This window comes from Endozoicomonas sp. ALC013 (assembly GCF_049310205.1).
Classification (GTDB): Bacteria; Pseudomonadota; Gammaproteobacteria; order Pseudomonadales; family Endozoicomonadaceae; genus Endozoicomonas.
Map to the genome: position 1 here is coordinate 1 of NZ_JBLYNS010000008.1, position 57,671 is coordinate 57,671.

Consider the following 57,671-nt stretch of genomic DNA (forward strand, 5'->3'; position numbering starts at 1 on the left):
GAAGTGGGTGTCCACTGCTTCAATATTGAATCAGAACAGGAGCTGGAGCGTATTCAGGAAGAAGCGCTGGCGATGAATCAAGTGGCCCGCATCTCCCTGCGGGTCAATCCGGATGTGGATGCCCGGACTCACCCCTATATCTCCACTGGCCTGAAAGATAATAAGTTCGGCATTGATATTAACCGGGCTCCTGCGGTTTATGCCCGGGCTGCTGAATTGAGCAATATTGAGGTGGTGGGTGTTGATTGCCATATCGGTTCCCAGCTGACCACCACCGAGCCTTTCCTGGATGCGCTGGATCGTCTGTTGCTGTTAATGGATCAGTTGCAGGCTCAGGGGATTCATTTGCAGCATCTGGATATTGGCGGTGGCCTGGGGGTTCAGTATCAGGATGAGACGATTCCCTCACCTGCCGATTATCTGGTGTCGGTCAAACAGCGCCTTGTTGAGCGGGGCTATGGTGATGTGATGCTGGTGGTGGAGCCGGGCCGGTCTATTGCTGCCCAGGCGGGTATCCTGCTGACCCGCGTTGAGTTGATCAAGGCGACTGAGCAGAAGCATTTTGCCATTGTCGATGGAGCCATGAATGACCTGTTGAGACCGTCCATCTACAGTGCCTGGCATACTATTGCCAATACGGCGCAGCACGCGGATGTGGATAGTCAGGTGTATGATATTGTCGGGCCTGTTTGTGAAAGTGGCGACTTTCTGGGCAAAGCACGGAATCTGGCCATCCGGGAAGGTGATCTGCTGGCGGTGTATTCGGCGGGTGCCTACGGTTTTGTCATGAGCTCCAACTACAATACCCGCAATCGTGCCGCAGAAATCATGGTTGATGGTACTCAATCTTATGTGATCCGTCGCCGGGAAACCGTTGCCGAGCAGTTTGCCTCAGAAAGCCTGCTGCCGTCGTAAAGTATCAGGAAAGAATGAACTATATGTTGCTACATTTCACCAAGATGCATGGGCTGGGTAACGACTTTATGGTGGTCGATATGGTGTCCCAGAATCTGCGCCTGCCGCCGGAAAAAATCCGCCGCCTGGCGGACCGGCGGTTTGGGATCGGCTTTGACCAGTTGCTGCTGGTTGAACCCCCGACCAATCCTGATATGGATTTTCGCTACCGCATCTTTAATGCCGATGGCAGTGAAGTGGAGCAGTGTGGCAATGGGGCCCGTTGTTTCGCCCGTTTCGTCCGGGACAAAAAGCTGATCGGCAGAGACCGGATCCGGGTACAAACCGCCGGGGGCAACATTGAGCTGACGATTCAGAGCAATGGCGAGGTTTGCGTGGATATGGGGATGCCGAGGCTGGACCCTGAACAGGTGCCGTTTAATGCGCAGCAGCGTTCAGTGACCTATCCCCTGATGGTTGATGGCCAGGTTATCGAGGTTTCGGCCGTGTCCATGGGCAATCCCCACTGCGTTTATCGGGTGGCTGATGTGCACAGGGCACCCGTGGACACCTGGGGGCCGATGATTGAAGCCCATCCGGACTTTCCCCGGAAATGCAATGCCGGATTTATGCAGGTCCTCAGTACCGATGAAATTAACCTGCGGGTATTTGAGCGCGGCGTTGGTGAAACCCTCGCCTGTGGCACCGGTGCCTGTGCCGCTGTGGTGGCAGGACGCCTGCAAGGTTTGCTGGGCGATACCGTTAAAGTGAACTTGCCCGGGGGTAGCCTGTCTATTTATTGGCCGGGAGAGGGCAGTCCGGTTATGATGACAGGCGCAGCAACCCGGGTTTATGAAGGATACACCCGGCTATAAATCCGCTAAGGGCCAGAGACCATGACCGAACAGATCGTCGAAACAGACAGGGAGCAGCAGGAAACGCCGAATCAGCCGAAAGCTCTGAAACCCAGGCAGGTTGCCAACTTTCTGAAAGAGCATCCTGATTTTTTTGTGGGCCGTGACGATCTGCTGCTGGATCTGACCCTGCCTCATCAGCGTGGGGATGCGATCTCGCTGGTTGAGCGTCAGGTGGCGTTGCTGCGGGAACGGGCCCTGGATTACCGGCATCAGCTGGTCCGTCTGGCGGACAATGCCAAAGCCAATGAAAAGCTGTTTGAGCGTATGCGGCTGCTGGTATTGGCCCTGCTGGAGAGCAGGGATCTGGAACAGCTGGTGGAGGTGATCGGTGACAGCCTTAACCATGAGTTTGGTATTGAATTCCATTCGCTGATTCTGTTCAGTGACCAACCAATGAACCTGCCCGTCAGGATTGAACATACCGACGTGGTGGTGGAAGCCCTGGGTTCCATTATGACCAGTGGCAAAGCCATTTGTGGCCAGGTGACTCAGGCAGAGCTGGACTTCCTGTTTCAGGAGCAGGCCGAGCATGTTGGCTCGGTGGCCATTGCCCCTCTGAACTATGCCCTCAGTGAACCACAGCAGCTTGGGGTTCTGGCGCTGGGCAGTCAGGACAAACATCATTTCAAGGCCAGCATGGGCACCCTGTTTATCAGTTACCTGGGCGATATCCTGAGTCGAATTCTGGCTCGACAGCTGCATTCATGAACCACTCATCTTCCAATTCTCCGGTTAATAGCGGCCTGCAACAATCAATAGCGGCTTTTCTGGATTACCTCCGCTATGAAAAGCAGCACTCTCCCCATACGCTGTCGGCCTATCAGCGTGATCTTGCCCGTGTGATGCAGCAGGCTACCGCCAGTGATATTCAGGGGTGGGCAACGATTACCGAGAAGCAGTTAAAGCAGTGGCTGGGACTCTGGCACGAAGAGGGGTTATCCAGTCGCAGCCTGCAGCGGCTGATCTCATCACTTCGTCGTTTTTATCACTACCTGTTAACCCGGGGTGAGGTAACCAATAACCCGGCGCAACGGCTCCGGGCACCGAAAACCGGTCGGCCTCTGCCGGTGACGCTGGATGCCGACCAGGTCAATCATCTGTTGGATGACCCGCATGGTCAGGCGGAGGGTGATCCGCTGAAGTGCCGCGATCTGGCCATTCTGGAGCTCTTCTACTCGTCAGGTTTGCGTCTGGCCGAGCTGGCGGCACTGAATCTGGACAGCTTTTCCAATGGGTTTTCCCAGGTAAAAGTGCTTGGGAAACGCAGCAAAGAGCGGATGATCCCGGTGGGCAGCAAAGCCCGGCAGGCAATTCAACACTGGCTTACTTTTCGAGAACAGTTGGTTCGGGGAGAGAGTGGTAGCGCCCTGTTTCTGTCAAAGCTGGGCAGGCGCATCAGTACCCGACAGATTCAGAATCGTATCAGGGAATTTGCCCGGGAAGCGGGCATGCCGGTGGGGGTTCATCCCCACATGCTGAGGCATTCGTTTGCCAGCCACCTGCTGGAATCCAGCGGTGACCTGCGCTCAATTCAGGAACTGCTGGGGCACAGCGATATCTCCACCACACAAATCTATACCCATCTGGATTTTCAGCATCTGGCCACGGTGTATGATAAGGCTCACCCAAGGGCGAAGAAGAAAGACGACTGAATGCAAGAATTCCGGATGGTGAATTTGATTCAGGCTGATCCGGAACAGGCAGTTTTTAATGTTTCCAGCCGGACTATGGCATGGGAATTACCCGCTTTTTTGGCGTAATCCAGCGCAGTATTGCCAGAATTTCCGGATGAATTAAGATCAAAATCCAGCTCGCCTGCATGATCATACAAGTAATCGAATACGCTGTTGGCTTTATAATATGCGCATTGACGAAAAGCGAGGCCAAATTCTGACTTGCCGATACTGACGGTTATCTTTTGTTTAAGTCGTGAAGCAATCTCTGAGGCGTCGATTAAACGGATTAACTTAATATTATGTACTACCGTTTTAATATCCTGCATAGCTTTTACCGCTTTCTTATCACCCTTGATTTTCCGCTCAAAAAATTCAAGCTCATCATCTGAAATCGGGAGGTAATCATTACTCCCTGTAAAAGAAACAGAGTACTCTCCGCGTAACCCAAAGTTGAGAAAAATTCCTACAGGGGTTGTATTTAACCCATTACCCGGAATGATCTGATCATTAAAAGGATCGACAAAAATCAAATTTGGTAGTTTTTCCTGTAACAAGAAAAAAAAATCCGCAACATCCATGGCAATTCCAGGTCGCTTTTTATTTTCAACACCGTATTTAGCGGTAACGATATTCATTTGATCAAACAACCGCTCCATAGACTGGTTATCGGCAATTAGCAGCATACAATGTCCATCATGTGGAGTATCACTTTTGCGTCTGTTAGAAAAATGGAGCGCCCAGATAATATCAGCGGGAACACCTGCTTTTAACAAGTTTTTCCGGCACTGATAAACTTGGGAGCCACAATCACCAAAACCGTTTTTTGAAGAGAACTTGAAATATATATCGCTAGTTCTGATGTTGGATAGATCATGGTTTTGTCGAAATATTCCCTGTAAACACTGGTAGCCCAAATTCATTTTTTTCACTTGCCCGGTAACAAAAGGACCGCGATGCAATGTCATCCTTACCAGATCGATTGGCTTCAGGCTGGGATAATGTATGCTAAAGTCCGTGACGAGATGACTGTTTCCTACCACTTCACTGCGAGTTGCCGCAACGACATGGTTGAGAAACCGGGCATTTTCTGCGATATCCTCAACCCTGGTCGAAAAGCCACGCCAGCACGGAGCGTCAATACTTTTGGGACGATTTGACTGGGCTGCTTCCGATGTGGGCAATGGTAAACCATGAGCTGTTATCGAATCACTGCTTTGGGAGGCTGACGCTTGCATTGCTGTTGTTCCTTGCAAAAAAGTAACTGACTTCAAGCATTGGACAATTCAGATTGAAGGCCGTTCATCCGGAGGGTGACCGAGATTTACGGTTACCGCACAGGGCTGTCTATGCTCGGACAGCCTCAATGGAGTTTCCCGGACTTGATCGGCGGGTCCGGGTTAAGCCCGACCGTCTCATCAGGCCGGGCTGGCACCCATCAGAAAACAACCTGCCAGTGTCACCAGCAGACATAACAGTCAGCGCTTCAAGCTTTGTCTTTTAACAGATCCTGAACCTGAGTTTTCAGATTGGTGTCCAGGAGGTCGATCATCCGGCTGAGTATTAGAGCGATTTTATTCTTATCAAAACCGTCAAGCTCTACTTGTGGTAGATGATTATTTTGCTTGAGTGACTTCATATACCACATATAAGATTTTTCATTATCTGCCACAAAGCCCTCGCCACCATGCTTATACAGGGAGCCAAGGCATCTCATGGCCGTGGCATCCCCCAGCTCAGCGGCCTGCAGGTACAAGCCCTCCGCTGCGTACAAATCTACCGGAAAGTCCTTGCCGCCTTCCTGAAACATGCAGCCCAGATTGATCATGGCTGAAACAGACCCCAGCTTAACCGCCTGCTGGTACCAGTGCTTTGCTTTGTGCAGATCTGCCGGAAAGTCCTGGCCACCATACTGATACAGATAGCCCAGGTTGTTCATAGCTGCAGCATTCCCCAGCTCAGTCGCCTGCAGGTAGCAACTCTCTGCTTTGTGCAGATCTGCCGGAAAGTCCTTGCCACCCTGCTTATACAGGTAGCCCAGGTTGTTCATAGCTCGAGCACTTCCCAGTTTAGCCGCCTTCAGGTACCAACTCTCTGCTTTGCTCAGGTCTACCGGAAAGTCCTCGCCACCATACTGATGCAGGTAGCCCAGGTTGTTCATGGCTGAAGTATCCCCCAGCTCAGCCGCCTTCAGGTAGAAGCTCTCCGCTTTGCATAGATCTACAGGAATGCCCCCGTCACCATGTTGGTACAATTGCTCCAGGTTATTCAGGCCGATCGGGTCGGAGGATCCCTTGTCGGCCAGCAGCAGAGCAGCATCAAGGTGCTTGTTGTTAACGGCCCAGACCAGGGGAGTCTTCCCCGCAATCTGGCCTGCATCCGCGGACGCCCCCCGGTTCAGCAGGGCCCGGATGATCCTGATATTGCCCTCCTTTGCAGCGTTGACCATCCGGGTCTGCCAGTTCGGTGGCAGGGTCAGGATTTCCACCGTTACATTCTCAATTACTTGCCGCCCGTAAGGGCACTCCAGATTAGCTCCTGTCCACAGGGTAAGACAGTTAAGGTGGTACTTATGCCCGCAGGGACTGGCAATGCCAACGTGCTTGCCAGCAAACTCCGGATTCTTAGGTTGGTAGAGGTCATCATGGCACACTGGGCAGGTTGAGGGCTCAGTGGGTATCGCTACCGGTGTACCGGATGGAACACTGTTCATGTCAGGTACTTCCCTACGTTTTTTGGGGGGGCTACTCAGACCGTGTAGAACCCGAAAATACTCCGTAGAAAAGATAATTATCCCATTAAAAACTGACCAATCAGGAAGTAACCCACCAGTGTCACCAGCAGAATACCCATAATATTCAGGGCAAAGCCAGCCTTCATCATATCGGTTATTGCCAGTTTTCCTGAGCCAAAGACCACAGCGTTTGGCGGAGTCGCTACGGGCATCATAAAGGCAAAGCTGCAGGCAAGGGCCGCCGGTGCGGCCAGCATCACCGGGTCAATGCCCAGGGTCACACCCAGGGCACTCATCAATGGCAGGAAGCCGGCAGCCGTTGCGGTGTTGCTGGTCAGTGCGGTCAGGAAGGTGAACAGTCACCAAGAAAGCAACGACCAGCAGCACCGGCAGACCATTGGCAATCGTCATGGCTTCGGCCACCCAGCCGGCCAGACCGGTATTTTTGATCTGCGCTGCCAGAGTCAGAGCACCACCAAACAGCAGCAGAACACCCCATTCCCGGGCCTTTTCCCAGGACATGACATAAACACGCTTATCGTGCTTCACCGGAATGATGAACAGGCTGATGGTCGCGGCAATGGCAATAATGGTGTCAGAAAGACCGGGAATAAACGCCTTCAGATAGGGTCTCGTAATCCAGGAAATAGCGGTGATGGCAAAGATAATGGCAACCGTTATTTCGCCGCGACTCATTGGGCCCAGTACTTCCAGCTGCTCACGGAATACCGTTCTGGCCTCAGGGTTCTCTTCGGTGGACAGTTGGAAGCCAAAGCGGGTCAGCCTGACCCAGCATAAAACCGCCAAAGAACAGATAGATGGTTGGGTGTGCGTAGGGTGCCGTCACTTCCTTGATGCTGGCGATGCCCGGCAGTGGCACCAGTATCATTGGCAGCAATGAGGTCACAGGAATGGGAACTACCTCCGATACCCACCAGATCGCCATCATGGTTGCCACACCCACCATATACCAGGCCGATGGTTGCGCGGTTTTGGGATTTATCAACCTGGCACCCACTTTATCCAGGAACAAGCGGGAAGAACTTTTTGGGCTAAGCCTCAAGCGTTGTCGAGTGATTTGGATAATTTCCCTGCTATCGGGTTGATCAACCCGGTTTAACAAAAATAAACAAAGAATATCTGCAAATTGTCCGGCAGCCGTTATGCTTCGTAGTCGAAAATCCACTTGAATGCTGATAGGCGAGGTATAGCAGATCGTTATGGATTCGGTTATCAATCACACTGGATTACCCAATCTCTGTGGACAAGCGCCCGTTGATAAATCAACTCAAACGGATCCTGATGCAGAAACGTCCGGATCTCTGGGGCCTTATGAGGTTAGCCGTGTAGATGCAGATGAAGTGATAACATTTACCGGTTGTCTACCTGATAGGGAAATTACCATAGAAAAGGGCAGGGTTGTCGTGAAGATTCATCCTGCTTTGAATGTTGCTGCCCAGGACGAAGAAGGCAACAGCAAATCTTTCAGCATCAGATTCCACAGCTTACCCGTGAATCAGGCAGCCTCTAATGTGACAGAAGACGAGGTCAGAGAACACCTTGACTGGGATGGCTATGCTGCTTGCGCAAATTTGTACAACACCAGGCCAATATCAGTAAATACAGCCCGTGAATCTCAAATCTCCCGGGATTCGGGTGTTGATACCCATTCAGCCGCTCATATTCAGAGTGCCACGTGGCAATCAGCCCTGTCAGCAATGAGTGAGGGTTCGATGTCTTCGGATGACAGTGTCGCTGAAGGATTGGCTGCAGGCTCAGGCTCAGGCTCAGCCTCCACACTGTCTTCTCTCGATAGAGATTCCCGCCACTCTTTCGACTCCTTCAGTGGTTCTTTGAATGCCGCCCCTGTCGAATCCATCAGCAGACCTTTGAATGCTGAACCTGTCGGCTCCGCCAGCGGTTCTTCGAAACCTGACTCTCTCAGTCCCTTTGTAAATGGCCAGAGGATCTGCGAAGCAGCGGAAGTAATCCGGGAATCGCCCCAAAGCGATGAACCCGTATCCAGGTTGTTCTTCAGTAAACTCATCACTTATGATCCGGACAAGCCGCCTGCCTGGTACAAAAAAAAATATGGATATAAAACATATTATGGTGAGCAATTAAGACATAGTGAACATGTTAAAAATTTTATTCTGTCAAGCTTTGGTGATTGGTTGGGCAGGCTTGATACTGGTGGTAGTGGTAAAGGCATAAATATTTTTAACAGTTCGAAAAGTCGGTTCAGTTCAAAATTTCTGTTTTGGCTTGAACATAATACCAAAGCCTTCGAGAGTATTTGTGAAGCAGCGCAGCCGATTAACAATGTCCGGAGGCATCTTAACCGGTTCTTTCGCGGAGAAATTAAAACCGAAAATCGTGCTCATCTTTATCAAAATCTGGCATTTAAACAATGTGACAAGGCAACCATTAAATGCTTAACCCGAAACGGGGATGATCGATTCATAGAGGACTGTACTCCTGCAATTTACTTCTATTTCCGTTACTTTATATCGAAAATAGAGGAAGTATCAGCATCAGAAAAATATCAGGCAGGGAGGGACAAAATTGCCCGTAAAATAGCGAACTATACGGCTTTGGAAGAACCCAGAGGAGATTTTGGTTTGTTAAAAGCCTGCGCAAATTATAACGCGGCGGTTCAGTTGTTTGAGAGGGAATATAAATCAACTCGTCTGGCTGAATTTGATCCGAAAAGGAGGGAGCATGGTAATTTAATCGCCAATATTAACTATTCCCGTGTTGCTGCCGAGGATTTGCAGGTGATAAGGCAGTTACTTTTCCTGATTGAAGTTCTGGAGGAAGAAGGTCGTGGCATTATCAGTAAATACCAAAAGTCTATTAATGGCCTGCCAGCAACGGTACAAGGCAATAGCTTTGAGGAGAGGGTGTTACAAATGTTCGATAATGGTAACGGTTATGTCAGTCGGCCATTACAAGGCATAAAGACAACATTGGATAACTTATTGGCAAATCATCCGGATAACCAGAGGGTTTCACCGGATTGATTCCCGGAAGAAAATCCGCAGATATTCATTATCTGGCCACCCGACGGGCTTTGGCTGCGGCACTCATACCAGCCGCCTCTCCACCGATAATGACGATTCTGAGTGACTCAGAATTCGTGGACTGATTCACAGACATCAGGAAACTGCATCCATATCCAGTTCAAGGGAAGCATTGCTGTTGAAGGTTTCCATATCCACCTCACCCATGGCTCGACCACTGACAAAGCCGGTGGTAATGGCACCACTGACATTGACGACAGTCCGGCCCATATCAATCACTGGCTCAATGGAAATTAACAGGCCCGCCAGTTCAACAGGAAGACCGAGGGCCGAGAGCACAATCAGTGCCGCAAAGGTTGCGCCACCACCCACACCGGCCACGCCAAACGAGCCGATAGCGATGGTCACTATCAGAGTGCCAATAAAGCTGAGGCTGGTTGGGTCAATACCCACGGTGGGGGCAATCATCACGGCCAGCATGGCCGGATAAATGCCCGCACAACCGTTCTGCCCAATGGTGGTACCGAAAGATGCGGCAAAGTTGGCCACGCCTTCAGAAACCCCGAGGCCCTTTGTCAAAGTCTGAATGGTCAGCGGCATGGTGCCCGCACTGCTCCGTGAGGTAAAGGCAAAGATCAGTACCGGCAACGTTTTCCTGATGAACCGGATGGGGTTGGCACCCACCATGGTGACCATGATCAGGTGAATTACAAAGACGGCAATCAGAGCTGCATAAGAGGCAATGACAAACTGAAGCAGTTGCAGTATGTCGGTGACGTTACTGCCTGCCACCACTTTGGTCATCAAGGCCAGAATACCGAAGGGGGTCAGATGCAATACCATCGTCACGATACGCATAACAATGGCGTGGACAGCGTCAACGGTTCGCTTAAAGTGGCTGGCCTCTTCAGGTTGCTCAGGATGGAGACCCAGCGCCGCGGCACCGATAAAAGCGGAGAAAATTACCACGCCGATAATGGAAGTGCTGCGGGCTCCGGTCATATCCATAAACGGGTTGGCAGGGATCAGGCTGATCAGCATAGAGGGAATTGACAGGTTTTCTACCCTGGTCACCGTGTTTAGCAGCTGCTCCCCACGAGCCACTTCACGAACACCGGAGGTAATGGACTCGGCACTCAAACCAAAGCCCAGGGCGGACATAATACCAATGGCACCAGCAATAGACACGGTGACCATCAGCAATGTCAGAATCCAGCCACTGATCCTGCCAAGGGTGCCAGCACCTTTCAGCTTCAGGATAGCCGAGATCATGGACACCATGACCAGGGGCACAATAATCATCTTCAACAGACTGACATAGCCGTTGCCAACAATATTGAACCAGTTGATGGACTCGGTCAGGGTCTCAGAGGGGTAACCATAAAAAAGCTGTAAACAGGCTCCGTAACCCACGCCCATACCCAGGGCGATAAATACCCGCCAGGTGAACGGCAGGCAGTGTTTCTGGAAACGGTAAAGCAGATAGAGCAACGCTACCATGATGAAAATATTGGTCAGTACTGCTAGAGACATGGTTCCTGGTACCTTCCTGTTTCAGGTGTTATCAATGAAGCCCGGTCATTTACCAACCCTGACAGCGAACTTGTCAAGCAGCAGAGTCGCTAGCCCGGATATTTCATAAACGTGCTCCCGATCTCGCTTGCCCTTTGCCGCTCTAAGGGAGTTTTGCTCAGTCGACCGTACTCCCCGGTACGGCGCTCCCTCACAAAATCCCTTAGAGCGACAAAGTCCTCGGCTTCGGCATCCTGCGTCGCCCTATCTCCCACATCCATGTGGTCGTGCGCGAGATTCGGGGCAGTTTATGAAATATCCGGGCTAGAATATGCACTGTTGATAAGGATTTATATGGGAGCAAGGAATTTAAGACAACAACCTTGGCAATTGAAACTTAAATATCATGGATACTCATTATCACTCGTCTGCCGGGCACCGGGTCCCTGGTGCAAAACGGATGTCAGAACCTCCATTAGCTGACTCTTCCCGGAAAAGGTCTCAACCAGAAGTCGGTCTTGCAGAGAGCCGGATGAGCGCTTCTGCACCGGAAAGGACGATTGGTTCCTATGAAGTACATCAGGTTTTTCCATCGAGCAGAGTGTCAGCGGTTGCATTGCCAAGTCATATGAATTCGCTGGTTGGCCAGATTGCTCAACTGCAAAGAATTACGGGAAGCGATTTTCATCAAATAGAGCGTTATCAAAGACATCATGTTCGTATTCCTGTACTGAAAAATATCTTTTCAGAGGCCCGACGTGGCAAGCTTCCTTCACTTTCTCAGCTTATTGACAACAGGAAGCAGCATATCGACGGTTTAGGTGCAAAGTTCGGTGGAGTAGTTGGAGAGCCGGTTTATGTTTATCTCCATCTTTTATTATTTTTGCACAATCGGGGAATAACAGGGATTAAGCATCTGGCACCTTACCATGAGGTCAAGCAATCCCTCATTGAATACTGGAACTTTCTCGTCTGCCCTGAACATCTTGGGGAAAAAGTTCAAGACCTTGGCAAACAGATTTTAGGCAGTTCCTTGCCATCTGAAAATTTGCAGGGTCTCGTTGAGATTGATCCCGTGCAGGAAGAAAACTTACTTATCGCTTTTTCTATCTGTATTGAAACGGTTGAAGAGAGATATTGGCTGGAACATAAGTCAATCAGTCCATCCAGGCTTGCATCCTGCAAAAGAACCAGTTCATCACTGACCAACAGCAATATGCTCAATCTGCTCCATGATTTTCTTTCTCTCAGCTATGGTCGCAGGGCAGATCGCGTGGTGAGGTCATTGCCAGCCAGCGTCGTGCAGTTTTTAGATGTCGAGTTTGGCAATAAAGCATTTATGGCGCTTTTACAGGTTGGCTGATGAACCTGGTAACCATTTTGCGGTCAAAAGGCGGTGTTTAACGTCTATCGGGCAGGGTTTTATTCTGAAAGCAACAGCATCAACCTATGCTCAGCGTGTGTCTGCTGGTGACCGGGAAGCCGGTTCAGGCAGGGTTCCCAGTCGCTGCGGAAGTACATTTAATGGTAAACGAGTCGCAAACCGTCAGCCTCATAAAGGCAGCGCCGCCACTCCGGATTATGGCAAAGAAATGGAAGATGCCTTTTGGCAAAATAAACAGTTACCAAGACGTATAATTATCCCTGCTGATGTACTTACCGCCTATGGAAAGGATGCATCGTCGATCAGAAGTGGCTTTTTCCTGCAAAAACTCTGCTTGCAGAGCGTGCTGGCTGGCAATAAAAAAGTGACTCCGGATCAGGTCATTCAAGAATTCAACCGAAAACCGGATCAAAACAATAAGTACCAATTAGCGATAGCGCGCTTTAAGGAGAAGTGTTGCCTGAAGGGCCTGGCATTGCGTGGGCAGCAGGTGACACCGGATGCGGTGGTTAAGGACTTTCAGGCAATCAAGGCAGTACTTGAGCTGGCGCGCTTCAAGGCAGATTGCTGCCTGAAGGGCGTGGTGTTGCATGGCCAGCCGGTTACAGCAGGTGAGGTGGTTAAAGATTTTCAGGCAGCCAAAGCAACGCTGGAGCTGGCGCGCTTTAAAGAGGAATGCTGCCTGAAGGGTCTGGCGTTGCATGGCCGACGGGTCACAGCGGATGAGGTCGTTAAGGCTTTGCAGGCAGCCAAAGCACCACTGGAGCTGGCGCGCTTTCAGGGTGATTGTTGCCTGAGAGGTCTGTTGTTGAATGGCCAGCCGGTGACACCGGATGCAGTGGTTAAGGATTATCAGGCCATCAACGCAACACTGGAGCTGGCGCGCTTCAAAACGGAGTGTTGCCTGAAGGGACTGGCGTTGAATGGCCAGCCGGTCCTGCCGGATGCGGTAGTTAAGGATTATCAGGCAGCCAAAGCAACAGTTGGGCTGGCACGCTTCAAAGCGGAGTGTTGCCTGAAGGGGATGGCGTTGAATGGCCAGCCGGTCACACCGGATGAGGTGATTAAGGATTTTCAGGTACTCAAAGCATCACTGGAACTGGCTCGTTTCAAAGAGGAATGTTGCCTGAGGGGCCTTTCATTGAATGGTCGGCCGGTTCCACCGGGTGAGGTGGTCAAGGATTTCCAGGCCATCAACGCAACACTGGAGCTGGCACTCTTTCTGGAACAATGTTGCCTGGGGGGGCTGGCGTTGAATGGCCAGCCGGTCACACCGGATGCAGTCGTTAAGAGTTATCAGGTGGCCAGGGCAGCACTGGAACTGGCACGCTTTAAATCGGAATGTTGCCTGAGGGGCCTGGTGTTGAATGGCCAGCAGGTGCCACCGGATGAGGTGGTTAAGGATTATCGGGCCGTCAACGCAACACTGGAGCTGGCGCGCTTACTGGAACAGTGTTGCCTGAGGGGACTGCCGTTGAATGGCCAGCCGGTTACAGTGGATGTAGTGGTTGAGAGTTTCCCGGATAGTCCGCGAGGCCAACTGGGGATGGCGCACTTCAAAGCGGAATGTTGCCTGAGGGGACTGCCGTTGAATGGCCAGCAGATCCCACCGGATGAAGTGGTGAAGGATTTCCCGGCCAGTGTGGAAGGCCGACTGGCCATAGGGCGCTTCAAAGAGGGATGTTGCCTGAAGGGCCTTTCATTGAATGGTCGGCCGGTTCCACCGGATGCGGTGGTTAAGGATTTTCAGATAACCGGGGCAATACTGGAGATAGCACGCTTCAAAGAGGCATGTTGTCTGAAGGGGCTGGCATTGAATGGCCAGCTGGTCCCACCCGATGCGGTGGTTAAGGATTATCAGGCAGCCCGGGCAATACTGGAGATCGCACGGTTTAAGATGGAATGTTGCCTGAGAGGGCTGAGACTGAATGGCAAACTGATCCCACCGGATGAGGTAGTTGAGGATTTTCAGGTAGCCAGGGCAACACTTGAACTGACGCGTTTTAAAGAACAATGTTGCCTCAGGGGCCTGTTGGTGAATGGCCAGCCGGTCACTCCGGATGCGGTGGTTAAGAATTATCAGGCAGTCAAGGCAACCCTGGAGCTGGCACGCTTTAAGGAACAATGTTGTCTGAGAGGCCTGGCGCTGAATGGCCAGCCAGTCACACCGGAGTCGGTGGTTAATGGGTATGAGCGCGGTGGCTGGTTGCTTGAAAGAGCTTTTTTTTATGCCCAGCTGGCACTGAATGCCAGAGAATTGAATGGCAGCTATCTGGATAATCAGAAAGTATTAGCAGCGTTTAATGACGTACCCGGGGATCAATCTTTAAAGCAGACTGAATACCTGATACAAAGGTTGCAACAGTCTCGGCAGTTCGATGAAACTGACCAGGCTCAGGATGAACTTCAAGAGGCCTGGCAGATCTTAAACGGCCTCCTGGTCAAAGGTGATGAGCAGCATCGACTGCAATGTCTATTGAAATTCATGGCTATGCGTAATGAGTTGACGATCGATCATCAGAGAGTATCAGCAGAACATGTGTTGCAATCCATCAAAACACTGAGGTGCTCATTTAAGAGTTCTCGCCTGCATTTTTTCTTTCTGGCACACTGCTACATCACCGGACAATCCATTAACGGGCGGAAAATCCATAAGAGTTATGTACTAAATCACCTTCAGAGTTTTCCGGAAGGAAGCAGGTTTCGCCATGCTTTAGGCTACTGGTTTGGACAATGCAGCTCCGAAGCCAATTTAATGGATAATTTACTGTTCAAACGGGAAGGTGCCGTCGCTCCGGGAGCCGTCGCTCCGGGAGCCGTTGCTCCGGGAGCCGTTACCTCCAGTTTGGCCATAACTCTGCTGCCATGGCTAACAACCGGCAGAACGGATTTCCCGGACAAGCAGGTTCCGTATTTAAGTGCGCTAACGCTAAAAACACTGGAGATTATTCAGGAAGTCAATGACGCTTATACCAATCCTCCCATCCTGATTACCGGCTCATACGCGCGTTTTTTACAGAACCTCTGCTCATTCTTTAATGATATTGACATTATCTGTACGACAGAAAAATCCGCCAGAACACTCTTTGACAAGCTAAAGGCAATGAACACCGACAGGTATGCAGAAATCCCCCAAAGCCTCACCATCAGGCCTATCCCGGGATGCCAGGCGATTAAACTACCAAACGCCTATAATATCCATCTTAAAGGCGGTGACCTGGGCACCGGAGCAAAGGTGATTCAGGTCAATATTGACGACAGGGTAACCCATGAAAATTCAGGGCAGTTGGCCTTTCACGTCCCCGGGGTTAAGGTGCCGGTAAGGTGTTTGTCCTTTGCTGAAGAAACCCGATTACTGAACAATACGCTGGAACACCTCGCTGATCATCTTGACCTCCTAACCGGGCAGTTGCAAACAGGGCCGGTATTTTACATACCGAGAACCCTCCTTTTTAATGCTCCTCAAACCCCCGATGAGCGTATTTATGGCTTGCTTATGCGCTCTCTGCTTACCCTGAATAAAGCCCGGCAGTTTATTGCCCTGCACTCTGAAAGAAAAACCGCACAACCTGATTACCCGATAAACCCGTTGCAGGAGCAGCAACGCCTTCATGCCCTGGTTGAGAAAATTCAGATGAAATTGCATAGCCATGCATACCGTCATGATTTTGAACTCAGAGTGAACAACTGGCTATCGACAACTCTCCATGTGAATGATTATGAGATCAAGAGAAAGGAATTCATCAAAACACTGCTGGCGATGATGCATCCTGAATAAGGTCACGGCCGGTCACCGGGATGGAATTACATAAATGGAGTGAACCTAACAATCATTTTGAGGTCAAAGGCAGTATTTAAAGTCTAATTGTTCAGGGTTTTATTCTGAAAACAACGGTATCAACCTATGCCCAGTGTGTGTCTTCTGGTAACCGGGAAGCCGGTTCAGGCATGCCTCTTGATCGCAGAAAAAGTACATTTAACGGTAAAAGGGTCGCAAACCGTCAGTCTTATAGAGGCAGAGCCTCCACCCCGGATTATGGCAGGCAACTGGAAGAAGCCTTTTGGCAAAATAAACAGTTACAAAGACGTGTAATTACCGTGGCTGAAGTGCTTACCGCCTTTGGCAATGATACAACGTCGATCAGAAGTGGCTTTTTCCTGCAAAGACTCTGCTTGCAGAACGTGCTGGCTGGCAATAAAAAAGTGACGCCGGATCGGGTCATTCAAGAATTCAACCGAAAACCGGGTCGGAACAACAAGTGCAAATTAGCAATAGCACGCTTTAAGGAAGAGTGTTGCCTGAAGGGCCTGTTGTTACTTGGCCAGAAGGTGACACCGGAGGCGGTGGTTAAAGATTTTCAGGCAATCCAGGCAATACTTGAGCTGGCGCGCTTCAAAGCGGAATGTTGCCTGCAGGGCCTGGCATTGCATGGCCAGAAAGTGACACCGGATGCGGTGATTAAGGATTTTCAGGGAGCCAACGCAACACTGGAGCTGGCACGTTTTAAAGAACTGTGTTGGCGGAAGGGTCTGATGTTGAATGGCAAACCGGTATTACTGGATGAGTTATTCAAGGATTTTCAGGCAGCCAGAGCAATGCGGGAGATAGGGCGCCTGAAGGAGCGATGTTACCTGAAGGGCCTGTCGTTGAATCGCCAGCCGGTCACAGCAGAAGCTGTGATTCAGGATTATCACGCAGCCGGGGCGACACTGGAGCTGGCCCGCTTTAAGGAACAATGTTGCCAGAAGGGCCTGATGTTAAACGGGCGGCCGGTCACAGCGGATGCGGTGGTTAAGGATTACCAGACAGCCAGGGCAACACTGGAGCTGGCGCGTTTTAAAGAGAAATGCTGCCTGAAAGGCCTGATATTGAATGGTCAGCCAGTCACACCGGATCTGGTGGTTATGGGTTTTCCGGATAGCCCGGAAGGCAAATTGGGGATAGCTCGCTTCAAAGAGGAATGCTGCCTGAGGAAGCTGCCATTGCATGGCCAGCCGGTCACAGCAGATGCGGTGATTAATGACTTTCAGGCCATCAAGGCAATACTGGAGATAGCGCGCTTCAAGGCAGAATGTTGCCTGAGAGGCCTGATGCTGAATGGCCAGCCGGTCACAACGGACGTGGTGATTAAGGATTTTCAGGCCGCCGGGGCAATACTGGAGCTGGCGCGCTTTAAGTCGCAATGCTGTCTGAGCCGCCTGCCGGTGAATGGCCAGCAGGTCACAGCGGATGCGGTAGTTAAGGATTTTCAGATGGCCGGGGCAAAAGTGGAGCTGGCGTACTTTATAGAGCAATGTTTTCTGAAGAACCTGCCATTAAATGGCCAAACAATCACACCCGATGCGGTAGTCAAGAGTTTTCAGGTGGCCAGGGCAGCACTGGAGCTGGCACGCTTCAAATCGATATGTTGCCTGAAAGGCTGGCCGTTGAATGACCAGCAGGTCACACCGGATGCGGTGATTAAGGATTTCCCGAATAATCCGGAAGGCAACATGGGGGCAGCGTACTTCAGGTCGCAATGCTGCCTGAAGGCGCTACCGGTGAATGGCCAACAGGTCTCAACGGATGCGGTGGTTAAGGATTTCCCGGGTAGTCCGGAAGGCAAACTGGCGATAGCGCGCTTCAAGCAGGAATGTTTTCTGAGGAGAATGCCGTTGTATGGCCAGCCGGTTACAGCAGATGCGGTGGTTAAGTGTTTCCCGGATAGCCGGGAAGGCAAACTGTCGTTAGCACGCTTTAAGGAGTCGTGTTGCCTGAGCAGCCTGCCGTTGAACGGGCAGCCGGTCACTGCGGATGCAGTGGTTAAGGATTTTCGGGCAGTCAGGGCAACGCTGGAGATAGCCCGCTTTAAGGAACGATGTTGCCTGATGGGCCTGGCATTGAATGGCCAGAAGGTCACACCGGAGGAAGTCGTCAAGGATTTCCCGGATAGTCCGGAAGGTAGACTGGGGATAGCACGCTTTAAGGAACAATGTTGCCTGAAGGGCGTGATGTTGAACGGCCAACGGGTTACACCGGACGCAGTGATTAAAGATTTTCAGGCCGCTAAAGCAATACTGGAGATAGCGCACTTTAAAGAACATTGTTGTCTGAAGGGGCTGTTGTTGAATGGCCGACAGGTGACAGCCGATGCAGTGATTAAGGGTTATGAGGCCTCTGAAGCATTGCTGGCTCTGGCACGTTTCAAGGCGGAATGCTGTCTGAGGGGAATGTCGGTTAATGGCCAGCAGGTCACTGTGGATGAAGTGATCAAGTATTTTCCGGATAGTCGGGAGGGCAAACTGGGTATAGCGTACTTTAAGGAACGATGTTGCCTGAGTGGCCTGCTGTTGAATGGCCAGCAGATCACACCGGATAGTGTCGTTCAGGCTTTCCTGGATAGTCCTGAGAGTAAAATAGCCGTAGCACACTTCAAGCTTCAATGTTGTCTGATGGGGCTGAGGTTGAAAGGTCAGCGGGTCACACCGGAAGAGGTGATCAAGGGTTTCCCAAATAGTCCGGAAGGCAAGCTGGGGATAGCGCGCTTTAGGGAGCAGTGTTTCCTGAGGGGAATCTTATTGAATGGCCAGCTGGTCACTGCGGATTCGGTAGTCAAGGATTTTCCGGATACTTCGGAAGGCCAACTGGGGCTGGCGCGCTTTAAGGAAAAATGTTGCCTGAGTGGCCTGCTGTTGAATGGCCAGCCGGTCACGCCGGATGCAGTGGCCAGGGCCTTCCCGAAGAGTCAGGAAGGAAAACTGGGGTTAGTACGCTTTAAGGAACTATGTTGCCTGAGAGGCCTGCTGTTGAATGGCAGGAAGATCAGACAGGATGCGGTGATCAAGGCCTATGAACGGGGCAACTGGTTGCTCGAAAGAGCGATTTTTTATGCTCAGCTGGCATTGAATGCCAGTGAAGTGAATGGCAACACCCTGGATAACCAGATTGTATTGGCAGCGTATGATAAAGCCCCCGGGAATCATTCTTCAAGGCAAGCTGAATACCTGATGCAAAGGTTGAAACAACCTCAGTGGTACGATGAAGCCAACGAAGATCAGGAGACCATTCAAAGGGCCTGGCAAATCTTAAACAGCGTACCGGCTAAAGATCTCCAGAAACGGCTGAAATGTGTATTGAAATTCATGGCGATGCAGTATGAATTGACCATTGATCATCGGAGAGTGTCAGCAGAACAGGTATTGCAATCCATCAAAACACTGAGGTGCTCATTTCAGAACTCACGCCTGCATTTTTTCTTCCTGGCACACTGCTGTATCACCGGACGGCCTGTTAATGGACGACAAGTCCATAAGAATCAGGTTTTGGAGTCCCTTCAGAGTTTTCCCCGGGGAAGCAATCTGCGCCATGCCCTGGGCTGCTGGTTTGAACAATACAGCTCCGCAGCCAACCTGATGGATGAGTTACTGATCAGACAGGAACATGCCATTGCCCCGGGGCGGTCCAATTATAACCGACGTGGATATGCAGCCCCTGCCTCACCAGCGCCATCCGCCGTCAATCCCGGCAGGGCAGCCCCATACCCTGTTCAGCTTAAGGAATACCTTAAAGAAACAGAAAATACGTCTGCCGCAGTTACCGTCAATGCGGCTCAAACTCTAAAGCACGGTTCAACAGAGCGGCCAGCAACAGGTAGACCGGAGTGTTCTGACAATCAGGTTCCGATGTTAAATGGGCTCACGCTGAAAGCTCTGGAGATTATCCAGGAAATCAACCATTCTTATACCAATCCACCCATCCTGATTACCGGTTCATACGCACGTTTTTTACAGAAACACTGCTTATCATTTAATGATATTGACATTATCTGCACGACAGAAGTGTCTGCCGAAACGCTCGTTGAAAAACTGCGGGCACTGAATACCGACAAGGATTCAGACATTCCTCAGGGTATCGTCATCTGGCGAGTCCCGGGGTGTCAGGCGATTAAACTGCCAAACGCCTACAATATTGATCTGAAAGACGGTGATCTGGGCATGAAAGCAATGGGACTCCAGGTCAATATTGATGACAGAGTAACCGATGCGAAGGCAGCGGCCATTCAGGTTTCCGGCGTTGATCGGCCGGTATGGTGTTTGCCGTTTACTGAAGAGACCAGGTTACTGAACAATACGCTGGAATACCTCGCTGAGAACCTTGATCCACTGACCGAACAATTGCAGAATGGCGCGGTATTTCCCATACCACGCACCATTCTGTTTAATCATCCTGAAAGCCCCAATGAGCGTATTTATGGCTTGTTTATGCGCTCCCTGCTGACCCTGAATAAAGCCAGACAGTTTATCGCCCTGCACTCTGCTGCCCCCCCCAAAGAACCTGACGACCTGACGAACCTGCTTCAGGAACAACAACGCCTTCATGCACTGACGGAGAATCTGCAAATGAAATTGCGTAACCATGTTCGCCGTCGTGATTTTGAGCACAGGGTTAACGGCTTGCTATTGACCAATCCGCCTGTGAATAATTACCAGATCAAGGGGAGGGATTTTATCAAAGCACTGATCGCGATGATTGGGCCTGCCAATTCCACCTCCTGAAAATGGGTTGAACCAAATAATATGCATACATTGGCAATTAACCAAATGGGCTCATACTGTAGGCAGTTATCTATTGCTGACCATCAGATCTCAATGGATCGCTTGCTAATCGTGATATACTCCCACGCTTAATTCCTAAAGAAGTTGATAATTAATGTCTGATATTTACCAAACCATGGAAGAGCGGGTCAGCTACGGTATTGGTCGCCAGATGGGTGATCAGCTGGCCTCCAACCCCATCGCGGGCTTATCGATTGATGCGGTTCTGGCTGGCCTTGCAGATGCCCTGAACGGTGTCGAAAGCGCTGTTGCCCACGAAGATCTGCACGCAGCCTTTACTGAAATGCAAACACGCCTGCAGGCAGAAGAAGCAGAAAAGGCTCGGGTGCTTGCTGCCGAAGGTGAACAGTTCCTGGCGGAAAATGCCAAACGTGAAGGTGTTCAGGTCACGGAATCCGGCCTGCAGTTTGAAATAATGGCCGAAGGCGATGGCGAAAAACCAACCCGTACCAGCACGGTAAGAACCCATTACCATGGCACACTGATTGACGGAACCGTATTCGACAGCTCCGTGCAACGGGGAGAGCCTGCAGAATTTCCGGTATCCGGTGTGATTGCCGGATGGACGGAAGCGCTGCAAATGATGAGCGTGGGTTCCAAGTGGAAGCTGTTTGTTCCTTATCACCTGGCTTATGGTGAGCGTGGAGCCGGTGGTGCCATCGGTCCATATACGACGCTGGTTTTTGAAGTGGAACTGTTGGATATTGTTTCCTGATCGATCAGTGCCTTTCAGATCCCTGTCTTTACTGACAGGGATCTGAACAACTCCTCAGTTCTTTGATAACCACTGCAAATGAAATAAATGTTTCTTTTCGAATTTAAAATCAAACTAAAAATAAATATTCATCTATTATGGTACTTTGTAAAAATCGTGAGACCGAAATAACTTGATAAAAGATTTAAAGGTACGCTACCGATGAATAATTTTAATTCCTATTTTGGTCAGTCAGGCAAATATTCAATGCCCGACCAATTTTCGCAGACATCGATGCCAGACAGGCCTCAACAACCACCATTTTCACCTACTACCCAGCCAAGCCATTCTTCAACGCCCACCAAGACTGCAAACGGTCTGCCGTGTGCATCGGCCCAACCTACTTCGTTCATGCCTCAGGCCACTTCACAGCCAAAGGATGACAGCCCTTCATGTCCGTCCCAGCCGACAATATCAGTTTGTTATAGAGAAGTGACTCAATATAAACAGACAACTTTTCAAACTACTCCGGATAAATTAAGTAAATTCTGTCCGGATGCTTTACTGGAGCAGGGTTTTACCGAGATTCCCTATGTTGATGATCTTTTACTGGCCACATCTCTCCCTGATCAACAAACTGTGCAAGTACTGCGTACCGTCGTATCATCTAATGTAGAACTCAATCGAAACCTGCATACACAGCCAGTGCCGACTCAGAGGCATTCTTCGGCGGTAGAACCTGATTCTGGCCGCCCCTCTCACCCGACGCAATATCATCAAAGCCATCACTATCCTGACAGAAACCGACGTGAAGGCATTTAACCTGTGGTATCCGACAACATCTGAAGATAAGCCTGTCACTTATCTTCAGACTCTGATCGAAAAAACAGAGCAGCTTACTTAACCAGCAGGGATTTTCCTGACATCTCGGCAGGCTGTTCCAAACCCATCAGCGCCAGCAGGCTGGGTGCCAGGTCAGACAAAATACCATCCTTCAGCTGAATGCTTTGCGGTCCAGCATACACCAGTGGTACCAGCTCACAGGTGTGGGCAGTGTGAGCCTGACCGGTGGTCGGGTCTTCCATCTGTTCGGCATTACCATGGTCCGCGGTAATCAGGCACTGACCACCGACTTCTTCCAGGGCTTCCAGCACACGGCCAATGCTCGCGTCTACCGCTTCCACCGCTTTGACCGCTGCGTTGAAATCACCGGTATGGCCAACCATGTCGCAGTTTGCGTAGTTACAGATGATCAGGTCGTGCTCGCCACTGCGGATTTCCTGAATCAGACGATCGGTGACTTCCGGAGCACTCATCTCTGGCTGCAGGTCGTAGGTAGCGACTTTTGGTGAGGCCACCAGCACTCGTTTCTCGCCATCAAACGGCTCTTCACGACCACCGCTGAAGAAAAAGGTCACGTGTGCGTACTTCTCGGTTTCCGCAATACGGAGCTGGGTTTTGCCCAGTTTCTCCATGTATTCACCCAGCGTGTTCACCAGTTCGCTGGGCGGGAAGGCACAGGGGGCATCAATGTCTGCAGAGTACTGCGTCAGCATCACAAAACCGGCCAGATCGGCCACACGGCTGCGCTGGAAGCCATCGAAGTCCTGATCAACAAAGGCACGGGTGATTTCGCGGGCTCGGTCAGCACGGAAGTTCATAAATACCAGTGCGTCGCCATCGTTCAGCCGGGCTGCTTCAGCACCAATCACGGTGGCTTTAACAAACTCGTCGTTTTCGTCACGCTCATAAGCAGCTTGCAAGCCTTCAACTGCGGTTGCGGCAGTGAACTCGGCCTTGCCATCGGTGATCAGGTCATAAGCCTGCTGGACACGGTCCCAGCGGTTGTCACGGTCCATGGCGTAGTAACGGCCAATCAGGCTGGCAACACGGCCAATGCCTTTTTCCTGCAACATGGCATCCAGCTTTGCCAGAGACGATTCAGCGCTGCGCGGTGGTGTATCACGGCCATCCAGGAAGGCATGAACATAGACTTCTTTGGCACCACGACGGTCAGCCAGTTCAACCATGGCATGGATATGGTCTTCATGGCTGTGAACACCACCCGGAGATACCAGTCCCATAATATGAACGGCTTTACCGGCATGAATGGCTTTATCCACAACGCTGGTAATCACCTCATTCTCATAGAAGTCACCGTCCCGGATGGCTTTGGTAATGCGGGTCAGTTCCTGGTAAACCACGCGGCCTGCACCCAGGTTCATATGGCCAACTTCACTGTTACCCATCTGGCCATCGGGCAGGCCAACGTCCATTCCGGAACCGGAAACGAAGCTGTGCGGGTTCTCTTGCCACAGACGATCCATTACCGGCGTTTTGGCGGCCAGAATGGCGTTGCTGTCTTTTTCTTCACGGTAGCCGTAACCATCAAGGATGATCAGGGCGGTAGGTGTGCGCTTATCAGTCATGGGTCTTAACCTTGGCGAACGGGAAGGCTGGTGAAGAGGCTGAATGTCTGACTTATCAGCGCGATCTCTTGAACCAACCTTATGGTGAGTGGAATGGTTGGCATTCTACCTGCTTTGCCGCCGGTTTCCAGTACAATGCCTGCTCTTGAGTGAACAGCGCAAACTATCACACCAGGGGGCGTCAACCGGCGATATCCTCTGGAAGTCTCTGCAATTTCCTGAAACTTTCCGCACAAATATCACCGACAGCGTTTATGGAGTCATTTTAGTTGGCGGTGGCTTTTTGTACTAACGCACCGTGCATAACAAAAGGCGCACAAAAAGTCGGCCAGCACTTTTTCCGTCGTCATTCCCTTACTTTCCTGAGACGGGATCAGTATACTTGCCACCTTTCAATTGATAGATTGACAGCTTGTCGGCATGGAACAATTCATCGAGTTTATCATTAACCATCCCCTGCACGTTGGTGCACTGGTGGCGCTGGCCAGCGCTTTGGCCTTTACTGAAATGCGCAAGGGTGGGCAAAGCGTTTCCACCGCCCAGCTGACCCAGATGGTCAACCAGGACCAGGGCGTGGTGATCGACGTCCGGGAAAAGGCAGATTTTTCCAAAGGTCATATCGTCAACGCCATTAACGTTCCTTATACAAAAATCAAGGAGCGTGCCGGTGAACTGGAGAAATACCGCGAAAAGACCATTATTGTGGTGGATGCCATGGGGCAGCACAGCGGCAGTGTTGGCAAAACCCTGAAAACCGAGGGCTTTGCCAATGTGGTCAGACTACAGGGTGGTATGTCCACCTGGGCCTCTGACAACCTGCCAGTGGTCCGAAAATAGGCTCTGGCTGGACAATCTGCACGATCATTACCAAAATGCGTTATTCGCTTGGCTTATCATTAGCTCATCAAAAGTAAGGAAATGACAATGGCTGAAAATCATCAGCAGGCTTCTCAACAACAGCAGGCTCCGCAGTTTGCGTTGCAGCGAATCTACACGAAAGACATCTCCTTTGAATCACCAAAGGCCCCTGAGATCTTTCAGAAGCAGTGGCAGCCAGAAGTCAAACTGGACCTGAGCACCAGCAACCGCCCTCTTGAAGAAGGTCTGTACGAAGTGGTTCTGTCCCTGACGGTAACCGTGGAAAATGGTTCCGGCAACAACCCTTCAGATAAGAAGGAAACCGCTTTCGTGACTGAAGTGCATCAGGCAGGCGTCTTCCTGGCCAAAGGTCTGGATGAAGAAGAACTGCACCGTACCCTGGGTGCCTTCTGCCCGAATATCCTGTTCCCCTATGCCCGCGAAGCCATCGACAACCTGGTACTGCGCGGCAGCTTCCCTCCGCTTATGCTGGCACCAGTAAACTTCGACGCGCTGTATATGCAGGCCCGCGAACAGCAGTCTGCCAAGCAGCAGCCGGAAGCTGTTAACTGATTAATGCTTAGCCGACTTCTTTCTGAAGTCGGCTTCCTTTTCCTGCCCCCCTCCCCTTTGCCTCCGCTGTAATAACCATAAAAGAACAAAGAAAGCAGATTGAGCGTTTATTAATGGACTCCCCGGGGCTGAAAAGCAAACTTAACGAAATGTTGTCTGTCGCATATCAACGAGCCGTGGAAGATGCTCATGATGAAACCAATCTGCCAGTTAACTCATTTCCAAAACAGTGCCCCTGGAGTTTCCAGCAAACGGTGGATAAAAACTTCTGGCCTTTCGGGTCTTAGTACATGGTTTCAATGAGTTTGATGTCTATTATCCCCGTTCATCCTGAGCGGAGTCGAAGGGTGATTGGGACAGTCCTCAGGGTATGGAGTTTGCGTCCTTCGACTCCGCTCAGGACGAACGGAGTTTGGGCGTCATTGATAGAGAGAACCCATCAAATACATTGAAACCGTATACTACCGCCCACCAATAAACCCCATCTGCCGCCAGGCTTCATAAACCATCACCGCCACGGTATTGGACAGGTTCAGGCTCCGACTGTCCGGGAGCATGGGTAATCTCAGCACCTGCTCTTTCGGCAAAGAGTCAAGAATCTCTGCTGGCAGGCCACGGGTTTCCGGGCCAAACAGCAGGGCATCCCCTTCTCGAAAGGTGCAGCAGCTGTAATTAGTGGTTCCCTTGGTGCTCAGAGCCAGCACCCGGCCTGGTTTGACGGATTCCAGAAAACTTGAGTAGTCCGGATAAATCTTCAGCTCGGCAAACTCATGGTAATCCAGACCCGCCCGTTTCAATCGCTGATCATCCAGCTCAAAGCCCAGGGGTTCTATCAAATGCAGACGAAATCCGGTATTGGCACAGAGACGGATAATATTACCGGTATTGGGGGGGATTTCCGGCTGGTAGAGGACAACATCAAGCATGGGCAGATCCAATAGATGACAGAGTGTCAATGATAGAGTATCTGGGTGTTGGAGGGCATTAGTTGAGTTGGGTTCGCCTCCCGCTGCCCGATAAGCTTAAGTGCAGCAACTGTTTCGGCCAACAGCCAACAGCCAACAGCCAACATGCTTCAAATCGCCATAAAAAAAGGATTGGTAAACTTACTGCCTTGCTAAGCTGGCATCTTGCCTTGAAGATGAAGGTTTTTCGCCGCTTTCTATCCACCCCCACCATACCGAACTGTCCGGCTTGCTTCCCATGATTCACAAAGACCCGTTTGACCGCCTGTTGGTTGCCCAGGCTCAGGCAGAAGGCCTGGATTGTCTCGGTTGATGCTGTCTTCCCCGGTTATCAGGTCAGATTGGTAAACGCCGGGGAGTAACAGCGCTCCCCGACCAAGAGCATGACATTTCTGTGACGCCAAATAGCGATAATTGAGTCTCAAACAGCCAGCCATTCAGAAACCATCCCGGTGGCATTGGCATAATGCCGTTGCTCATAAGTTGGATGGGAATAGGCAATACCCCAAGCGTGAAGAAGCGGCAGTAAAACATCATCAAATGATAGGTATTGAGACACATTGCGCGAGCATAAAATTGTCAATTATTCACAAGGCACAGATGCTTGAGTACTGCATACTCGTAAAAACCGATGGTTAGAAAACTTATTTGATATAAGTCACAAAAAGCTTGTGTATAATTCCGGAATGTTGAAAAATCGCGGCTAAATATAATGACTGACCAAATGCTTTTAGTCTGTGTGAATGCAGAAAAAGACTTTGGTCGTAAAATAAACATTTTCCGGTGTTGACTTGAGAAGGTTTGTGGCTGGGTTTACGGAAAGAGTGAGTGAATTGTTAACTGTAAACAGTGAATGGTTGGGCTTGGCGAGCTGGGCATACCTTGGTAACCATTCACTCTTCACCCTGAGCACTTCCCTTTTTCCCGCTCACAAATTAAACGTCACCGTATAATAATGTAACCATAAGAAAACAGCAGTTAACCACTGCGTGAGGGCAAAATAATGAAAAAATTAAAGACATTGGCGCTGACGACGGCGGTTTCTTTGGGGTTGTTGGGGTCTAATGCTTCTATGGCCGAAACTCAAGGAAGTCTCGGGGCAACATCTGAGGGAACTTTTGATATTAAACTTAGCCTTGGGCAAATTGTACAAATATGGGGCTTTAATGATTTGTACTTTACAGGTAATGACAAGTCGCCTGCTATGAATCTATGCGTCAAAAATAATGACACTAATAATACTGTCAGGCTCAGTGTGGAAGGAAGTTTCAAATTAGGCACTCCAACCGAAAATGGTGCTAACTATTCTGTTTCCATAACTGACACCTCTAACGCAAAAGAATCAGTCTGGGGTAGTGGTGCATCTGAGCTTGACTCTGGTGAATTCAGTACTGTGGGCTACACAACACAAGATTCATCTGATGCTGTAGATACAACTTCTTGTGCTGATGGCTCTACTTACAATGCTGTAGACCTTACAGTTCAAGTTAAAGGCACAAAGGGAACAGGTGTATTTAGTGACACAGTTACTGTAACTGTATTCCCAATCTGACCTCATTCCCACGGTTCCCCGTGGGAATGCATACCCAAAAACTGGAGTCAAGTAAGAGAAACCAGGGTCAGAAAAACAAGAAAAAACAAGCAAAAAACAAGGGTCAGGTCTTGATTCTTGAAACAAAGGTAGGCCGGTTCGCTGGCCTCGTTCCCACGCAGAGCGTGGGAACGAGAATATAAACTCTGAGATCCCTGTGCCACCGCCAGGGATCGTGAAAACGCTGAAAATACTGGAGCAATTTTCAGCATCTTTGTGGTTAAACAACCAGGATAAGACCACCTATTATGCGTCGTTGGCAGTACATCGCTAGATTGTTTTTTGTATTTTCCATGTGCGCTTGCAGCCAAATGGCACTTGCTGCCGACCCTATTTTTCTTGCCGCCACCAACCCACCCGCCGGGTTTGAAGATCTCAGCAGCACCCAGCAATCCCTGGTGGATATCTATTTCGGCAACCGCTATATCGGCTCCCAGCTGGCCTCGTTCAGCCCCGGCATTATTGAACTGCCCAACCCCGCTGAGCTGGTGCGCCAGATCGGTAATCTGAATGACCCAACCCTGATTGTCAGCACCCTGACCGGCGAACTGAACAGCCATAGTGATCGGGTGTGCCTGAATGATTCATCACAAAACTGCGGTATCCTGGAAACGCGGGTGGCCGGGGTAATCTTTGACGAATCCCGCTTCCGTGTGGATATATTCATCAACCGTCGTTTTATGCTGACCCGCGCCGCCGATGTGCGCAAATACCTGCCCCCTTCCGATGCGGGCTTTGCCCTGATGCAGAACTTTTCTGCGGCGGTTTCCGGCTCCACAGCCGAGGGCAGCGATAACAGCTATACACTCAATGGCCTGACCATGGCCGCCCGGGAAGAGAACAGCCTCTACTGGAGCTGGGACTATTCCGATACCAACCACTTCTCCGTCAATCAGTTGTACGGTCAGCGGGACTTTGAAGGGGTTGAATACAACGCTGGTCTGTTATCCACCAGCGGTTTTGGCTTCAACCTGACCTCTGACCAGCCGATGGTCGGCCTGCGAATTAACAGTTCCAACAATACCCGGGAAGACCTGGACTTCTCCGGTGGTATGCCGGTGGCCGTGTTCCTGCCCACCCGTGGCCGGGTGGAAGTGCGCAAGGATGACCGACTGATCGACAGCGAGTTCTTCGAGGCAGGTTCCCAGCAGCTGGATACCAGCAGCTTTCCCAGTGGCGCTTACGATATTGAAATTCGTATTCTCGATGAAAGCGGCAATCGGACCACCACGGAAACCCGCTTCTTTGCCAAGCAGAGCCAGATTCCACCCAGCGGCGAATGGCTGTTCTTTATGGAAACCGGCCGGGTGGTGAACCGTCAAGCGGATAAAGCCCTGCCAGAGCTGACGGAACAATGGCTGACCCGCGCCGGAGCCAACCGTCGGGTGCTTGATACTCTGGCCGCCACAGGTGCGGTGGCCATCAATAATGACGACGCCCTGATGGAGTTCGGGCTTTACCACTTTGGCTACCGTTATGAGATCTCACCATCGCTGATGCTGGCGGATAATGGCAGCAAGGGTTTTACTGTCAACAGTCGTCTGAGCCTGGGAGACTTATCCTTTTCAGGCAACTATCGTCGTTTATGGCACAATAAGTCACTGACTGATGATGTTGATGATGATGGCAATGACATCCCCGGCCTGTTTGGCAACGCCTTTGAGCAGCACTCGCTTTCCGCTTCCATGCCCCTGTTCGATGGCAGCCTGGGCTACCGTTACAGCCTGAACCAGGGCTTTGACGACAATAGTGACCCGCTGGACCCGACCCGAACTCACAGCCTGGACTATCGCCGTACCCTGTTCCGCACCTTTGATTACGATGGCGATATGACCCTGAGCCTGGGCAAATCCAGAGATACCAGAATTGGCCTGATCAGCTTCAGTTTCCGTTATCGTGATGACCACTGGGACTTCCGGGCCACGCCACGGGCTGAAATCAGCAAGCGCGATGGGGTAACTGACCGTTCTGAACGACTGCGGATTTCTACCTCCTGGGATGATGGCGATCTGCTGGATGGTGATCTGCGGTTTAATGCCGGCGTTGAAGGCGGCACCGGTGATGAACGTATGGATGGCAGCGTGCAGTACGCCAACCACTATGGCCGGGCCAGCTTCAGTGCCAGCCATACCCGCAGCAGTGACAGCAGTATCACCTCCTGGGGCGGCAGTATGAGCACCAGCTTCCTGACGGACGGTGAAGTGTTTGCCCTGGGTGGTGAAGAGCGTGCCGAGAGCGCCCTGGTGGTGAATCTGGATGGCCGCCCCGGTGATGTATTTGACGTAAAGGTAAATGGCCAGCGTCGTGGTTATGCCATTGCCGGCTCCCCATCCATTATTGCCCTGTCACCCTACGAGCAATACCGGGTCAGCCTGAGTCCGGCCGGTGAAACCCTTTACAGCTTTGATGAGCGGGAAAAAACTGTCACCCTCTACCCTGGCAATGTGGTGACTCTGGATTACGAAGCGATTCCCCTGCAGCTGCTGTTTGGACGACTACTGTTTAACGGTCTGCCACTGGAAGGTGCCCGTATTAACGGGGGCCTCTTCCCTGGCAGTACAGACGATATCGGTATGTTCCAATTGGAAACCCGTTCCGATGTCGGTAACCTGCAGGTAGAACTGAACAATGGCTGGCTCTGTCAGCTACCGGTTAAACCACTGAATGCCGGTTATGTATTGCAGATGGGCACCATAGATCTTGCCGATGCCCAGTGTGCACCGTTGCTGGAGGGCCAGCTGGCGATTACCGGGCGAAATGCTATTGACGAATAATGTCATTTCTACCCGTTAGTCAGCCTGCAGAACGCTACAGGCTGTCAAAATCTGGAAACATAACCAACCAATCCCTATTTATCAGGACATACTGTGAGCGCTGTTGTCACACAAACCTATAAAAAAAAGGCAAAACCTCTCTCAACTTGCCTGTTCTTTCTTTTCTGCATTACCGCTTTTCAAGTAACAACGGCCTATGGTGATAGAGACTGTGTTGGCAACAACTGTGATCAGGACGGTAACTACTGGGTTAAAGTGAAGCGCCTTCCCGATATGCTGCCTTTGCCTGACTGGAATGGCCAGAAGTCTGTTCCCGGAAATACCGAAACCAGCGGTAAAAGTCAGTTTTGTACCATTGCCTATTTAGAAGGCAGACCTCGTACAATGTTTGATCCGCAAGTCAGTATTTATGGCCCCGCATCTGATAGCAAATATATCTTGAAAAATGGCGGCCATTCTGTACCTGTAACCCTTGAAATCGAATCTGTTGCGGGTAGAGCCCCCCAGGATAAAACTGAATTTAAACCAGGGCAGTCGATCACCCTGACTGGCAATAATGGGTTTAGCCTGTGCAGAAATAATGAGCTGATTATTACTGCGACTGTTCGCCGGGAAGACATCCTGAAAACTGGAATGACAGGAAACTATCGCAGCCTTTTCCGGTTTAGTTCTGAGTCCACTATGGACGGTAAAAGCCTTGGTCCAGCCTGGATGGAATTTGAGGTCACACTTAGGATATTGCCTGTTATTCAAATATCACAACTGGGCAATATTCCCCTTATTCCCAGTGGAAACTCTGCCAAAGGTAGCCACCGGTTCTGTGTTTATGCCATGGGTTCTAATACATTTTCACTGGAAGCATCCAGCCTGACTGGAACCAGTCGGCCTGAACAAAAATTCGCTCTGAAAAATGGAGATAACAATTACATCAACTATGAACTTACAGTTACAGACTCCAAAGCAACCAGTAAGTCTTACGATAAAAATAGTGACCAAGAGGGGTTTTCAGCCACCGATGACTATCAATGTTCATCAACAAACATGATCGTAGAGGTGATAGTGCCAGATATTAATAAGCCAGCAGGCACTTACATCGATACGATGACATTTACGGTGACTCCGGACTAACCAGCCATCATCAATCTCCACTTTGTTATACGACGCTGTTTGACCGGATGGATTTTGGGTGAAAAATCCGTCACATTAGCTCCTTGTATATAAGCCTGATCTGATAAGGCTGGTTTCCAACTCTATAGAGTCTGTAACATCAGTCAGACGTTAGAATAATAAAACAGGGTCTGGCCATCTTTTATCTCAGTATGAGCGAAGTGATGGCACTGACAGTAATCAGTTATGTTGTATGATATTTTCTCGATCGTTCTAAAGTGCTTTCCCCCTATCGTTTTCACTCTATGGGTCCCTCTCTCTTTTGCTACTTTGGAATGCAGCTCACTTTCCGGAAACAGTGAACGCTGCACTGACGTGATTGGGCTGGAAGACCAGGAAATCACGATTCAGACAGAAGAGATCATGAATAACAGCTCTGTGATTTACGGCGAACAGCAATATTGTATTCTTTCCTATACAAAACCCTCTGCTAACAGTGATATCAACGCCTGGAGTCGTTTACCGTTTGATGTGCAGGTGGATGGCGATACGGCAGGTGACGATTTTGTCTTAAGAAATGGTAATAATACATTGCCGGTTGCTTTTAAGTGGCGTGGTGGTGCTCCAGTAAGTGGCGACTCCATTTGGGAAGAGCCTGGTCCGAGAAATCTGACTTCGGATCAGCAAGGTGCCACCTCCTGTGAAGATCAGCCCTTTTCTCAAGCATGGGTTCGGTTTGAGCTGCTGTCTTCCGAACTGCAAAGTATCCTGCCAGGCAGTTACAGCGGTAACTTTTCCGTTGATATCGGTCAGGGTTCAGCGAGCTACCATTCTGATGTTAATTTCACGGTAAACTTGCCAACCCTGGTCAAGATCAGCGGGTTGGACGATATGGTGCTGACCAGACGAGGCAATAATCGCTATCGCCAGGATGAGCCCTTTTGCGTGTTTGTGTCAGGGGGCGCTGATTATCGTATAAAGGCCAGCGGTGGCGCAGAAGCAAACGCCCCCTTCCTTCTTTCCAATGGCAGTAACACCATTCCCTACAGGGTGCGTTTATCCAGCGATGGGTCCAAGCTTAGTAAGGTCGATCCCGGAAAATGGCTGGAGGCAAAGAACAGCAGTACCTCGCTAAATTGCAGTGATAGTAACAACACTAAAGTGAGGGTTGTGGTTCTGGATAAATGGATAAATGGTAAGCCAGCCGGAGTATACAAAGGCACACTTTATCTCACCGTTGAGCCTTTATGAGAAGACTGATACTAATATCTGGCTTATCCCTTTCCTTACTTCACTTTTCCGGACACTTTTTCTCTCGTCCCCATGCTCCTGAGGTTGTCGCAAAACCCATAAAAGGGTCTCACCGCGTAGGCCACGAGTCGGCTCGCCTGCGAACCGACCTGCATCAAGACCATTTTTCCGGGTTTCGGGACGCAGGTTTCGGGTCAACCTCGCTCCGCGTGGGAACGAATGCAAACTACATTGAAACTCCGTGTCTGCTTTACGGCTCAATGGTTATTTCCATAACATCGCTGTAACTGCCTGCGCTGCGTGCCGGAAGATCTGACTTCAGAATCTCCACCCGTAACCTGACATTGGTGGAACCATTACAGATTTTACTGCGACTGCTCTTATATTTATATTTGCTTTTACCCGGACCATTAAAAATACTCCAATTTGAACTCCCATCCCCCCTTAAACTGATGCGATAAGAAATTTTGTTCCGGTTGGTACTGTCTGACAGGTAAAAGCCCTCAAGGGGACGTCTGGCGGATTTCAGACTCACCCTGTAATAAGTGCCATGGGTACCATACACACAAAAAAGCATTTCCTTCCACAACCATGCGCCGCCACCATCTTCCGGGGTAATCTCAACATCACTTAAGCCGGAGATGCGGTACAGTGTTTTAATATCCAGATCAATCCGGATTATTTTTGACTCCCGGCGGCTAGGAGGCCCGACAGTGAAGTCCAGCCAGGCCTTTTGCAGTCCAAGCAAGTCAAGCGTTTCTATTTTTTTACTGGCGATATGAATCTGCAGTTCAAATTCATAATCAGGACACTGGGATGGACCTGAAGAACTGCCTGAGGCAATAGTTGCTACTGAAGTCCTGTCGGGCTGAAGCTCTATTTTTTTTCCTTCTACCGCCTTGCCTTTGCCGGTAAACACCACTTTGCTGATGAAACTGTCATTAAGTCCACTTCTATAGAGGCCGGTGCTCAAGGGTCCAAATCTGAGTTCTTTCATATCATCCCCTGGGCTAACCGTGAGACAGAAGGATGTCTTGAGAACCAGCGTTTCTTCGCCGCTCCAGACCTCACTGAAGTTATCGTCGGGCATATTTATGAATGGCTGGTTACCGCCCTGCTCAACCCGGCTACCCTGTAATCCATCAACCTGAAATGAAAGAAAGAGGAGAATTCCCCATAAAACAGAAAATCTCACAACTCACTACCGAATAAAACTACCAACTGACAAACAGCCTGTTTACCACAAACATTACGGCCCGGCAAAACTCATTTCTCGTTTGCGTTGCTCTTTACTTTGCCGCACTGACAACACCGCTCCCGACCGTAACTCAAAGGCAGCAGTTTGAATATTTGCATTTCTACTGCTCTGGTCTGGCTTTGACACTCCAGGCAAGTGATGAGGATGATAATAATGACCGTCGAACGTTACGAGTTCCGCCTGACCCGATTAGAAGAAGTGAGGAAGGTGCGTCGTAACCAGGTGGATACCAGCAAGGGGGTGGATACCCTGGCCAGCCATATGAAGAAACATCAGGACCTGCTGCTTTCCAACCATAAGGCTACTGCCGACCTTGAGCAGGTGGTGCTGACACTGCCCCGTGATCTCAAAACCTTATCCGTTAAAGTGGATCAGAATCATATTGCCATGGAGAGCTATATTGATTTGTTTCCGGGTCTCCGGCAATCCTGTTCCCAAGATTTCGGCAGGGTGCCAGATGGTTCTGTTAAGGAACTCTCGAATCATCCCACCGGGAGCTTCACCAAGCGACAAATCGCCTGTATTTACAGAGAGAACTTCTGAGTCTCCTCAAACTCACCATCGAACAGGCCATACTGAATAAACCCTTTACCTTTTGCTGCACCCTCGGGCAGAGGCATTTCCCAACTTTCACCGGCATAAATACGAGTACCGTCGCTCAGGTCAGTACAGCTCTCTTGCGCATTACTGGTGCAGTATTTTCCATTACGAAGCACCACGTTGATATTGCCGCTATTGGTAAACGTCATTTTGCCATTATCCAATTTACCCTCCACTTTATACTCAGGGTTCTGAGGGCGCACAAAGACCAGGGCCTGATAGGCTACCAGCAGTTTGATGGCGGTTTGTTTGGCTTCCAGGTCACCAACCACAGGACGGAAGGTTACTCGATAGACCAGCTCTTTATCTTTGGGGGTTTCCAGACTCACCAACCTTACGGTTTTACGGCCATTGGGCGGAATAATGGCTTTTCCCGGTGTGGCCAGCAGTTTGATGTCATTGGGGTCTGTTACCCGAATACGTTCTTCCTGCTCCGTACCGGGATTGATGACGTTGTACACTTCAGTTTGCAGGTAGAGATTTTCTTTATCCGGATTGGAGACCACCACATCCTGCCGTGGCAGCTGGTCTGGCTTGAAGTAGACGATCATACGATCAAGAGACATGGTTGCCAGCACTTGTGAGCTGGCGATAAGAGTGACCAGCAGGCAGGCTCCACGGACAAGACGTTTCATGAACATATAATGGCAATTCCGGTTTGCCCCGGGCCAAACTTCGCTGCATAAGCCAGGGAGGTTTGAGGCGACAGGGGATGAACAATATTCCGCTATTCTATTGCCACGAAAAATAATCTCAAATGGGTTTTACTGCCTAAGTTGCCTGAAACTTACCCTTACTCGGCTTGAATCAATAACGTCGCAGGCTGTTTTGAGCCCTGAAAACCGGCTACCGGCTGGGCAGTCAATTGTCTGCTGCTGTTACGGCAGTCGTTTTCAACACCAAATATGGCGGAGGGCTGCCCGGTAATCCGGGTTTCTCCCGCTGGCTCAGAGACGCTTAAATCAACACCGTCGGCACCGCTGGAGGCCAGGCTGAATTGGGATAAGCCACGCCCTGAGACACAGAGGGAAACCGGGCGATCAAAACTCAGCGTACTGGTTGGGATAATATCCGGATTACCGTTTTCATCCGTTGCACTCTCATCCACAATGACAACCTGCGACTGCAAGGACGGGTAAACAATGAGCGTGATAGAAAATGAACCGGTGGAGGTGTTACCCGGTTTTCCCTGGGTCGCTGCTTCAACGTATGTCAACGAAGTGACGGCAAATATACCAAATAGGAAAAATGCGCCAATTCTCTGGCGTAGAGATAGAGTCCGTTCCATGATGCTACTGCCTTACTGCCACATCCTGTTTTCAGTATAGGCAGTGTGAAAGACGTACTATTGACCTTATGTCCTGTAAAATTTCCTTATATCAGGAGTAAGCTTTTTAACCATGGAAACAGAAATACGATATAAAAACTTTTTGTCTCCGTGTCGTTTATGCCCTTAGATATTGCGGTACTTAACCAATCAGCTCTTCTTCCAAAGGCGCTGAGGGCTCTTCCAAAGGCGCTGAAGGCTCCAGGTTCAGCTCCTTAATCTTCCGGGTAAGCGTATTCCGGCCCCATCCCAGTAACTCTGCTGCATCTTTTTTACGGCCACCGGTATGGGCCAGTGCTGATTCAATAACAATGGTTTCAAAGGCAGGCACCGCCTGATCAAGAATGCCGACCTGCCCCGCTGCCAGCTCACGATCACACCATTGGCGGAACAGTTGCTGCCAGCTGCCATAGCCGGTTACCGAACCCAGGTCACTGTCTCCCTTATCCATCAACTCTGGGGGCAGGTCAGAGACCAGCACTTCACGGCCAGAGGCCATCACAGTTAACCAGCGACAGGTGTTTTCCAACTGCCGGACGTTACCGGGCCAGTCCAGAGTGCTGATGTAACCGGCCGTTTCAGGGTGCAGGATTTTCGGTTCCACTTCAAGCTCTTTGCCTGCCTTGTCCAGAAAGAAACGCGCCAGTCGTGGAATATCTTCACGACGATCCTTAAGCTTTGGCAGATGTACCCGGATGACATTCAGTCGGTGAAAAAGATCTTCACGGAACTTGCCTTCTGCCACCAGTTTTTCAAGGTTCTGATGGGTCGCTGCAATAATTCGCACATCGGCTTTAACCGGCGTGTGCCCACCCACGCGGTAAAATTCGCCATCGGCCAACACGCGCAGTAAGCGGGTCTGGGTATCGGCGGGCATATCGCCAATTTCATCCAGAAACAGGGTACCACCACCGGCCTGTTCAAAACGCCCACGACGCATGCCTCCGGCACCGGTAAATGCACCTTTTTCGTGACCAAAGAGTTCAGACTCAATCAGGTCCCGGGGAATCGCTGCCATATTCAAGGCAATAAAAGATCGCTCCGCCCGGGGGCTGTGGCGATGCAGTGCCCTGGCCACCAGCTCTTTACCGGTGCCGGATTCACCATTAATCAATACGGTAATGTTGGAGTGCGACAGGCGGCCAATGGCACGAAACACTTCCTGCATGGCAGGAGCTTCACCGATAATCTCCGTAGACTCCTCCTGTTGCAGGGAGGCCTCCGGAACCGCTGCCTCAGCCAGTTGTTGCTGGCGATGTTCCTGACCGCGCTTGACCAGCGCTACCGCTTCATCAATATCAAAAGGCTTCGGCAGGTACTCAAATGCTCCGCTCTGGTAGGAAGACACGGCGCTGTCCAGATCCGAGTGCGCCGTCATGATAATAACGGGAATATCCGGCTTCCGTTCATGAACCGCCTTCATCAGTTGCAAACCGTTCATGCCCGGCATCCGGACATCACTGATCAGGGCCTCCGGTTCACTGTGTTCCAGCGCTGCCAGCACTTTTTCTGGCGCATCAAAGGATTGTGTTTCGATACCGGCTGAATTCAGGGCCCGCTCCAGAACCCAGCGTATTGCCTGGTCGTCATCCACGATCCAGACTTTGGAACTCAAACTCATACCTCACTCCTGTGTCATATCCAGCGAAAGCGGTTCTCTGGTGATGGGCAAGAACACGTTAAAAATGGTTTCACCCGGCTTACTCTCACACTCAATCAATCCCTGATGCAGACTGATGATGGACTGTGCCATGGGTAACCCCAGGCCCGTTCCATCGGCACGGCCGCTGATCATGGGGTAGAAAATATTGTCGATCAGATCAGGCGGAATTCCTGGCCCGTTATCAATAATGGACAAGTGACAAACCAGCCGCCGTCGCTGGGTGCCGATGGTAAATTGTCTTGCAATACGGGTTCTCAGGGTGATCAGGCCTTCAGATCGCGGCATGGCCTGATCAATGGCCTGCATGGCATTGCGCACCAGGTTCAAAATGGCCTGTATCATTCGTTCAAAGTCACCCGGTATATCGGGAATACTTGGATCGTAGTCTCGTTTGAGCCTGAGTTCTCCACCGGTTTCGGCATTGATTAACTGCATCACCCTTTCAAGTACTTCATGAATGTTCAGGTCTTCCATTTTTGGTGGCTGAAGCGGCCCCAGCATCTGGTCGACCAGGTCACGGAGCCGATCCGCTTCCTGGATAATAATCCCGGTAAATTCTTTCAGCCCCTGATCATCCAGTTCCCTGGCCAGAAGCTGAGCCGCGCCACGAATACCGCCAAGGGGATTTTTTACTTCATGGGCCAGCCCCCGAACCAGAATTCTGGAGGTTTCCTGCTTGGCGATCAGTGACTCTTCCCGGGTAATTTTCTGAACCCGGTCACGGGGATTGATTTCCAGAAGCAGCCTTGCTTCCCCGCAGGTGATGGGTGAAATGCTGTAATCCACATTGATCATCTCCCCATTGATGGGAAAGTCGGTTTCCCGACGGGTAAACTTTTGATACTGAGACAGACTGCGATCCAGATCAGCCTTGAAGTTTTCGTCAGGAATCACCGTGGTTACCGGCTGGTTCAGAATCCTTTTCAAACTGGTATCCAGCAGGGTTTCTGCCGCCGGATTCAGGGTCATCACCCGGAACTCCCGGTCGAGCACCATCACCACGGTATTCAGGTTATCCAGAATGATGTTTTGCATAGTTCCTGTTTCAGGGATTATCTCTTCTAAAGAGCCAGGTAAAAGCTGCTTCATGGTCAGGTATTGTTATTACTTTTATGGTGCATTTCAGGCTCTGTTGACCTGAATCTGATGCGAAACGGTATTGGCTATCGTTAATGCAAAAACCAAACCACCCTTGATGGCAAGCCAGACTTTTTACCGTGAAACTTCCAACCTGCCTTATATTTCATCTATTCGGGCCATATCAGTGCGTACCATCGAAAAGATGCTCAAACGTTAATTCCAACTTGCCAACTGCAATTGCACCATAATAGTGCATTCATATAATCAGAGCACCAGGTTTATGGAGATTAAACTAGCGAAACTATGAGCTGGTCTGAAAGCGTGGGGGGGGGGGAAGCCTATAGCTCACTCTCCCCTTTTTGGTGCAGCCATCAGGAGGCAGGAGGGTTTATAGATACTGCGGGCGTGAATAAGGTTCGATGGATATGGATCGTATTGCTGGACGACTGAATGACTTTGGCCTGGTTATCAATGATCTCCACGGCAAGGTTGTGGGTACCACGATCCACATTCTCAAGTTCAAAGGTTAAATTTCGCCTGGGGCCCGCCACCACCTTGCCATCAAGCAGCAGGCGAACTTTGTGACCATCAATGATTTTTGGTGCTGTGACAACTTTTACCGTGAAATTTCCCTGGTTGCGCACCGTGGCATTATTGGCTGGCTCTATAATCTGCAGTCTGCCGTAGGGCTTCTTACTCACTTTTTGAGCAGGTTTTGGTAATTCAGGCTTATTCTCCGGTGCTGGAGACATTGGCGTAATCGGGCGTAACTTGACTTCCTCACTGGGCTGATCCGCAGGTCGGGAGTCAGTAAAGATCACATTTCCGTCCTGATCCACTGTTTTATAAATCGTGCCAAACGCAAAGTTCACTGATACCAGGGGCAGAATCACCGCCAGAAAAGACCAAACCATTGCCTTTTTTATATTCATGAGCCTCTTGCCTTAGTGAAGTCATATCCGGCTTATATCGTGTTGAGCACTGGTTAGCTTAATAGTTACCAAGACTTTTTAACAGGCAGTAACGGGGAAAACGCATGCTGGTTATTGTTTCCCGGCAATGGCCACTGTGTACGTCTGCCGCCTACATCCATTCAGTCGTGCATTTACAGGGCTCATCAGAAAGAGAAAAGCCAGAACTTTCGCTCTGGCTTGAGGTTAAACGACAGCTTATCCGGTCTGCAAAAAAGGTTTAGACAGAATAATACAGATCAAACTCTACCGGGTGAGTTGTCTGGCTGACGGCAAGACACTCTTCCTTCTTGAGTTCAATGTAACCATCGATCATGTCGTCTGTGAATACGCCACCGGCCGTAAGGAACTCACGGTCAGCGTCCAGGGCAGCCAGGGATTCTTCAAAGCTGGTAGAAACCGTTGGGATCTCGGCCGCTTCTTCTGGTGGCAGATCGTACAGATCCTTATCAGCCGCATCGCCAGGATGGATCTTGTTCTTGATCCCGTCCAGACCAGCCATCATCAGGGCCGCAAAGGCCAGGTAAGGGTTGGCAGTAGGGTCGGGGAAACGTACTTCAATACGACGGGCCTTAGGGCTGTTCACGTAGGGAATACGGATAGAAGCAGAGCGGTTACGAGCCGAGTAAGCCAGCATAACCGGAGCCTCAAAGCCAGGGATCAGACGCTTGTAGGAGTTGGTAGAAGCGTTGGCAAAGGCGTTGATGGCCTTGGCATGCTTGATCACACCACCGATGTAGTACAGGGCTTCTTCAGACAGGCCTGCATAGCCGTCACCAGCAAACAGGTTCTCACCGTTCTTGGACAGAGACATGTGAACGTGCATACCGGAGCCGTTGTCGCCTACCAGTGGCTTCGGCATAAAGGTAGCTGTCTTGCCATAGGCATGAGCAACGTTATGCACTGCGTACTTCAGAATCTGAACTTCGTCAGCTTTCTTTACCAGGGTGTTGAACTTGACACCGATTTCACACTGACCGGCAGTACCTACTTCGTGGTGATGAACTTCAACGTCCAGGCCCTGGGCTTCCATGGCATCACACATGGCGGCACGCAGATCGTGCAGGGAGTCAACCGGTGGTACCGGGAAATAACCGCCCTTCACTTTTGGACGGTGACCGATGTTGCCGCCTTCAAATTTGGCGTTGGAAGACCATGCCGCTTCTTCTGAGTTTACTTCGTAAGAAGCACCGGAAATATCAACGCTCCACTTAACGTCGTCAAACACAAAGAACTCTGGCTCAGGACCAAAGAACGCAGTGTCGGCAATGCCGGTAGACTTCAGGTACTCTTCGGCACGCTTGGCAACAGAGCGTGGGTCACGCTCATAACCCTGCATGGTGGATGGCTCCACGATGTCACAGCGCAGGTTAAGGGTGGTGGCTTCAGTGAATGGATCGATGACAGCCGTGCTGTCATCTGGCATCAGAATCATGTCGGATTCGTTAATGCCCTTCCAGCCAGCGATAGAGGAACCGTCGAACATTTTGCCGACTTCGAAGAATTCGTCGTCTATTTCACCAATGGGAATCGATACGTGCTGCTCTTTACCCTTGGTATCGGTGAAACGCAGATCAACCCACTTAACGTCATGTTCCTTAATCAGGCTAAGAGTCTTCGACATTTATTATTTCCCCTCTGGAGGACAAAAAAACCGGACAAACACCGCACTGGCAACCAGATCAGGCGGTTTACTGATCAATCTCTTTGCTGTCTCATCAACGAGCAGCCAGGAGATTCGTTTGCTGGACCATGAGCAATAGCTATGCCACATTTTGCAACTTGATCAGATGGGATGGACAAAAACAGTGCTTTTCAGTGGAACATCTGAAAAAAGGCAAACATTGAGCAAAAAGAGACCGGGAAACAGCCAGATACCAGACCGGTTCACACAGTTTTTGCTTGCCTTATCCTCCTCAGGCTGCTCAAAGTACACATGTTCACGGCTCTCACGCACCTGAACAATGCAAGGCACCTCAAGATCCGGAAAAAGCCCGCCCGATACGGTGCAGAGAAAACCATAAGCGCACCAAATAAGTGCAAACAGCTTTTACTACACCCATCTGACCAAACAGCGGCTGACAGTGTAACCCCTTTGACAGGGGATTTGCAGCATTACTTACCGGCATAGAGACAAATACCAATTACGATCCATATAAGCCGGTTTCCCGGGGTCATCCTGCAACGTGCTACAAGGGTGCCAGAGCTCTCGGTTATTCGGTATAATGCGCCGTTAACGAATGGTTAAGTTATCCGTCCTACCCGCCTTGACTACCCAGCCCACAAGGTCTCCTGATCCATGAAGTTCATCATCAAACTGTTTCCGGAAATCACCATTAAAAGTGCCCCGGTAAGAAAACGCTTTATTAAAATGCTGCGTAAAAATATTCGCACCATTCTCAAGCGTGTGGATGAGAATATCGATGTCTGCGGTGTATGGGATCATATAGAAGTCACGACCAGTAGCAATGATCAGATCCTGATGGCAGAGGTCGGTGACCTGTTAAGCCATATCCCGGGCATAGCCTACTGGCTACAGGTGGCGGAGCACAAGCTGGTCAGCCTGGACGATGTTCTGGAAAAAGCCGTTGAGGCTCACTCAGAAACACTGGCGGGCAAAACATTCTGCGTTCGCTGTAACCGGACCGGCAAGCACGATTTCCAGTCCATTGAGGTAGAGCGATTTGTCGGTGGCGGCCTTATCCAGCAGACCGAAGCCAAAGGGGTCAGCCTGAAAAATCCTGAAATAACGGTTCGTATTGATATCAAGAATGACCGCTATTTTATGACCCAGAAGCGGGGAGCAGGTCTGGGTGGCTATCCCCTCGGGTCTCAGGAGCCGGTTCTCTCGCTGATTTCCGGCGGTTTTGACTCTACGGTGTCGAGCTTCCTGACCATGAAGCGCGGTATCCGCACTCACTTCTGCTTCTTCAACCTGGGTGGGCATGCCCACGAGCTGGCAGTAAAAGAGGTGGCTTTCTACCTGTGGAACCGTTTTGGTTCTTCTCGCCAGGTAAAGTTCGTTACCGTACCTTTTGAAGGCGTTGTCGAAGAAATACTGACCAAAGTGGACAACGCCCAGATGGGCGTTATTCTCAAGCGAATGATGCTCAGGGCCGCCACTAAGGTGGCTAAAGAGATGGAGATGGCGGCACTGGTCACCGGCGAAGCCATTGGTCAGGTTTCCAGCCAGACACTGCCTAACCTGGCAGTGATTGACTCGGTAACCGATGCCCTGGTGCTCCGGCCTCTGATTACCATGGATAAGCAGGCAATCATCGATATATCCATACAAATCGGTACTGAAGAATTCGTTCGTAATATTCCGGAATACTGCGCAGTGATCTCGAAAAACCCCACCACCCGGGCCAGGGTAGAGAGAATTGTGGCAGAAGAGGAGCGGTTCAACTTCGATGTACTCGAACATGCTATTCAAAGCCGGAGAACGGTCTCTATCCACGACATCATTGCGGATGACCTGACCCGGGAAGAAGTTGAGGTGGTTAGTGAAGTACATCAGGGTGAAGTGATTATCGATATTCGTCACCCCACTGAAGAAGAGATAAAGCCATTTACCATGCCCGGACGCGAGGTGGTGATCATTCCCTTCTATCAGCTGCGCACACGCTTCCCGGAGCTGGACAACAATCGACATTACCTGCTCTACTGCGAAAGGGGTGTAATGAGTCAGCTGCATGCCATGCACCTTCGGGAAGAAGGGCATGAGAATGTTGGCGTATTTAACCCGAAGCCGTAAATTTTCTACCGGGAAGACACAGCGATTTACACGCGTTGTCTTTGTGGTTCACAGCTGTATGGTTCAAAAAAGGAGTAACATGGATGAAACTGGCCCTGATCGCTGCGGTGGCAGACAATAACGCCATTGGCATCAATAATAAAATGCCCTGGTATCTGCCGGGAGATCTGCGCTATTTCAAAGCGGTTACCATGGGAAAGCCTGTGATCATGGGCCGGAAAACCTTTGACTCCCTGGGCAAGCCTCTGCCAGGCAGAACCAATATCGTCATTACCCGGGATCACAACTGGCACCATGAGGGCGTCAGCGTAGTGCACAGCCTGGATGATGGGATTGCCCTGGCGGAGGCGGCTAACCTGATCAACGGTAACGAAGAAATCATGGTCATTGGTGGCGAACAGATCTATCGACAGGCGATTGATCAGGCTGACCGGCTTTACCTGACCCGGGTGTATCAAAGTTTTGACGGTGATGCCTTTTTCCCGGACATCAACCCGCAGGAGTGGCGGGAAATCTCCCGGGAAGACACCCAATCAGAAGATGAGCAGCCACTGACTTACAGTTACCTGGTGCTCGACAGGACCTGAATATCAGCACCTGTTGTTTTTCCCTCTTTTACCTTGGGAATAAGCCACATTTCCTGCCGCCTCAGATGCAGGAAATGCCCTTTTCTCCAATTCTGATTGTCTATAGTTAGTTGAACAGCTTGTCATGTTGCATGGAAAAGTTGTCTGTTTTCTATCTTGTTCGCTGGGCAGGCAATGCATCATTTTTACAAATGATCAATAAGTCAATTCAAGCCTTTAATAAGGGTTACCTTAGGGAATGAGGAATGCCCCGGATACCATCTACAGATCATATTTCTTCGCACCGCGCAGGATACCCGCCATCCGAACCCGGTAAAGGTCAACACGCCACGGATACCCGGGAAATAAAATCGGTTGAGACCACCATTCAAGCGGCTGAGCATATTGAATCCAGGCACTGGCATAACCGTTTAATCTCTTTCTGTAAGGAAAAAATAAATCGCTTTATTCACCCTGCCCCCTCAATGACAGTGAGTGATCTGGTTGATGATCTGACCAAATACAATCCAGAGAACCCACAGAAAGTACTTGCTGCATTAAAACTGCATGCTGGCCACATCAAGCTGCATCGATCAGAAGATGGCAGACTGGGTATTTCGGATGGAAATATCGCTATCAGCACAGAAACGATGGAAGCTGTCGTCAAATCCATTCAACTCAGCAGCATGGATATGGCCTATGAGTATTTACGTAAAGGTAAAACACCACCTGATGGCTTCCTGCAGCAAGTACTACTGACGCATATCCATAGAAAAATTCGCCTGGCAATGCAGTATGAAAAAACCTCCGGCTTACCCGTCATGCAGCAACAACTTCAGGGAAGAGAGCAATATGGAGTGCATCCTGAACAACAATATGAATATATTAAAAACTTATTAATAAAGGTTGGCATAAAAGATGAAAAAACGTTCACTTTTGAACGAATGCTTGAGTTTAAAAAAGAGTTACGAAACAACCTGGTTCTGCCCATTGAGGAACAAAAATCAGCAACCGGCAATAAAGTAAAAAGTATTGACAGTGCAGCCCTCGATCATCAGCAGCCGCCACTTCCTCAGCTACCTGAGCCGAAGAAAACAGGTCATTTTATCGAGAAAGAAGACAGTAAACATATTCAACGACTGGCTTCAGGAGAACGTTTTTTTGCAAATATACACCTTAAAGATATTGGCAACAGAATAAAGAGAAATATCTTACGCAATAAACGAAACCAGATTTACAATTTCTTTATTTTACTTACTGGAGCCATCCTCACTGCTATTTTCCCACCTGCTGGAATTGCCATTGGTATTGCCGTTGCTGTCGGACTGATCACTGACTTGGGTTACATCGCTTTCTGGTCTTCCAGTACCGAACTCTGGCGCAGGGTCAGGATGGTCAGAGGACTTAAACAAATAAAAAAATACGCTGACTTTGACTATACCAACTTTGATAAGTCAAATGACAAGAAAAGAAAAAAGCTCATCAACAAACTTCGTTATCGATGCACTCATAAAACCTTTTCACAGATATACAATGCTTATGCTGATCTCGAAAAACAGGCAATAAAACTCAAAACAATGGCAGAAAAAGAACAGAAGACACTGGCAGAGTCTATTGCTTTAGAGAAAGAGAAAGCACTGTATTTTGAGCGAAGAAAAAAACTGAAAGCCAATTTATTTTACTTTGACAAGCTTATCGAGAATGTCGTGATCAGCCGCACCATTCTTGAAAACCGGCATATAAAGGATCTGGAAGACCTGTGGAATTCAAAATTTAAAGATATGCCTCCTGAAAAAAGAGAAGAACTGTTCAAGAGTGTCACCACAAACAGAAAGTTAACCATTCACGGCTACCAGATAAAAACCAATAAAAAAAAATGGATGCAGCAAATCATTCCTCACTGGATGAATCCTGCCCGGCACACAGCAAGTCAACCGGATTCTGATAATGCGGGAATTGAGCCTAAAAAAGAATCTGTGGCCTTTAAATCAGCCGGGATTTTGAAAAGCATGATTCAGGATTTTTTCTATACCCAAGTCAAAGGAACCTTATATAAAAACCTGGTAAAAATTTTCAAAATAGCTGGAAAAAGAGGAAGCACCATCAATTTAACCCCTGTCGCTCCAAAGATTACTTTGAGTGGAGTCTTGTGCTATGTGGCTTTCTTTTTTACGGATATGGCTGCCGATCATGCAAATACCAAAGTTAATAAAAAGAGAATGGCAAAGATTATTAAAAAGCAGCCTGATTATACCAGACAACTGTTTGGCAAACGGCTAAGAACAGGGCGCGAGGAAGTTGGTACGCTACGCTCACTGGCCAAACAGGAATTGGAGCCAATGGTTGATCATTTACTCCAGTCGATAAAATCAATGGAAGACATTGGCAACAGTCTGGAAGAAGCCAGACAGCGAAGTGAACTACTCAACAAAGGGCCGTATGAGTCAATGAGTGATGAAGAAGCCGCGATAGTTATCCTTAAACATGCCGCCTTACAACAGTTGCTTGATCAGGAAATTAACAGTGCATTCGGTACATTCTATCGTGTTGTTCAGGAAAAAAGCGCCAACTGGAACAAACAAATAGCCAAAACACTGATTGGTAATAGTGTACGGGTTGTTACTACTGTATCCGAAGGCCAGGAACGCAGATATACTCCAGGGGCTGACCGGGTGAGAGAATCAGCGGATCAGCATGCTCACAATAAACATCAGCGTTTATCATCAGAGGATTTCTTGCACTCTATCCGAAACCAACCCTGTGGCCGTCTGATTATCCGGTTTCGTACAGGAGAAATATCAGAAGGCCTGGCACTCAAGGAAATCAGAGAACTCGATAGTCTGGACGAACTGCTTGACTTAAGAACCTGGATTGAAAAAGCACAAAGAGAAGGAAGTTACCAGAAGCACGAAGAGACTCTCAGGCTGTTCCACAGCATTATTACTTATGTTATTGGCAGCAAATATAACTCTTCTCAATCCCCTCAACACCCAATTGGCAACCAGCGCCCGATTGATCCGGTTTAGCCGTGTCCTGGCCATCGATAGCGCCGCTGCCCACAGTTCAAGCCCACAACTTCGGAAAGCAACAATACGAACCGGTAGTTGTACCAACCTATAATCGATAGATTGTCTATAGGAGAACACTGCCTTATGTTTGTACGTCGTCTGTTGGGTGCACTGTTGGTATCCACTCTGGCCATGCCGGTTATTGCTGACAATACACTGGTACTGCCTGAGAAAACAAAGCTGCTGGTTCTTGATGGTAAGGATGCCGATCATCTGGGCAGCAAGAAGGACCTCTCTCTTGGCAACGGCCGTCATCAGTTGGTATTTCAGCTGAAAACGCTGGTGAGGGACGGTGGTGATACCAAAATGTTTACCACCAGCCCGTATATCATGGCGTTTGACCTGTCTGGTGATCAGGCCTACACCATTAATGCCCCGAGACTGAAAACAGCAAGAGATACCGATAAACTGTCACAGTCGCCAAAGGCCCAATTCTCAATTACCAATGCCAAAGGTCAGGCGATTCCCTTTGAGTTCAGCGTGCTTAATAAATCCGGGCTGTTAATCGGCGGAGACACGGTGGAGGATATCCAGAAGTTTAACCTGTCTGACAGTCCGGCGGCTGTTCGGGCAATGGCCGGAACCGTTTATATTGCTAACCCGCAAGGTGTCTCATATCAGGTTGCCCAACCTTCTGTCATGCCAGCACCGGCAATGGCTCAGCCAATGAGTGAAAGCATGCTGCAGTACTGGTACAACCAGGCGGATGAAACAACCCGTGAACGATTCCTTCAGTGGGTTTCTGACAGTAAAAAAACCGGGAAGTAGCCTGCTCGTTTGCATTTAACCCAGGAGGTTGTCCGAGAATAGACTGCCCTACGCGGCAACTGCTCCTGCGTTGCTCTAGCACACCATTTCAATGAGTTTGATGTGTACAATCTCCGTTCACCCTGAGCGGAGTCGAAGGGTGATTGGCACAGTCTTTATTCAGGGTGTGGTGTTTACGCCCTTCGACTCCGCTCAGGACGAACGGGGCTTGGGAGTCATTGATAGAAGGAACCCATTAATTACAATTGTCGCCGGGACGGACAGTATTCTCGATCAGCCTCCTACCTTTTTCATAAGAACCTTTGACTGCCTTTTGGGGTTATATTTTGCTTTAAGCTCTGCCGGCAAATCATCACAGGCAACTTCAGCAAACTCCCGCTCAATAAACCAATGGGTAGTCTGGGTGGTCATGACGTAGATTTCGTTCATGCCCTGTTCTTCTGCCAACGCTTCAATATGGGCGAGCAAACGATCACCGCGCTGTGCACTGCGATATTCAGGATGGACCACAACACAGGCCAGTTCTGCAGCACTGGTACCATTTTCATAGTACGGATGAAGAGCAGCACAGCCGATGATCATGCCGTCCAGCAACACGACACTGAACAGCTTTATTTCCCGTTCCAATTCTTTTCGGGAGCGACGGCGCAATATGCCTTTTTCCTCGAAAGGACGGATCAGTTCAAGAATACCGCCCACATCCTCAATGGTTGCACCACGGACTTCTTCATAGTGATCTCTGGAAATCAGCGTACCGGCCCCATCACGGGTAAACAGCTCCATCAGCAGTGATCCATCATCCTGATAGCTGATAATCTGGGCCCGTTCGACACCATCGGAGCAAGCGGTCACGGCGGAGGACAGTAGTCGCCTGGATTCACCAGTCTGCGACTCAAGTTCTTTAATGGCTTCATGGGGAGAAATTCTATTGATCAGATTCCCCAGGTGATCAAAAATCCCCTGCTGCTCAGCGTAAAGTATCAATTTTTCAGCTTGCAGACTGATGGCAGTGCGGGTAGCCACTTCCTCTGCTTCAATATTGAAAATCTCTCCGGTGGGGGAAAGCCCGAGGCAGGAGAGTAAAACCACATAACCACTGTCTAGCAGATGATCGATGGCCTGGCTGTCTATCTTCCGGACTTCGCCCGTATGCTTAAAATCGATACCATCAAGCACACCCAGGGGTTTGGCGGTCACAAAGTTACCGCTGACTACACGAATCCTGGCACCATGCATGGGCGAGTTCACCAGCCCCACCGAGAGCCTTGATTCAATCAGGGCTCGCATATTTCCTGCGGCATCTTTGACACACTCAAGGCTCTGCCTGTCAGTAACCCGTCGTTCATTATGCACTCTGCCATTGCCAGTCCCGCCCTGATGAATCACTGTTTTAATGCCACGTTCCCGTAAACGCTCATCAATCTGAGGGCGGGCACCGTGTACCAGCACCAGTCGGACACCCAGGCTGCTCATCAGTGCAATGTCACTGATGATGTTACCGAGATTGGGGTGAGCCAGCGTTTCACCACTGAGCATGATCACAAAGGTTTTCCCCCTGTGGGCATGAATATAGGGTGATGATTGACGGAAAAACTTCACGTACTTTTCTGCGCTGTCTGCTGAATGTTCCTTTTTTTTCACGCAAGCCACACTTGTTTATCCATGACACTCTATTAAAGGCCGTCCTGATCACATACTCAGGTTATAAGAACATCGTGCAGTACTTCTCTTCAAGATAAGCAGTACTGTCTGATCAATGACTGCAAAATAGCAATCATGGGCTTTATCCGTTCCTGTGAGAGGTATTCATCTGGCTGGTGTGCCTGATCAATATCACCGGGTCCCAATACCACGGTATCCATACCCAGTCGGCTAAAGAATGGAGCCTCAGTAGCAAAGGCTGCGACTTCTGCCTGATGCCCGGTCAGCTTCTCACAGGCAGCCACCAGATCCGAATTCTCAGGACCGGCAAAAGCTTCAATAGCCGGTGTAATTGCTTCGAGTGAGATCTCAACCTGATCCGCTTCAGCAATTGGCAAAAGCCTCTGACGAATTTGCTGCCGCAGTTGTTCGCTGTCCATCCCCGGCAGCATACGAATATCGAAGTCCAGCTGGCACTGCCCACAAATCCGGTTAGGATTGTCACCGCCATGAATGCAACCCAGGTTCAAGGTAGGGGTAGGAATGGTAAAGCCAGAGTTCTGATAACGCTCGGCCAGTTCGGCGCGAAACTGCATCAAGTCAGTGATCACCTTGTGGGCTGTCTCCATGGCATTACGACCCAGTGCCGGATTACTGGAATGGCCTGATTGCCCGAGAATCTGAATACGCTCCATCATGATGCCTTTGTGCATATGAATAGGTCGCATCCCGGTAGGTTCTCCCACCACAGCATACCGCGCTTTTGGTCGACCAAGTTCCGCCAGGGCACGAGCGCCATTCATTGAGGACTCTTCATCCGCCGTGGCCAGAATGATCAATGGTGCTGTCAATGGCGTGCCCAGATACCCCCGAACGGCCTCCATGACCAGGGCAAAGAAGCCTTTCATATCGCAGACGCCCAATCCATAAAACCGGCCATCTCTTTCTTCCAGGGCAAACGGTGAACTTTTCCACAGCCTGTCATTGTAGGGAACCGTATCCGTATGCCCGGCCAGTACCAGGCCTCCCGGGCCACTGCCAAGAGTTGCAATCAGGTTTGCCTTGTGCGGAGCCCCGGGCAGGGGGTGAATCTCGCACTGAAACCCCAACGCTTCCAACCACGCCGCCAGCTCATTGATAACCGGCAGGTTACTCATATCCAGATCAGGAAGGGTTGAGCTGACAGAAGGTATCTCGATCAATCTTGAAAGTGCATGCTGAAATGTTGGCTGCTGGCTGCTCATAACCCTGATTATCACCGTCTAATGAAGGGAGTCTCTTAAGATGATAAACAGGGCAGGCCTTATTGGAAACTAATTCAAGGTTTGCTAGCCAAAAATCAACTTGAGGCAGTGGAAGAAAATAATCGCCAGAATCGCTCCTGCTGGCAGCGTGACCAGCCAGGACATAAAGATGGTGCTGATAACGCGGAGGTTCAAAGCGCCGATCCCCCTGGCCAGTCCCACGCCAAGAACTGCACCAACCAGCGTATGGGTTGTGGAGATCGGCAAGCCAGTGCCGGAGGCCATCACCACCGTAGAAGCGGCCGCAAGCTCTGCGGCAAAACCCCGGCTGGGTGTCAGCTCGGTGATATGAGAACCTATGGTAGCCATGACCTTATAGCCCCAGGTCGCCAGCCCTGCCACAATACCTACAGCACCCACCAGCAGAACCCAGGGCGGAACGGAAGACTTGCCGACAATTTCACCACCACTGATCACCACACTGACAACCGCTGCCAATGGCCCCACCGCATTGGCCACATCGTTGGAACCATGGGCAAAGGCCATGGAACAGGCGGTAAAAATCATCATAACCCCAAAGACTTTCTCCACACTGGAGAAATGAAACGACATATCCGCCTGAATATCTTCCTTTATTTTTGCCAGCGCCATCTGGCCAATAAACATTATGACCAAGCCGATAATCAGTGAGAGCACAGTGCTTTCGGTATAATCCAGCGGCAAGCCAATATGCTTGAGGCCCTTGATCAGCGTCACCATCGACATCATGAAGCCAACCAGAAACATATAAAGGGGCATATAGCGCTTGGCGTTTCTGAAGGGGTTTTCAGTATCCAGAATCAGCTTCTGCACGCTGACAAAAATCAGGAAGGCGAACAGCCCTGACATCAGGGGAGAAACAACCCAGCTGCCAACAATGGCGGCCACTTTTCCCCAGCTGACGGTGTCGGCAGAGATACCAACAGCCGCAAAACCGACAATGGCCCCAACAATAGAATGGGTAGTGGACACCGGCCAGCCGTAGTGCGTAGCGATCAGTAACCAAGTGCCCGCAGCCAGCAGCGAAGCCAGCATGCCATATACCAGCAGATTGGGGTTCCCAGCCAGCAGGGGTAAGGATGGATCAATAATCCCCTTGCGTATGGTTTCAGTGACCGACCCGCCTGCCAGATAAGCACCGGTGAACTCCAGCAGGATAGCGATACAAATAGCCTGTTTAACCGTCAGGGCTCCGGAACCAACCGACGTCCCCATGGCATTGGCAACATCGTTGGCCCCAACCCCCCAGGCCATAAAAAACCCAAACAGGCAGGCCAGGATAAGGAAAACTGTGCCATATTCAGCGATAATACTCATCAGTCTGCATCCGGTTCAGTTAACGGGCCAGCAACAACTGGAGGTAACTACCAACACGGGAAGCCCGATCCGCAAGATCGCCCACCCACTCGATAATCTGATACAGAAACATGACGTCAACCGGTGGCAGCGTTTGCTCAAGATCAAACAGCATACGGCGTATTTTTACCTGGTCCCTGTCAGTTTCGCTCTCAATGTTGTCCAGCTCTTCAACCATTTTTTCCACCAGATCAACTTCCCGCCCCTGAAAACCCGTTTCCAGAAGCTCGTCCAGCTCATGAATGGCTTTCAATGCCTGTGCAGTTGTGGCAATTGAAAGGCGCACATAGGTAATGAATGCTTCGTGCATGGATTCAGGAATAACCATCTTTCTTCCTAACACAAGGCCTGCGATGTCCTTGGCACGGTTAGCCACTTTATCCTGAACGGTCACGATTTCCAGCAGATCGGTACGGGGAACGGGGAGAAAAAGGCTTTTGGGAAGTGACCGGCGGATACTTCGCTTGATGACATCCGCTTCGTGCTCAAATTTGGTGATTGTCTGCTGAACCTCACACGCCGTCTCCCACTCTTCGGCAAACACTGCCTGAAAGAATGGCTCCAGCTGTAACGCACATTTGTGAACAGTGGTAATGTGCTTTTGAATAGGTCCTATTGGTGAGCGGCCGAAAACACTCGCCAGTATGTTGCTGGTAGGCATTTTTCAAATCCATCCGGTTGAACGCCTGATTATAGAAGGCCGTTTCAATTCCTGCACATATGCGCATCAGCTGGCGCGCGCAGCACAGAGTGCCTTTACCCGTGAACCTATGATTTTTATATAATTTCTCCGTCCGATAGAATTTGACAACCGCATTGTGGATAAGAAAATGAGCCAGGAAACCGAATTAAAGCTGTCTGTGCCTGCCGATCAGATTGAGCCGCTGAAAAGTCACCCATTCTGGCAGGAGCATGCAGTACAGCCATCAGAAACCCTTCACCTTGGGAATACCTACTTTGATACCCGGGACCTGAGACTCAACCAGGCCAGGGTGGCTTTGCGGATTCGTGAAGTTAACGGGCAATATATCCAAACTCTGAAAACCCGGGGAGAAAGCATCAATGGCCTGACCCGTCGGGGCGAATGGGAGTGGCCGCTGCGCACCAATAAACTGGACGGGCAGGTTTTGACGCCTGTCTGGCCCGCCGAGCTCAGTGATATATCGATAGAGCAGCTCAAACCTCTATTTACTGAAACAATAAATCCATTTGTCCCCACGCCGAAAAAAAAGAGAGAATATAAGGCAATTCCAGCTGCAAACGGTATTTCACGTGAACAATAATAAAGCAGATGGCCTGCAACACAGGGAACAAATGCTGGATCTGGCAATGGTTGTGTCTGACCTGGTCAGAAGCAAGCATATCGAGCAGGCAACCGCTGATGATATCCTCAGCCGCCCGCGCACACCGGAACAAGTCCGTCTGCACCCCCTGGAATACCTGGCTGAGCTGGAGCTGGAGGATCTTTGTCATCCGGGTAACAAGCTGGATATTGAGCGCCTGTGTCAGTGGCTCGCCGAACTGGCCGGTCAGGATTACTTCCACATCGATCCTCTCAAGATTGATGCTACGGCCATTACCCCCATCATGTCCCATGCCTTTGCCATGCGACACCAGATCCTTGCGGTTGAGGTGACCAGCACTGAGATAGTGGTGGCCTCTGCCCAGCCATGGCATCGAATCTGGGAAGACAATCTGCGCCATGTGAATCGCCGGGAAATCCGGCGGGTTGTCGCCAATCCAACCGATATCCGACGTTATACCGTCGAGTTCTATCGTCTGGCCCGGTCAGTGATGGGAGCCAGCTCGGAGGCCGGTGTCACTTCTGCCTCGCTCAATAGCTTTGAACAGATGCTGGAGCTGGGCAGCATGAAGGCTCCGGATGCCAACGACCAGCATATCGTCAACATTGTTGACTGGCTGCTCCAATACGCTTTTGAACAAAGAGCCAGCGATATCCACATTGAGCCCCGCCGGGAACAATGCAATCTCCGGTTTCGAATTGATGGTGTACTCCACTCGATTTATCAGATGCCAGTCAAAGTCGCCGCAGCAATGACCAGCCGCCTGAAAATTCTTGGCCGCATGAATGTTGCCGAAAAGCGCAAGCCGCAGGATGGACGATTGAAAACCCGTAACGCCGATGGCTATGAGGTCGAACTGCGCTTGTCCACATTACCTACCGCATTTGGTGAGAAATTGGTGATGCGGATTTTTGACCCGGAAGTGCTGGTCAAATCATTCAGCGATATGGGGTTTTCCAGAGAAGATGAACGGCGCTGGAAAGCCATGTCAGGCCAGCCCAACGGTATCATTCTGGTGACTGGTCCCACGGGCTCTGGTAAAACCACCACGCTTTACTCAACACTGAAGCAGCTGGCCACGGATCAGGTGAATGTCTGTACTATCGAAGACCCTATTGAAATGGTGGAGCCTGCCTTCAACCAGATGCAGGTGCAACACAACATCGACCTGACCTTTGCCTCAGGGCTTCGGGCACTGTTAAGGCAAGATCCTGACATCATTATGGTGGGTGAGATCCGTGATCTTGAAACCGCCGAGATGGCAATTCAGGCCGCTCTGACCGGGCATTTAGTCATTTCTACCCTGCACACCAATGATGCGCCCTCTGCCCTGACCCGTTTGCTTGAGCTTGGTGTCCCCCCTTATCTTATTAAAAACACCGTGCTCGGTGTTATGGCACAACGTCTGGTCAGAACCCTCTGCCCGAATTGCAAAGCGAAAGCACCGCTGGACACCAGTGGCTGGAAAGCCCTGACAAACCCCTGGCCCGCATCGGCACCCTCAGAAGTCTATCAGCCTGTTGGTTGCCTCGATTGCCGTGAAACGGGTTATCGTGGGCGTGCCGGCCTTTATGAGATTTTAACCATGAGCCCTCAGGTTAAAGATATGGTTAATGAAAATCCTGACATTACACTGCTCAGCCAACAATGTATCAAGGAAGGCATGTATAGCCTGAGACAATCAGGTGCACAGAAAGTTGCCGCTGGAATGACCACCATAGAAGAAGTGATGCGGGTCACTCCCGAGTGAGCCCGGCAGCAATGTCAGGAAATGGCTTGCAGGAAAAAAATAACAAATCATAAATTCAGGGCCTTTGATATGAAGAAATACGCCTTTCTTTTACCGCTGTTGATCTTTCCAGCGCTGATCAACGCAAGCAGTAATAAGTCAACAGCTATTTACTCCGATAAGCATGGCCAGAAAATGATCGTCACAGAGGAGTCCGATTCATTTGCCAGACAGATAACGGCAAACACGCCCGGCAAGGGCCGTAAACAGGCACTGGAGAACTATATCAACAGCCTGCTAAAGGCACACGCTGTCTATAGCCAGCACGAAAGCCATGAAAAACCCACGCTGGTCTATCAAATTCAAGCCAATCAGGAAGGAACCATTGTTGCTACCCGCAGTGAACAGGGCAGATACGGAGTACAAATAGGTAACAGAAGCTTACCGGTATACGGCATTCATTATGATCTTGAATCCGATTGCTCATGGCAGGAGCAGCTTTGCTGGGTACTTTATCCTTCTTCCCATCAGCAAAAAGAACGATGGTTGGAAATTGCTTATGCTCCCCATGTCATTGGAGAGTTAACTGAGGGTGTTAGCTTGCTGATACGGAATCTTCAGAAGTAATCATTGAGCCTGTAAATAAATTCTGCAGTATCCATTGTTCAATCTCTGCTGACCAACAAAGTCCTTCGCGAGATTCGGGGTAGTTTGTGAAATATCCGGGTTAAGGAGCAACAAGCTTCATGGGTTGGTAATATCGGAAGTCCAGGGCTCTATCCCGATAGGTATACAATTCTTTCATCAGCTCCCTGCCACACAAAATTTGTAGCCCCATCGCCATACTGTCGTAGGGCACTCCGGATTCAGTGACCGCAGCCACGTGGCAAGTATGGCATATTTGGCCACCCTTCCAGAGTTGGATGGACACCTTGCTGAAATAACCATTTTGCCGGATATCAATTTTGTCCGGTTGCTTTTGCCTGATTTGGTTCATCACCTGCTCTAACGTTCTGCGTGCGTTTGCTCTGTTGCCAGTAGTATCGAAAAAATGCAAATTGGCAGTCTTGGCTCCCCCTTTTGATAGATCAACCATAAACCTGATTGCCTTTTTGGCATGAGGATTTGCGAACGCTCGCTGCCCGAGCAGCATTTCAGCAATTATGTGCCAGTCAGAATAGCTTTTATCGTAATTTGAGTGATAGAACTCGCCTGAAGCTTCCAGAGCAACAACGTGCAAAAATTTTTCCAGTTCCTTGTTGCGGTCCTCTTTGGTTAACCCTTTTTCAGTTTCACCCGGCGCTTCGTCAGACTCTACGGCCCGGCAATCGTCTTCGTCATTATCACCGCTGGCAGCTGCCACTGGCGTGTTGGCAGATTGCCCATTGTCAGAGCCATCCATTTTGGCAAGTAATGAGACAAACTCTTGCGAACAGTAGCCGAGGGACTGACCGGAATATCTTAATAAAGTGACAAACCCCTCCAGCTCTTCCAAACCCCATTTCTGTGGTGGTAATGGCGAAATCAGGTGATGATAGGCAGCCATAAATTCGGAAGCAAAGCGAAGATCAAGGACGGCCTCAAAAAGCATGTGATGCCAATAATTTTCAGCATCCGACCCCGGGCTTATTGCCATTGTGTCCATCATTGCTGAATCGATCATTTCCAGGGCTTCCAGGTGCAACCTGCAGTCTGCCACTGACATTCTTACCGATCGATCAACCATTACTGAGAGTCTTTCCAGATAATTCTGCGTGACAGCAAGCTTGTGTTTTCCCTGACGTTCAACAATCATCCTGGCAATGCGGGCAAACTCTTCCAGCTCTGACCGCACGGCAGCACTCTGATTTCTCACCTGGTGTTCGGAGCTGCCATTTTTGCGGAGCTGGTCAGTCAGGTATTTTTTAAAACCTTGATCCAACTCACTGGACACAATGGTTGCACCAACATTATGCAACAACTCCTGCATTGGCGGTGTGAATTGAGGAAAAAGCTGTTTGATTTTGCCAGTAAGCTGTTCATAAAAGCGATCAGCTCCGCCGCTGCTGCGGATGGTAAAACAGGTTTTCAGTTGTTTCACCAGCTCTGTTTTTTGTTGTTCAACATAAGATGAAAAGCTGGAGGCTATCCTTTTTTTCAGGTCATCCATGGTTTTCATTTCTTCAGTGAAGAAATCGCATTCATTGATAAGTTTATATAATTCGCCTATTTCCTTGAGAGACTCTTCAGTTGGGGGGCCATCTAATAATGGTTTGATCTTTTCCAGGTAGATGAAAAACTCGGGAGAGGCTTTCTTCCCCGTTTCCACACAACCTCTGATACCATC

Annotated in this window: 47 protein-coding genes (1 of these 47 running past the window's edge); 26 read left to right on the forward strand and 21 right to left on the reverse strand. The window is 50.1% G+C overall.

Features of this window, described 5'->3' with window-relative positions:
- The 4 genes from lysA to xerC all read left to right on the forward strand — a co-directional run.
- Nucleotides 1–915, forward strand: a 915-nt coding sequence (gene lysA / locus ACO6V1_RS03120; RefSeq protein ID WP_422465772.1) for a diaminopimelate decarboxylase, incomplete at its 5' end; no start/stop codon positions are given.
- A 23-nt stretch (nucleotides 916–938) separates the two neighbouring features.
- A complete protein-coding gene (gene dapF, locus ACO6V1_RS03125; protein WP_422450547.1) occupies nucleotides 939–1,769 on the forward strand; it encodes a diaminopimelate epimerase in 831 nt (276 codons plus the stop codon).
- Nucleotides 1,770–1,790: 21 nt separating this feature from the next.
- Nucleotides 1,791–2,519: a DUF484 family protein gene (locus tag ACO6V1_RS03130; RefSeq protein ID WP_422449954.1), complete on the forward strand. Its 729-nt coding sequence runs from the start codon at nucleotides 1,791–1,793 to the stop codon at nucleotides 2,517–2,519.
- 35 nt (nucleotides 2,520–2,554) lie between these two features.
- A complete protein-coding gene (gene xerC / locus ACO6V1_RS03135) occupies nucleotides 2,555–3,463 on the forward strand; it encodes a tyrosine recombinase XerC (RefSeq protein WP_422450546.1) in 909 nt (302 codons plus the stop codon).
- Nucleotides 3,464–3,492: 29 nt separating this feature from the next.
- Here xerC and ACO6V1_RS03140 read toward each other — a convergent pair whose 3' ends face one another.
- From ACO6V1_RS03140 to ACO6V1_RS03165, 6 genes are all read right to left on the reverse strand, one after another.
- Nucleotides 3,493–4,722, reverse strand: a complete 1,230-nt coding sequence (locus ACO6V1_RS03140; protein WP_422449953.1) for a hypothetical protein — start codon at nucleotides 4,720–4,722, stop codon at nucleotides 3,493–3,495.
- 248 nt (nucleotides 4,723–4,970) lie between these two features.
- Nucleotides 4,971–6,197: an ankyrin repeat domain-containing protein gene (locus ACO6V1_RS03145; protein ID WP_422449952.1), complete on the reverse strand. Its 1,227-nt coding sequence runs from the start codon at nucleotides 6,195–6,197 to the stop codon at nucleotides 4,971–4,973.
- Nucleotides 6,198–6,274: 77 nt separating this feature from the next.
- Entirely contained in the window at nucleotides 6,275–6,514 is a 240-nt protein-coding gene (locus ACO6V1_RS03150; protein WP_422465774.1) for an anion permease, read from the reverse strand.
- Entirely contained in the window at nucleotides 6,483–7,025 is a 543-nt protein-coding gene (locus ACO6V1_RS03155; protein WP_422465776.1) for an SLC13 family permease, read from the reverse strand. The genes ACO6V1_RS03150 and ACO6V1_RS03155 overlap by 32 nt, the downstream gene beginning before the upstream one ends.
- Nucleotides 6,958–7,404 carry an SLC13 family permease gene (locus ACO6V1_RS03160; protein WP_422460631.1) on the reverse strand — a complete coding sequence of 149 codons (447 nt, stop codon included), beginning with the start codon at nucleotides 7,402–7,404 and terminating at the stop codon, nucleotides 6,958–6,960. Before ACO6V1_RS03160 ends, ACO6V1_RS03155 begins: the two co-directional genes overlap by 68 nt.
- Before the next feature lie 498 nt (nucleotides 7,405–7,902).
- Complete coding sequence (locus ACO6V1_RS03165) at nucleotides 7,903–8,265, reverse strand: hypothetical protein (protein ID WP_422465778.1); 363 nt, start codon at nucleotides 8,263–8,265, stop codon at nucleotides 7,903–7,905.
- Here ACO6V1_RS03165 and ACO6V1_RS03170 point away from each other — a divergent pair.
- Nucleotides 8,246–9,241: a hypothetical protein gene (locus tag ACO6V1_RS03170; RefSeq protein WP_422449947.1), complete on the forward strand. Its 996-nt coding sequence runs from the start codon at nucleotides 8,246–8,248 to the stop codon at nucleotides 9,239–9,241. The genes ACO6V1_RS03165 and ACO6V1_RS03170 overlap by 20 nt on opposite strands.
- Before the next feature lie 135 nt (nucleotides 9,242–9,376).
- On the opposite strand, the gene ACO6V1_RS03175 is transcribed toward ACO6V1_RS03170, so the two are convergent.
- Nucleotides 9,377–10,774, reverse strand: coding sequence for an L-cystine transporter (locus tag ACO6V1_RS03175; protein WP_422460632.1), 1,398 nt, complete (start codon nucleotides 10,772–10,774; stop codon nucleotides 9,377–9,379).
- 511 nt (nucleotides 10,775–11,285) lie between these two features.
- On the opposite strand from ACO6V1_RS03175, the gene ACO6V1_RS03180 reads away from it, so the two are divergent.
- The 5 genes from ACO6V1_RS03180 (at nucleotide 11,286) to ACO6V1_RS03200 (ending at nucleotide 22,248) form a co-directional block, all read left to right on the forward strand.
- On the forward strand, nucleotides 11,286–12,116 hold the full coding sequence (locus ACO6V1_RS03180; RefSeq protein ID WP_422465779.1) for a hypothetical protein: 831 nt from the start codon (nucleotides 11,286–11,288) through the stop codon (nucleotides 12,114–12,116).
- On the forward strand, nucleotides 12,109–15,915 hold the full coding sequence (locus ACO6V1_RS03185) for a hypothetical protein (RefSeq protein WP_422465781.1): 3,807 nt from the start codon (nucleotides 12,109–12,111) through the stop codon (nucleotides 15,913–15,915). Before ACO6V1_RS03180 ends, ACO6V1_RS03185 begins: the two co-directional genes overlap by 8 nt.
- A gap of 137 nt (nucleotides 15,916–16,052) precedes the next feature.
- Nucleotides 16,053–20,672 carry a hypothetical protein gene (locus ACO6V1_RS03190; RefSeq protein WP_422449942.1) on the forward strand — a complete coding sequence of 1,540 codons (4,620 nt, stop codon included), beginning with the start codon at nucleotides 16,053–16,055 and terminating at the stop codon, nucleotides 20,670–20,672.
- 154 nt (nucleotides 20,673–20,826) lie between these two features.
- Nucleotides 20,827–21,447 carry an FKBP-type peptidyl-prolyl cis-trans isomerase gene (locus ACO6V1_RS03195; RefSeq protein ID WP_422449941.1) on the forward strand — a complete coding sequence of 207 codons (621 nt, stop codon included), beginning with the start codon at nucleotides 20,827–20,829 and terminating at the stop codon, nucleotides 21,445–21,447.
- A 201-nt stretch (nucleotides 21,448–21,648) separates the two neighbouring features.
- Complete coding sequence (locus ACO6V1_RS03200) at nucleotides 21,649–22,248, forward strand: hypothetical protein (RefSeq protein ID WP_422465783.1); 600 nt, start codon at nucleotides 21,649–21,651, stop codon at nucleotides 22,246–22,248.
- A gap of 74 nt (nucleotides 22,249–22,322) precedes the next feature.
- Here ACO6V1_RS03200 and gpmM read toward each other — a convergent pair whose 3' ends face one another.
- Entirely contained in the window at nucleotides 22,323–23,855 is a 1,533-nt protein-coding gene (gpmM, locus tag ACO6V1_RS03205; RefSeq protein ID WP_422465785.1) for a 2,3-bisphosphoglycerate-independent phosphoglycerate mutase, read from the reverse strand.
- 11 nt (nucleotides 23,856–23,866) lie between these two features.
- Here gpmM and ACO6V1_RS03210 point away from each other — a divergent pair, with 11 nt between their 5' ends.
- The 4 genes from ACO6V1_RS03210 (at nucleotide 23,867) to ACO6V1_RS03225 (ending at nucleotide 25,573) form a co-directional block, all read left to right on the forward strand.
- Entirely contained in the window at nucleotides 23,867–24,004 is a 138-nt protein-coding gene (locus ACO6V1_RS03210) for a hypothetical protein (protein WP_422465787.1), read from the forward strand.
- 271 nt (nucleotides 24,005–24,275) lie between these two features.
- A complete protein-coding gene (locus ACO6V1_RS03215) occupies nucleotides 24,276–24,692 on the forward strand; it encodes a rhodanese-like domain-containing protein (protein WP_422449938.1) in 417 nt (138 codons plus the stop codon).
- 87 nt (nucleotides 24,693–24,779) lie between these two features.
- Entirely contained in the window at nucleotides 24,780–25,286 is a 507-nt protein-coding gene (secB, locus tag ACO6V1_RS03220) for a protein-export chaperone SecB (RefSeq protein ID WP_241693370.1), read from the forward strand.
- A gap of 77 nt (nucleotides 25,287–25,363) precedes the next feature.
- Nucleotides 25,364–25,573, forward strand: a complete 210-nt coding sequence (locus tag ACO6V1_RS03225) for a DUF29 domain-containing protein (RefSeq protein WP_422465817.1) — start codon at nucleotides 25,364–25,366, stop codon at nucleotides 25,571–25,573.
- A gap of 174 nt (nucleotides 25,574–25,747) precedes the next feature.
- Here the strand turns inward: ACO6V1_RS03225 and trmL are convergent, their stop codons facing one another.
- Nucleotides 25,748–26,212 (reverse strand): tRNA (uridine(34)/cytosine(34)/5-carboxymethylaminomethyluridine(34)-2'-O)-methyltransferase TrmL, encoded by a 465-nt coding sequence (trmL, locus tag ACO6V1_RS03230; RefSeq protein WP_422465789.1) that lies wholly within the window; start codon nucleotides 26,210–26,212, stop codon nucleotides 25,748–25,750.
- A gap of 1,042 nt (nucleotides 26,213–27,254) precedes the next feature.
- Here trmL and ACO6V1_RS03235 point away from each other — a divergent pair.
- The 4 genes from ACO6V1_RS03235 (at nucleotide 27,255) to ACO6V1_RS03250 (ending at nucleotide 32,974) form a co-directional block, all read left to right on the forward strand.
- Entirely contained in the window at nucleotides 27,255–27,803 is a 549-nt protein-coding gene (locus tag ACO6V1_RS03235) for a hypothetical protein (protein ID WP_422449935.1), read from the forward strand.
- Between the two features lie 350 nt (nucleotides 27,804–28,153).
- Nucleotides 28,154–30,616, forward strand: a complete 2,463-nt coding sequence (locus ACO6V1_RS03240; protein ID WP_422465791.1) for a TcfC E-set like domain-containing protein — start codon at nucleotides 28,154–28,156, stop codon at nucleotides 30,614–30,616.
- A gap of 93 nt (nucleotides 30,617–30,709) precedes the next feature.
- Nucleotides 30,710–31,744: a hypothetical protein gene (locus tag ACO6V1_RS03245; RefSeq protein WP_422449933.1), complete on the forward strand. Its 1,035-nt coding sequence runs from the start codon at nucleotides 30,710–30,712 to the stop codon at nucleotides 31,742–31,744.
- 402 nt (nucleotides 31,745–32,146) lie between these two features.
- The gene (locus tag ACO6V1_RS03250; protein WP_422449932.1) at nucleotides 32,147–32,974 is read left to right on the forward strand and encodes a hypothetical protein; all 828 of its coding nucleotides are present in this window, start codon (nucleotides 32,147–32,149) and stop codon (nucleotides 32,972–32,974) included.
- Nucleotides 32,975–33,224: 250 nt separating this feature from the next.
- On the opposite strand, the gene ACO6V1_RS03255 is transcribed toward ACO6V1_RS03250, so the two are convergent.
- Nucleotides 33,225–33,971 (reverse strand): hypothetical protein, encoded by a 747-nt coding sequence (locus ACO6V1_RS03255; protein ID WP_422449931.1) that lies wholly within the window; start codon nucleotides 33,969–33,971, stop codon nucleotides 33,225–33,227.
- 414 nt (nucleotides 33,972–34,385) lie between these two features.
- On the opposite strand from ACO6V1_RS03255, the gene ACO6V1_RS03260 reads away from it, so the two are divergent.
- The gene (locus tag ACO6V1_RS03260) at nucleotides 34,386–34,775 is read left to right on the forward strand and encodes a hypothetical protein (RefSeq protein ID WP_422449930.1); all 390 of its coding nucleotides are present in this window, start codon (nucleotides 34,386–34,388) and stop codon (nucleotides 34,773–34,775) included.
- Here ACO6V1_RS03260 and ACO6V1_RS03265 read toward each other — a convergent pair.
- The 6 genes from ACO6V1_RS03265 to glnA all read right to left on the reverse strand — a co-directional run bounded on the left by ACO6V1_RS03265 (nucleotide 34,757) and on the right by glnA (nucleotide 41,497).
- Nucleotides 34,757–35,473 carry a molecular chaperone gene (locus ACO6V1_RS03265; protein ID WP_422449929.1) on the reverse strand — a complete coding sequence of 239 codons (717 nt, stop codon included), beginning with the start codon at nucleotides 35,471–35,473 and terminating at the stop codon, nucleotides 34,757–34,759. The genes ACO6V1_RS03260 and ACO6V1_RS03265 overlap by 19 nt on opposite strands.
- A 152-nt stretch (nucleotides 35,474–35,625) precedes the next feature.
- Complete coding sequence (locus ACO6V1_RS03270; protein ID WP_422449928.1) at nucleotides 35,626–36,120, reverse strand: hypothetical protein; 495 nt, start codon at nucleotides 36,118–36,120, stop codon at nucleotides 35,626–35,628.
- Between the two features lie 181 nt (nucleotides 36,121–36,301).
- Nucleotides 36,302–37,780 (reverse strand): nitrogen regulation protein NR(I), encoded by a 1,479-nt coding sequence (gene glnG, locus ACO6V1_RS03275; RefSeq protein WP_422449927.1) that lies wholly within the window; start codon nucleotides 37,778–37,780, stop codon nucleotides 36,302–36,304.
- Between the two features lie 3 nt (nucleotides 37,781–37,783).
- A complete protein-coding gene (gene glnL, locus ACO6V1_RS03280; RefSeq protein ID WP_422465793.1) occupies nucleotides 37,784–38,857 on the reverse strand; it encodes a nitrogen regulation protein NR(II) in 1,074 nt (357 codons plus the stop codon).
- A 416-nt stretch (nucleotides 38,858–39,273) separates the two neighbouring features.
- Entirely contained in the window at nucleotides 39,274–39,834 is a 561-nt protein-coding gene (locus tag ACO6V1_RS03285) for a DUF4124 domain-containing protein (protein WP_422465795.1), read from the reverse strand.
- 259 nt (nucleotides 39,835–40,093) lie between these two features.
- On the reverse strand, nucleotides 40,094–41,497 hold the full coding sequence (gene glnA / locus ACO6V1_RS03290) for a glutamate--ammonia ligase (protein WP_422465797.1): 1,404 nt from the start codon (nucleotides 41,495–41,497) through the stop codon (nucleotides 40,094–40,096).
- A gap of 675 nt (nucleotides 41,498–42,172) precedes the next feature.
- Between glnA and thiI the strand changes: the two genes are divergently transcribed.
- The 4 genes from thiI to ACO6V1_RS03310 all read left to right on the forward strand — a co-directional run bounded on the left by thiI (nucleotide 42,173) and on the right by ACO6V1_RS03310 (nucleotide 48,032).
- Nucleotides 42,173–43,630 (forward strand): tRNA uracil 4-sulfurtransferase ThiI, encoded by a 1,458-nt coding sequence (gene thiI, locus ACO6V1_RS03295; RefSeq protein WP_422465799.1) that lies wholly within the window; start codon nucleotides 42,173–42,175, stop codon nucleotides 43,628–43,630.
- Between the two features lie 83 nt (nucleotides 43,631–43,713).
- A complete protein-coding gene (locus ACO6V1_RS03300; RefSeq protein WP_422465801.1) occupies nucleotides 43,714–44,217 on the forward strand; it encodes a dihydrofolate reductase in 504 nt (167 codons plus the stop codon).
- 671 nt (nucleotides 44,218–44,888) lie between these two features.
- Nucleotides 44,889–47,222, forward strand: a complete 2,334-nt coding sequence (locus ACO6V1_RS03305) for a hypothetical protein (RefSeq protein WP_422465803.1) — start codon at nucleotides 44,889–44,891, stop codon at nucleotides 47,220–47,222.
- Nucleotides 47,223–47,348: 126 nt separating this feature from the next.
- Nucleotides 47,349–48,032, forward strand: a complete 684-nt coding sequence (locus ACO6V1_RS03310) for a DUF2057 family protein (protein ID WP_422465805.1) — start codon at nucleotides 47,349–47,351, stop codon at nucleotides 48,030–48,032.
- A gap of 273 nt (nucleotides 48,033–48,305) precedes the next feature.
- On the opposite strand, the gene argA is transcribed toward ACO6V1_RS03310, so the two are convergent.
- The 4 genes from argA to ACO6V1_RS03330 all read right to left on the reverse strand — a co-directional run bounded on the left by argA (nucleotide 48,306) and on the right by ACO6V1_RS03330 (nucleotide 52,973).
- Nucleotides 48,306–49,682 (reverse strand): amino-acid N-acetyltransferase, encoded by a 1,377-nt coding sequence (gene argA / locus ACO6V1_RS03315; protein WP_422465807.1) that lies wholly within the window; start codon nucleotides 49,680–49,682, stop codon nucleotides 48,306–48,308.
- Between the two features lie 80 nt (nucleotides 49,683–49,762).
- Nucleotides 49,763–50,917 (reverse strand): acetylornithine deacetylase, encoded by a 1,155-nt coding sequence (argE, locus tag ACO6V1_RS03320; protein ID WP_422465809.1) that lies wholly within the window; start codon nucleotides 50,915–50,917, stop codon nucleotides 49,763–49,765.
- A gap of 84 nt (nucleotides 50,918–51,001) precedes the next feature.
- Nucleotides 51,002–52,273: an inorganic phosphate transporter gene (locus ACO6V1_RS03325; protein WP_422449919.1), complete on the reverse strand. Its 1,272-nt coding sequence runs from the start codon at nucleotides 52,271–52,273 to the stop codon at nucleotides 51,002–51,004.
- 19 nt (nucleotides 52,274–52,292) lie between these two features.
- Nucleotides 52,293–52,973, reverse strand: coding sequence for a TIGR00153 family protein (locus ACO6V1_RS03330; protein WP_101746454.1), 681 nt, complete (start codon nucleotides 52,971–52,973; stop codon nucleotides 52,293–52,295).
- 169 nt (nucleotides 52,974–53,142) lie between these two features.
- On the opposite strand from ACO6V1_RS03330, the gene ACO6V1_RS03335 reads away from it, so the two are divergent.
- From ACO6V1_RS03335 to ACO6V1_RS03345, 3 genes are all read left to right on the forward strand, one after another.
- The gene (locus ACO6V1_RS03335) at nucleotides 53,143–53,595 is read left to right on the forward strand and encodes an inorganic triphosphatase (RefSeq protein WP_422460644.1); all 453 of its coding nucleotides are present in this window, start codon (nucleotides 53,143–53,145) and stop codon (nucleotides 53,593–53,595) included.
- 31 nt (nucleotides 53,596–53,626) lie between these two features.
- Nucleotides 53,627–55,366 carry a GspE/PulE family protein gene (locus tag ACO6V1_RS03340; protein ID WP_422450544.1) on the forward strand — a complete coding sequence of 580 codons (1,740 nt, stop codon included), beginning with the start codon at nucleotides 53,627–53,629 and terminating at the stop codon, nucleotides 55,364–55,366.
- A gap of 69 nt (nucleotides 55,367–55,435) precedes the next feature.
- Nucleotides 55,436–55,972, forward strand: coding sequence for a hypothetical protein (locus tag ACO6V1_RS03345; RefSeq protein WP_422460646.1), 537 nt, complete (start codon nucleotides 55,436–55,438; stop codon nucleotides 55,970–55,972).
- A gap of 100 nt (nucleotides 55,973–56,072) precedes the next feature.
- Here the strand turns inward: ACO6V1_RS03345 and ACO6V1_RS03350 are convergent, their stop codons facing one another.
- Nucleotides 56,073–57,671 carry the 3' portion of a hypothetical protein gene (locus ACO6V1_RS03350; RefSeq protein ID WP_422460648.1) on the reverse strand. It continues 201 nt past the right edge of the window, so only the last 1,599 of its 1,800 coding nucleotides appear in the window; its start codon lies beyond the right edge, outside the window; its stop codon occupies nucleotides 56,073–56,075.

Bases quoted from the DNA above. Each gene is read 5' to 3' on its own strand.
- dapF (WP_422450547.1), top strand. From the start codon at position 939: ATGTTGCTACATTTCACCAAGATGCATGGGCTGGGTAACGACTTTATG.
- ACO6V1_RS03130 (WP_422449954.1), top strand. From the start codon at position 1,791: ATGACCGAACAGATCGTCGAAACAGACAGGGAGCAGCAGGAAACGCCG.
- ACO6V1_RS03140 (WP_422449953.1), bottom strand. From the start codon at position 4,722: ATGCAAGCGTCAGCCTCCCAAAGCAGTGATTCGATAACAGCTCATGGT.
- ACO6V1_RS03145 (WP_422449952.1), bottom strand. From the start codon at position 6,197: ATGAACAGTGTTCCATCCGGTACACCGGTAGCGATACCCACTGAGCCC.
- ACO6V1_RS03150 (WP_422465774.1), bottom strand. From the start codon at position 6,514: ATGAGTGCCCTGGGTGTGACCCTGGGCATTGACCCGGTGATGCTGGCC.
- ACO6V1_RS03165 (WP_422465778.1), bottom strand. From the start codon at position 8,265: ATGAGTTTACTGAAGAACAACCTGGATACGGGTTCATCGCTTTGGGGC.
- ACO6V1_RS03175 (WP_422460632.1), bottom strand. From the start codon at position 10,774: ATGTCTCTAGCAGTACTGACCAATATTTTCATCATGGTAGCGTTGCTC.
- ACO6V1_RS03180 (WP_422465779.1), top strand. From the start codon at position 11,286: ATGAGCGCTTCTGCACCGGAAAGGACGATTGGTTCCTATGAAGTACAT.
- ACO6V1_RS03195 (WP_422449941.1), top strand. From the start codon at position 20,827: ATGTCTGATATTTACCAAACCATGGAAGAGCGGGTCAGCTACGGTATT.
- ACO6V1_RS03200 (WP_422465783.1), top strand. From the start codon at position 21,649: ATGAATAATTTTAATTCCTATTTTGGTCAGTCAGGCAAATATTCAATG.
- gpmM (WP_422465785.1), bottom strand. From the start codon at position 23,855: ATGACTGATAAGCGCACACCTACCGCCCTGATCATCCTTGATGGTTAC.
- ACO6V1_RS03215 (WP_422449938.1), top strand. From the start codon at position 24,276: ATGGAACAATTCATCGAGTTTATCATTAACCATCCCCTGCACGTTGGT.
- secB (WP_241693370.1), top strand. From the start codon at position 24,780: ATGGCTGAAAATCATCAGCAGGCTTCTCAACAACAGCAGGCTCCGCAG.
- trmL (WP_422465789.1), bottom strand. From the start codon at position 26,212: ATGCTTGATGTTGTCCTCTACCAGCCGGAAATCCCCCCCAATACCGGT.
- ACO6V1_RS03235 (WP_422449935.1), top strand. From the start codon at position 27,255: ATGAAAAAATTAAAGACATTGGCGCTGACGACGGCGGTTTCTTTGGGG.
- ACO6V1_RS03240 (WP_422465791.1), top strand. From the start codon at position 28,154: ATGGCACTTGCTGCCGACCCTATTTTTCTTGCCGCCACCAACCCACCC.
- ACO6V1_RS03250 (WP_422449932.1), top strand. From the start codon at position 32,147: ATGAATAACAGCTCTGTGATTTACGGCGAACAGCAATATTGTATTCTT.
- ACO6V1_RS03255 (WP_422449931.1), bottom strand. From the start codon at position 33,971: ATGAAAGAACTCAGATTTGGACCCTTGAGCACCGGCCTCTATAGAAGT.
- ACO6V1_RS03260 (WP_422449930.1), top strand. From the start codon at position 34,386: ATGACCGTCGAACGTTACGAGTTCCGCCTGACCCGATTAGAAGAAGTG.
- ACO6V1_RS03265 (WP_422449929.1), bottom strand. From the start codon at position 35,473: ATGTTCATGAAACGTCTTGTCCGTGGAGCCTGCCTGCTGGTCACTCTT.
- ACO6V1_RS03270 (WP_422449928.1), bottom strand. From the start codon at position 36,120: ATGGAACGGACTCTATCTCTACGCCAGAGAATTGGCGCATTTTTCCTA.
- glnG (WP_422449927.1), bottom strand. From the start codon at position 37,780: ATGAGTTTGAGTTCCAAAGTCTGGATCGTGGATGACGACCAGGCAATA.
- glnL (WP_422465793.1), bottom strand. From the start codon at position 38,857: ATGCAAAACATCATTCTGGATAACCTGAATACCGTGGTGATGGTGCTC.
- ACO6V1_RS03285 (WP_422465795.1), bottom strand. From the start codon at position 39,834: ATGAATATAAAAAAGGCAATGGTTTGGTCTTTTCTGGCGGTGATTCTG.
- glnA (WP_422465797.1), bottom strand. From the start codon at position 41,497: ATGTCGAAGACTCTTAGCCTGATTAAGGAACATGACGTTAAGTGGGTT.
- thiI (WP_422465799.1), top strand. From the start codon at position 42,173: ATGAAGTTCATCATCAAACTGTTTCCGGAAATCACCATTAAAAGTGCC.
- ACO6V1_RS03300 (WP_422465801.1), top strand. From the start codon at position 43,714: ATGAAACTGGCCCTGATCGCTGCGGTGGCAGACAATAACGCCATTGGC.
- ACO6V1_RS03305 (WP_422465803.1), top strand. From the start codon at position 44,889: ATGGCCTATGAGTATTTACGTAAAGGTAAAACACCACCTGATGGCTTC.
- ACO6V1_RS03310 (WP_422465805.1), top strand. From the start codon at position 47,349: ATGTTTGTACGTCGTCTGTTGGGTGCACTGTTGGTATCCACTCTGGCC.
- argE (WP_422465809.1), bottom strand. From the start codon at position 50,917: ATGAGCAGCCAGCAGCCAACATTTCAGCATGCACTTTCAAGATTGATC.
- ACO6V1_RS03325 (WP_422449919.1), bottom strand. From the start codon at position 52,273: ATGAGTATTATCGCTGAATATGGCACAGTTTTCCTTATCCTGGCCTGC.
- ACO6V1_RS03330 (WP_101746454.1), bottom strand. From the start codon at position 52,973: ATGCCTACCAGCAACATACTGGCGAGTGTTTTCGGCCGCTCACCAATA.
- ACO6V1_RS03335 (WP_422460644.1), top strand. From the start codon at position 53,143: ATGAGCCAGGAAACCGAATTAAAGCTGTCTGTGCCTGCCGATCAGATT.
- ACO6V1_RS03340 (WP_422450544.1), top strand. From the start codon at position 53,627: ATGCTGGATCTGGCAATGGTTGTGTCTGACCTGGTCAGAAGCAAGCAT.
- ACO6V1_RS03345 (WP_422460646.1), top strand. From the start codon at position 55,436: ATGAAGAAATACGCCTTTCTTTTACCGCTGTTGATCTTTCCAGCGCTG.